At 37.8% G+C, this 57671-nt stretch carries 60 protein-coding genes and 2 pseudogenes (1 of these 62 running past the window's edge); 33 read left to right on the top strand and 29 right to left on the bottom strand.

The genetic code is table 11. The features are described 5' to 3' along the window. Both pgi and galE read left to right on the top strand, forming a co-directional pair. Positions 1 to 83 carry the 3' portion of a glucose-6-phosphate isomerase gene (pgi, locus tag HX005_RS14930; protein WP_286377949.1) on the top strand. 1573 nt of this gene lie to the left of the window's left edge, so 83 of the gene's 1656 nt are visible here — the last part of the coding sequence; its start codon lies beyond the left edge, outside the window; its stop codon occupies positions 81 to 83. A gap of 12 nt (positions 84 to 95) precedes the next feature. Further along, positions 96 to 1115: a UDP-glucose 4-epimerase GalE gene (gene galE / locus HX005_RS14925; RefSeq protein WP_286377948.1), complete on the top strand. Its 1020-nt coding sequence runs from the start codon at positions 96 to 98 to the stop codon at positions 1113 to 1115. Positions 1116 to 1183: 68 nt separating this feature from the next. Here galE and HX005_RS14920 read toward each other — a convergent pair whose 3' ends face one another. From HX005_RS14920 to HX005_RS14880, 9 genes are all read right to left on the bottom strand, one after another. After that, positions 1184 to 2554: a phosphohexomutase domain-containing protein gene (locus HX005_RS14920; protein WP_286377947.1), complete on the bottom strand. Its 1371-nt coding sequence runs from the start codon at positions 2552 to 2554 to the stop codon at positions 1184 to 1186. A 62-nt stretch (positions 2555 to 2616) separates the two neighbouring features. Continuing rightward, positions 2617 to 4455 carry a glutamine--fructose-6-phosphate transaminase (isomerizing) gene (gene glmS / locus HX005_RS14915; protein WP_286377946.1) on the bottom strand — a complete coding sequence of 613 codons (1839 nt, stop codon included), beginning with the start codon at positions 4453 to 4455 and terminating at the stop codon, positions 2617 to 2619. Between the two features lie 12 nt (positions 4456 to 4467). Next, positions 4468 to 5832 carry a bifunctional UDP-N-acetylglucosamine diphosphorylase/glucosamine-1-phosphate N-acetyltransferase GlmU gene (glmU, locus tag HX005_RS14910; RefSeq protein WP_286377945.1) on the bottom strand — a complete coding sequence of 455 codons (1365 nt, stop codon included), beginning with the start codon at positions 5830 to 5832 and terminating at the stop codon, positions 4468 to 4470. 24 nt (positions 5833 to 5856) lie between these two features. Next, a complete protein-coding gene (locus tag HX005_RS14905; protein WP_286378000.1) occupies positions 5857 to 6327 on the bottom strand; it encodes a phosphatidylglycerophosphatase A family protein in 471 nt (156 codons plus the stop codon). 22 nt (positions 6328 to 6349) lie between these two features. Continuing rightward, complete coding sequence (gene thiL, locus HX005_RS14900; protein ID WP_286377944.1) at positions 6350 to 7264, bottom strand: thiamine-phosphate kinase; 915 nt, start codon at positions 7262 to 7264, stop codon at positions 6350 to 6352. 11 nt (positions 7265 to 7275) lie between these two features. Continuing rightward, entirely contained in the window at positions 7276 to 7725 is a 450-nt protein-coding gene (nusB, locus tag HX005_RS14895; protein ID WP_107008945.1) for a transcription antitermination factor NusB, read from the bottom strand. 3 nt (positions 7726 to 7728) lie between these two features. After that, complete coding sequence (ribH, locus tag HX005_RS14890) at positions 7729 to 8199, bottom strand: 6,7-dimethyl-8-ribityllumazine synthase (RefSeq protein ID WP_107008944.1); 471 nt, start codon at positions 8197 to 8199, stop codon at positions 7729 to 7731. Between the two features lie 49 nt (positions 8200 to 8248). After that, positions 8249 to 9361: a bifunctional 3,4-dihydroxy-2-butanone-4-phosphate synthase/GTP cyclohydrolase II gene (gene ribBA, locus HX005_RS14885; RefSeq protein ID WP_107008943.1), complete on the bottom strand. Its 1113-nt coding sequence runs from the start codon at positions 9359 to 9361 to the stop codon at positions 8249 to 8251. Between the two features lie 292 nt (positions 9362 to 9653). Next, complete coding sequence (locus tag HX005_RS14880) at positions 9654 to 10919, bottom strand: hypothetical protein (RefSeq protein WP_286377943.1); 1266 nt, start codon at positions 10917 to 10919, stop codon at positions 9654 to 9656. Between the two features lie 77 nt (positions 10920 to 10996). Between HX005_RS14880 and serB the strand changes: the two genes are divergently transcribed. The 4 genes from serB to HX005_RS14860 all read left to right on the top strand — a co-directional run bounded on the left by serB (position 10997) and on the right by HX005_RS14860 (position 13965). Continuing rightward, positions 10997 to 12217: a phosphoserine phosphatase SerB gene (gene serB, locus HX005_RS14875; protein ID WP_107008941.1), complete on the top strand. Its 1221-nt coding sequence runs from the start codon at positions 10997 to 10999 to the stop codon at positions 12215 to 12217. A gap of 412 nt (positions 12218 to 12629) precedes the next feature. Then, entirely contained in the window at positions 12630 to 12944 is a 315-nt protein-coding gene (gene aciT, locus HX005_RS14870) for a ciprofloxacin tolerance protein AciT (RefSeq protein WP_107008940.1), read from the top strand. A 181-nt stretch (positions 12945 to 13125) separates the two neighbouring features. Continuing rightward, positions 13126 to 13605 carry an SCP2 sterol-binding domain-containing protein gene (locus HX005_RS14865; RefSeq protein WP_107008968.1) on the top strand — a complete coding sequence of 160 codons (480 nt, stop codon included), beginning with the start codon at positions 13126 to 13128 and terminating at the stop codon, positions 13603 to 13605. Between the two features lie 60 nt (positions 13606 to 13665). Next, positions 13666 to 13965 carry a hypothetical protein gene (locus HX005_RS14860; RefSeq protein WP_286377942.1) on the top strand — a complete coding sequence of 100 codons (300 nt, stop codon included), beginning with the start codon at positions 13666 to 13668 and terminating at the stop codon, positions 13963 to 13965. Between the two features lie 98 nt (positions 13966 to 14063). Here HX005_RS14860 and dtd read toward each other — a convergent pair whose 3' ends face one another. Further along, positions 14064 to 14504: a D-aminoacyl-tRNA deacylase gene (dtd, locus tag HX005_RS14855; protein ID WP_286377941.1), complete on the bottom strand. Its 441-nt coding sequence runs from the start codon at positions 14502 to 14504 to the stop codon at positions 14064 to 14066. 229 nt (positions 14505 to 14733) lie between these two features. Here dtd and HX005_RS14850 point away from each other — a divergent pair, with 229 nt between their 5' ends. Next, on the top strand, positions 14734 to 16254 hold the full coding sequence (locus tag HX005_RS14850) for a catalase (RefSeq protein WP_286377940.1): 1521 nt from the start codon (positions 14734 to 14736) through the stop codon (positions 16252 to 16254). Between the two features lie 136 nt (positions 16255 to 16390). Beyond that, positions 16391 to 16897 (top strand): ankyrin repeat domain-containing protein, encoded by a 507-nt coding sequence (locus tag HX005_RS14845; RefSeq protein ID WP_502872752.1) that lies wholly within the window; start codon positions 16391 to 16393, stop codon positions 16895 to 16897. 124 nt (positions 16898 to 17021) lie between these two features. Here the strand turns inward: HX005_RS14845 and sfnG are convergent. Together sfnG and msuE are read right to left on the bottom strand one after the other, a co-directional pair. After that, a pseudogene (sfnG, locus tag HX005_RS14840) lies at positions 17022 to 18122 on the bottom strand (dimethylsulfone monooxygenase SfnG). A 46-nt stretch (positions 18123 to 18168) separates the two neighbouring features. Next, positions 18169 to 18897 carry an FMN reductase gene (gene msuE / locus HX005_RS14835; protein WP_107008935.1) on the bottom strand — a complete coding sequence of 243 codons (729 nt, stop codon included), beginning with the start codon at positions 18895 to 18897 and terminating at the stop codon, positions 18169 to 18171. Between the two features lie 376 nt (positions 18898 to 19273). Between msuE and HX005_RS14830 the strand changes: the two genes are divergently transcribed. Continuing rightward, a complete protein-coding gene (locus tag HX005_RS14830) occupies positions 19274 to 19924 on the top strand; it encodes a response regulator (protein ID WP_107008934.1) in 651 nt (216 codons plus the stop codon). Positions 19925 to 20001: 77 nt separating this feature from the next. On the opposite strand, the gene HX005_RS14825 is transcribed toward HX005_RS14830, so the two are convergent. Together HX005_RS14825 and argS are read right to left on the bottom strand one after the other, a co-directional pair. Further along, positions 20002 to 20610 (bottom strand): SPOR domain-containing protein, encoded by a 609-nt coding sequence (locus HX005_RS14825; RefSeq protein WP_107008933.1) that lies wholly within the window; start codon positions 20608 to 20610, stop codon positions 20002 to 20004. A 101-nt stretch (positions 20611 to 20711) separates the two neighbouring features. Further along, positions 20712 to 22502, bottom strand: a complete 1791-nt coding sequence (gene argS, locus HX005_RS14820) for an arginine--tRNA ligase (protein ID WP_286377939.1) — start codon at positions 22500 to 22502, stop codon at positions 20712 to 20714. A 580-nt stretch (positions 22503 to 23082) separates the two neighbouring features. Here argS and HX005_RS14815 point away from each other — a divergent pair. The 5 genes from HX005_RS14815 to HX005_RS14795 all read left to right on the top strand — a co-directional run bounded on the left by HX005_RS14815 (position 23083) and on the right by HX005_RS14795 (position 26865). Continuing rightward, positions 23083 to 23355, top strand: a complete 273-nt coding sequence (locus HX005_RS14815; protein ID WP_286377938.1) for a DUF2798 domain-containing protein — start codon at positions 23083 to 23085, stop codon at positions 23353 to 23355. Positions 23356 to 23540: 185 nt separating this feature from the next. After that, positions 23541 to 25241, top strand: a complete 1701-nt coding sequence (locus HX005_RS14810; protein ID WP_286377937.1) for an NAD-dependent malic enzyme — start codon at positions 23541 to 23543, stop codon at positions 25239 to 25241. Positions 25242 to 25315: 74 nt separating this feature from the next. Then, positions 25316 to 25849 carry a hypothetical protein gene (locus tag HX005_RS14805; RefSeq protein ID WP_286377936.1) on the top strand — a complete coding sequence of 178 codons (534 nt, stop codon included), beginning with the start codon at positions 25316 to 25318 and terminating at the stop codon, positions 25847 to 25849. Positions 25850 to 25869: 20 nt separating this feature from the next. Next, positions 25870 to 26319 carry a hypothetical protein gene (locus tag HX005_RS14800; RefSeq protein ID WP_286377935.1) on the top strand — a complete coding sequence of 150 codons (450 nt, stop codon included), beginning with the start codon at positions 25870 to 25872 and terminating at the stop codon, positions 26317 to 26319. Positions 26320 to 26439: 120 nt separating this feature from the next. Continuing rightward, complete coding sequence (locus tag HX005_RS14795; RefSeq protein ID WP_286377934.1) at positions 26440 to 26865, top strand: hypothetical protein; 426 nt, start codon at positions 26440 to 26442, stop codon at positions 26863 to 26865. Positions 26866 to 26918: 53 nt separating this feature from the next. On the opposite strand, the gene HX005_RS14790 is transcribed toward HX005_RS14795, so the two are convergent. After that, positions 26919 to 27842, bottom strand: a complete 924-nt coding sequence (locus HX005_RS14790) for a Dyp-type peroxidase (protein WP_286377933.1) — start codon at positions 27840 to 27842, stop codon at positions 26919 to 26921. 163 nt (positions 27843 to 28005) lie between these two features. Between HX005_RS14790 and HX005_RS14785 the strand changes: the two are divergent. Then, a pseudogene (locus tag HX005_RS14785) lies at positions 28006 to 28626 on the top strand (LysE family translocator). Between the two features lie 537 nt (positions 28627 to 29163). Here the strand turns inward: HX005_RS14785 and znuB are convergent. From znuB to HX005_RS14770, 3 genes are read right to left on the bottom strand one after another with little or no spacing between them, the layout of a single operon-like run. Next, positions 29164 to 29964, bottom strand: coding sequence for a zinc ABC transporter permease subunit ZnuB (znuB, locus tag HX005_RS14780; protein ID WP_286377932.1), 801 nt, complete (start codon positions 29962 to 29964; stop codon positions 29164 to 29166). Positions 29965 to 29967: 3 nt separating this feature from the next. Next, positions 29968 to 30756 carry a zinc ABC transporter ATP-binding protein ZnuC gene (znuC, locus tag HX005_RS14775; RefSeq protein WP_107008923.1) on the bottom strand — a complete coding sequence of 263 codons (789 nt, stop codon included), beginning with the start codon at positions 30754 to 30756 and terminating at the stop codon, positions 29968 to 29970. Beyond that, entirely contained in the window at positions 30729 to 31226 is a 498-nt protein-coding gene (locus HX005_RS14770) for a transcriptional repressor (protein WP_107008922.1), read from the bottom strand. Before HX005_RS14770 ends, znuC begins: the two co-directional genes overlap by 28 nt. Before the next feature lie 139 nt (positions 31227 to 31365). On the opposite strand from HX005_RS14770, the gene HX005_RS14765 reads away from it, so the two are divergent. The 10 genes from HX005_RS14765 to HX005_RS14720 all read left to right on the top strand — a co-directional run bounded on the left by HX005_RS14765 (position 31366) and on the right by HX005_RS14720 (position 39579). After that, complete coding sequence (locus HX005_RS14765) at positions 31366 to 32208, top strand: metal ABC transporter substrate-binding protein (protein WP_107008921.1); 843 nt, start codon at positions 31366 to 31368, stop codon at positions 32206 to 32208. Between the two features lie 171 nt (positions 32209 to 32379). After that, positions 32380 to 32772: an ATP synthase subunit I gene (locus HX005_RS14760; protein WP_286377931.1), complete on the top strand. Its 393-nt coding sequence runs from the start codon at positions 32380 to 32382 to the stop codon at positions 32770 to 32772. A gap of 111 nt (positions 32773 to 32883) precedes the next feature. Further along, positions 32884 to 33759 carry a F0F1 ATP synthase subunit A gene (gene atpB / locus HX005_RS14755; RefSeq protein WP_107008919.1) on the top strand — a complete coding sequence of 292 codons (876 nt, stop codon included), beginning with the start codon at positions 32884 to 32886 and terminating at the stop codon, positions 33757 to 33759. A gap of 78 nt (positions 33760 to 33837) precedes the next feature. Next, the gene (gene atpE, locus HX005_RS14750) at positions 33838 to 34092 is read left to right on the top strand and encodes a F0F1 ATP synthase subunit C (RefSeq protein ID WP_107008918.1); all 255 of its coding nucleotides are present in this window, start codon (positions 33838 to 33840) and stop codon (positions 34090 to 34092) included. A gap of 38 nt (positions 34093 to 34130) precedes the next feature. Beyond that, positions 34131 to 34601, top strand: a complete 471-nt coding sequence (locus HX005_RS14745) for a F0F1 ATP synthase subunit B (protein WP_107008917.1) — start codon at positions 34131 to 34133, stop codon at positions 34599 to 34601. Between the two features lie 11 nt (positions 34602 to 34612). Then, positions 34613 to 35149, top strand: a complete 537-nt coding sequence (locus HX005_RS14740) for a F0F1 ATP synthase subunit delta (protein WP_286377930.1) — start codon at positions 34613 to 34615, stop codon at positions 35147 to 35149. A gap of 60 nt (positions 35150 to 35209) precedes the next feature. Beyond that, a complete protein-coding gene (atpA, locus tag HX005_RS14735) occupies positions 35210 to 36754 on the top strand; it encodes a F0F1 ATP synthase subunit alpha (protein WP_286377929.1) in 1545 nt (514 codons plus the stop codon). Positions 36755 to 36842: 88 nt separating this feature from the next. Beyond that, positions 36843 to 37712 carry a F0F1 ATP synthase subunit gamma gene (gene atpG / locus HX005_RS14730; RefSeq protein ID WP_286377928.1) on the top strand — a complete coding sequence of 290 codons (870 nt, stop codon included), beginning with the start codon at positions 36843 to 36845 and terminating at the stop codon, positions 37710 to 37712. Positions 37713 to 37738: 26 nt separating this feature from the next. Further along, on the top strand, positions 37739 to 39133 hold the full coding sequence (gene atpD, locus HX005_RS14725; RefSeq protein WP_286377927.1) for a F0F1 ATP synthase subunit beta: 1395 nt from the start codon (positions 37739 to 37741) through the stop codon (positions 39131 to 39133). Positions 39134 to 39159: 26 nt separating this feature from the next. After that, positions 39160 to 39579 carry a F0F1 ATP synthase subunit epsilon gene (locus HX005_RS14720; protein ID WP_107008912.1) on the top strand — a complete coding sequence of 140 codons (420 nt, stop codon included), beginning with the start codon at positions 39160 to 39162 and terminating at the stop codon, positions 39577 to 39579. A 71-nt stretch (positions 39580 to 39650) separates the two neighbouring features. Here HX005_RS14720 and HX005_RS14715 read toward each other — a convergent pair whose 3' ends face one another. The 3 genes from HX005_RS14715 to HX005_RS14705 all read right to left on the bottom strand — a co-directional run bounded on the left by HX005_RS14715 (position 39651) and on the right by HX005_RS14705 (position 41638). Beyond that, positions 39651 to 40241 carry a DUF4291 domain-containing protein gene (locus tag HX005_RS14715; protein ID WP_286377926.1) on the bottom strand — a complete coding sequence of 197 codons (591 nt, stop codon included), beginning with the start codon at positions 40239 to 40241 and terminating at the stop codon, positions 39651 to 39653. A 172-nt stretch (positions 40242 to 40413) separates the two neighbouring features. After that, positions 40414 to 41184 carry a tRNA(His) guanylyltransferase Thg1 family protein gene (locus HX005_RS14710; RefSeq protein WP_286377925.1) on the bottom strand — a complete coding sequence of 257 codons (771 nt, stop codon included), beginning with the start codon at positions 41182 to 41184 and terminating at the stop codon, positions 40414 to 40416. After that, positions 41174 to 41638 (bottom strand): AAA family ATPase, encoded by a 465-nt coding sequence (locus tag HX005_RS14705; protein WP_286377924.1) that lies wholly within the window; start codon positions 41636 to 41638, stop codon positions 41174 to 41176. Before HX005_RS14705 ends, HX005_RS14710 begins: the two co-directional genes overlap by 11 nt. Positions 41639 to 41799: 161 nt before the next feature. On the opposite strand from HX005_RS14705, the gene HX005_RS14700 reads away from it, so the two are divergent. Continuing rightward, the gene (locus HX005_RS14700; RefSeq protein WP_286377923.1) at positions 41800 to 42087 is read left to right on the top strand and encodes a hypothetical protein; all 288 of its coding nucleotides are present in this window, start codon (positions 41800 to 41802) and stop codon (positions 42085 to 42087) included. A gap of 63 nt (positions 42088 to 42150) precedes the next feature. Here the strand turns inward: HX005_RS14700 and HX005_RS14695 are convergent, their stop codons facing one another. The 4 genes from HX005_RS14695 to HX005_RS14680 form a co-directional block, all read right to left on the bottom strand. After that, complete coding sequence (locus HX005_RS14695; protein WP_286377922.1) at positions 42151 to 42783, bottom strand: PM1805 family lipoprotein; 633 nt, start codon at positions 42781 to 42783, stop codon at positions 42151 to 42153. A 172-nt stretch (positions 42784 to 42955) separates the two neighbouring features. After that, positions 42956 to 43504: a glutathione peroxidase gene (locus HX005_RS14690; RefSeq protein ID WP_107008907.1), complete on the bottom strand. Its 549-nt coding sequence runs from the start codon at positions 43502 to 43504 to the stop codon at positions 42956 to 42958. Positions 43505 to 43700: 196 nt separating this feature from the next. Further along, complete coding sequence (locus HX005_RS14685) at positions 43701 to 44453, bottom strand: AraC family transcriptional regulator (RefSeq protein WP_286377998.1); 753 nt, start codon at positions 44451 to 44453, stop codon at positions 43701 to 43703. A 29-nt stretch (positions 44454 to 44482) separates the two neighbouring features. Continuing rightward, positions 44483 to 45715, bottom strand: a complete 1233-nt coding sequence (locus tag HX005_RS14680) for an MFS transporter (RefSeq protein ID WP_286377921.1) — start codon at positions 45713 to 45715, stop codon at positions 44483 to 44485. Positions 45716 to 45851: 136 nt separating this feature from the next. On the opposite strand from HX005_RS14680, the gene HX005_RS14675 reads away from it, so the two are divergent. Beyond that, positions 45852 to 46502 (top strand): TetR/AcrR family transcriptional regulator, encoded by a 651-nt coding sequence (locus HX005_RS14675; protein ID WP_286377997.1) that lies wholly within the window; start codon positions 45852 to 45854, stop codon positions 46500 to 46502. Between the two features lie 131 nt (positions 46503 to 46633). Continuing rightward, positions 46634 to 47548: a DMT family transporter gene (locus tag HX005_RS14670; RefSeq protein ID WP_286377920.1), complete on the top strand. Its 915-nt coding sequence runs from the start codon at positions 46634 to 46636 to the stop codon at positions 47546 to 47548. A 452-nt stretch (positions 47549 to 48000) separates the two neighbouring features. Here the strand turns inward: HX005_RS14670 and tsaC are convergent, their stop codons facing one another. The 3 genes from tsaC to HX005_RS14655 are packed head-to-tail and all read right to left on the bottom strand — an operon-like array spanning position 48001 to position 50924. Then, positions 48001 to 48570, bottom strand: coding sequence for an L-threonylcarbamoyladenylate synthase type 1 TsaC (gene tsaC / locus HX005_RS14665; RefSeq protein ID WP_286377919.1), 570 nt, complete (start codon positions 48568 to 48570; stop codon positions 48001 to 48003). Between the two features lie 40 nt (positions 48571 to 48610). Further along, complete coding sequence (dprA, locus tag HX005_RS14660) at positions 48611 to 49744, bottom strand: DNA-processing protein DprA (protein ID WP_286377918.1); 1134 nt, start codon at positions 49742 to 49744, stop codon at positions 48611 to 48613. Positions 49745 to 49769: 25 nt separating this feature from the next. Next, entirely contained in the window at positions 49770 to 50924 is a 1155-nt protein-coding gene (locus HX005_RS14655; protein ID WP_286377917.1) for a LysM peptidoglycan-binding domain-containing protein, read from the bottom strand. 123 nt (positions 50925 to 51047) lie between these two features. Here HX005_RS14655 and def point away from each other — a divergent pair, with 123 nt between their 5' ends. From def to HX005_RS14635, 4 genes are all read left to right on the top strand, one after another. After that, positions 51048 to 51578 carry a peptide deformylase gene (gene def, locus HX005_RS14650; protein WP_107008900.1) on the top strand — a complete coding sequence of 177 codons (531 nt, stop codon included), beginning with the start codon at positions 51048 to 51050 and terminating at the stop codon, positions 51576 to 51578. Between the two features lie 82 nt (positions 51579 to 51660). Continuing rightward, complete coding sequence (locus HX005_RS14645) at positions 51661 to 52086, top strand: DUF2946 family protein (protein ID WP_286377916.1); 426 nt, start codon at positions 51661 to 51663, stop codon at positions 52084 to 52086. A 69-nt stretch (positions 52087 to 52155) separates the two neighbouring features. After that, positions 52156 to 54282, top strand: a complete 2127-nt coding sequence (locus HX005_RS14640; protein WP_286377915.1) for a TonB-dependent copper receptor — start codon at positions 52156 to 52158, stop codon at positions 54280 to 54282. Between the two features lie 93 nt (positions 54283 to 54375). Beyond that, entirely contained in the window at positions 54376 to 55554 is a 1179-nt protein-coding gene (locus HX005_RS14635) for a hypothetical protein (protein WP_286377914.1), read from the top strand. A gap of 58 nt (positions 55555 to 55612) precedes the next feature. On the opposite strand, the gene HX005_RS14630 is transcribed toward HX005_RS14635, so the two are convergent. Then, entirely contained in the window at positions 55613 to 56821 is a 1209-nt protein-coding gene (locus HX005_RS14630; protein WP_286377913.1) for an oxygenase MpaB family protein, read from the bottom strand. A gap of 83 nt (positions 56822 to 56904) precedes the next feature. Between HX005_RS14630 and HX005_RS14625 the strand changes: the two genes are divergently transcribed. Then, a complete protein-coding gene (locus HX005_RS14625) occupies positions 56905 to 57501 on the top strand; it encodes a TetR/AcrR family transcriptional regulator (RefSeq protein WP_107008895.1) in 597 nt (198 codons plus the stop codon). The last annotated feature ends 170 nt before the right edge of the window (positions 57502 to 57671 follow it).

The raw sequence follows: 57671 nt of genomic DNA, 5'->3' as shown, positions 1-57671 counted from the left end.
CTATTTTAAATCAACAACAACATGACTTATCAGCCTTAGATGCTTCGACACAAGGTTTAATCAAAATCCTTCTTCAAAAATAACAGAGTTTTATTATGGCAAACATTTTAGTGACAGGTGGTGCAGGCTATATCGGTTCACATACTTGTTTAGAAATTTTAAATGCAGGACACTCTGTTATTGTACTGGATAATTTATCTAATAGCTCTGAAGAAGCTTTGTTACGAGTACAAGAACTCACAGCAAAAAGTTTAACTTTTGTTGAGGGAGATATTCGGGATGCATCTGCTTTAGATCAAGTGTTTGCAACGCATAAAATTGATGCAGTGATCCATTTTGCGGGTTTAAAAGCTGTTGGCGAGAGTCAGCAAATTCCATTGACTTATTTTGATAATAATATTGCGGGTTCAATTAGCTTGGTGCAAGCTATGGAACGTGCTGAAGTCTTTCATTTAGTCTTCAGTTCATCTGCCACCGTCTATGGTGAAAGTAATCCCTCGCCTTATCAAGAAAATATGCCATTGGGTATGCCTACAAATAACTATGGCTATACAAAGCTTATCGTTGAACAAATGCTAGAAAAATTATCTTTAGCAGATGAGCGTTGGTCAATTGCATTATTGCGTTATTTTAATCCTATTGGTGCACATAAAAGTGGTCGTATTGGTGAAGATCCGCAAGGGATTCCTAATAATTTGATGCCATTTATTACCCAAGTTGCTGTAGGTCGTCGCGAAAAGCTTTCAATTTTTGGTCAAGATTATGCAACCCAAGATGGAACGTGTGAGCGTGATTATATTCATGTCGTAGATTTAGCTAAGGCACATTTATTAGCACTTGATCATCGGTTAAAGTCAAAAGGTTGTAGAGCTTGGAATATTGGTACTGGGCAGCCTATTTCTGTATTACAAATGAAAAATACTTTTGAAAAAGTGAATGACAGAAAAATTCCTTTTGAATTTGTTGAAAGACGTTTTGGTGATTTGGCGAGTTTTTATGCAGATAGTACACGAGCTCAAACGGAACTTGGTTGGGTTGCAAAATATAGTTTAGAAGATATGCTTGTAGATAGTTGGAATTGGCAAAAGCAAAATCCTGAGGGATATAAAAAATAATTTTTAAGTATTTAAAAATGGGAGCTGATCGCTCCCATTTTTTAGCAAAATTTTTGATGAAAATCAGATTATCCCTGAATTAAAGCTGTTAATTCATCTACATAAGCTTGCATTGGTTTTGGATTTTTATCTTTACGGCTTTCAATGTTTAGTCGTAATAAAGGCTCTGTATTTGAAGCACGAACATTTAAACGCCAAGCGTTAAAATCTAAACTCACACCGTCGGTTTGGTCAATTTTTGGATTTTGATCCGCAAAATAGTCAAATATTTTTTGAATCGTCTGTTGAGTATCAGCGACTTTAAAGTTGATTTCACCACTGCAAGGGAATTTTTCAATCATATCTTCAACCAGTGTGGATAAAGATTGATTGGTTTCTGAAACTACTGAAATTGCCAATAACCAAGGAATCATACCGCTATCACAATATGAAAAATCGCGGAAATAATGGTGTGCACTCATTTCTCCACCATAAACCGCATTATGTTCACGCATAACATCTTTAATAAAAGCATGCCCTGATTTAGATTGAATAGCTGTTCCTTGATATTTTTCAACAATATCAAACGTATTCCAAACTAAACGAGGATCGTGCACAATTTTTTCGCCTGACTGTTTCAGTAAAAATGCTTGAGCAAGTAAACCTACAATGTAATAGCCTTCGATAAATTGACCTTTTTCATCAAAAAGGAAGCAACGATCAAAATCACCATCCCATGCGATCCCCATATCTGCTTGATGTTCAATTACAGCATTACGGGTACTATCGCGGTTTTCCACTAAAATTGGGTTGGGAATCCCGTTAGGAAAGTGACCATCTGCATCATTGTGAATTTTAATGAATTCAACAGGAATATTGAGTTGTTTGAATTGTGCTTCAATGGCATCAACCACATGACCTGCTGCACCGTTGCCTGCATTCATGACTAATTTTAATGGGCGAATTTTACTTGGATCAATATAGGTGATTAAATGCTCAATGAACTCAGGTAAAATATTGTATTGTTGAGTTTTACCTTTTTGAGCAACATCTTTAAACTGTTCTGTTTCAGCTAAGGCTTGAATGTCTTTTAAACCAGTATCTGCACTGATTGGTCGTGCATTTTCACGCACCAATTTCATGCCATTATAATCCATTGGATTATGACTTGCTGTGATTTCAATCCCACCCTGAACATCTAAATGAAAAGCACCAAAATAAACCTCTTCCGTACCTGTCATACCTAAGTCAAGGACATCAACACCTGCATCATTTAAACCACGGATGGTGGCTTGTTTGAGTTCTTCACTGGTTAAGCGAACATCACAGCCGATGACCACAGTTTTAGGTTGATAAATTTGCCCATAAGCACGACCGATTTTATATGCAATATCGTTATTGAGTTCTGTGCCGAGTTTTCCACGGATATCATAAGCTTTAAAGCAAGTGAGTTGGCTCATATCTTCTCTCGTTTAGAAAGAAAAGGGCTGGTTAATCCAGCCCTTTCTAAGTATTTTCTATATTATTCTACAGTGACAGATTTTGCCAAGTTACGAGGTTGATCTACATCTGTACCACGTAATACTGCAACATGATAAGATAAAAGCTGCACTGGAATACTATAAACAATAGGGGCTAACCAATGATTTGTTGTTGGAATATGAACAACATGTTGGCGCTCTTTTTCTACAATACCACTGTTTTCATCTGCAAAGACAAAGAGTTCACCACCACGCGCTTGAACTTCTTCCATATTAGATTTTAACTTATCTAACATATCGTCATTTGGAGCGAGAATAACCACAGGCATATCATTATCCACTAAAGCAAGTGGACCATGTTTAAGTTCGCCCGCAGCATAACCTTCAGCATGAATATATGAAATCTCTTTGAGCTTTAAAGCACCTTCAAGTGCGATCGGGAACTGAGTACCACGACCTAAGAATAAACAATGTTGTTTTTCTTTAAAGAGTTCTGACAAGCGTAAAATTGCTTTATCACCTTGTAAAGTATCTAAAATAACTTTTGGTGTATGCCATAAAGCTGCTGTAATTTCTGCTATGTTTTCAGCAGAAATGCTCTGTTTTACTTGCCCAATTTTTAAGATCAACAACATTAACGCAGCAAGCTGAGTGGTAAATGCTTTTGTTGAAGCAACCCCGATTTCAGGACCAGCAAGTGTAAGTAAATGATGATTGGTTTCACGTACCATCGATGATGTTGCAACGTTACAAATCGTCATGGTTGAAATAGATAAATTTTTTGCTGCTGCACGTTTTTGAGTATCACGTAATGCAGCTAAAGTATCTGCTGTTTCGCCTGATTGAGAAATACATACATATAGTGTATTGCCTACAATGACAGGTGAGCGATAGCGGAATTCGCTTGCAATTTCAACTTGGCAAGGTAAATCAATAATTTGCTCAAACCAATATTTAGCAATCATGCCTGCATGGTAACTCGTACCACAAGCAATGATTTGAACTTGTTGAATATTGTTGAAATCAACTTCTGCATTTTTTAGGAAGTCATCACGCAGCGCATTACCATTAAGTGCTTGAGAAATGGTTTGCTGAATCGCTTCAGGTTGCTCATAAATTTCTTTGAGCATGTAGTGTTTGTATTCACCTTTTGATGCATTGCTAACCGTTGCATCTAGTTCTTTAATTGGGCGGTCAACCAACTGTCCATTTACAAATACTTCAATGCTATTGCGTGTTAAACGTGCAATATCACCTTCTTCAAGGTACATAAAGCGATTGGTAATAGGAAGCAATGCCAATTGATCTGAACTAATAAAGTTCTCACCAATACCGACACCAATCACAAGTGGTGAACCTTCACGAACTGTGATCAATTCATCAGGATGTGCAGTATGTACAATACCTAAGGCATAAGCACCTTTAAGTTGAGGTACGATACTCTCTACAGCTTTTAATAAATCTGGAATTGTTTTGAGTGCTTCATGGACTAAATGAGCAACAACTTCCGTATCTGTTTGTGAGGTAAATACATAACCTAAAGCTTCTAAGTCATTTTTAAGTTCTTGATAATTTTCAATAATACCATTATGAACAACGGCTACATCACCAGAAATATGCGGATGCGCATTATTTTCAGTCGGTTTGCCATGCGTTGCCCAACGTGTATGTGCAATACCAAGAGAGCCTAAAATATTGGACTCATTGACTGCTTGTTCAAGATTAGCAACTTTACCAACACGACGTTCACGTAAAATTTGACCGTGATCAACGAGTGCGACACCTGCAGAGTCATAACCACGATATTCGAGGCGTTTTAGACCTTCGATTAAAATATTTGTAATACTACGTTCTGCAACGCCGCCAACAATTCCGCACATAGTTATATCCTCTTATTTCGTAGTCTTTTGGGGACGTTGATAATTTTCTTTCGTAATTTGTTTTGCACGCTCAAAGGCAAGGCTGTTATCTGCAACATCATGTGTAATGACTGAGCCTGCACCTGTCGTTGCACCATTGCCAATCGTTACAGGTGCAACCAATGAGTTATTTGTACCCACAAAAGCATGATTACCAATAATGGTTTTATGTTTATTGGCACCATCATAGTTACAAGTAATTGTACCTGCGCCAATATTCGATTCAGCACCAATTTCAGCATCACCAAGATAAGCAAAATGATTTGCTTTAGATGCAAAACCAATAGACGTATTTTTTACTTCAACAAAGTTACCAATATGCACTTCATTTGCCAATTTTGCACCTGGGCGTAAACGTGCAAATGGTCCAATTTGAACGTGTTCTCCAACAATGGCATTGTCGAAAATGCTATACGGTTGAACTTTCGTGCCAGCAGCAATTTTAGTATTTTTAATGATACAGCCCGCACCAATTTCTACATTGTCACCAAATTCACAGTCACCTTCGATAATGACATTAATGTCAATACGAACATCATTGCCTGTTTTGAGTTTTCCACGAAGGTCAAAACGCTGTGGATCAATAATATGCACGCCTTGTTGCATCAATAATTTTGCTTGGTGATTTTGGAATTCACGTTCTAATGCAGCAAGTTGTAGGCGGTCATTTACACCTTCAACTTCAAAAGCGAGTTCTGGTTGAATTGAGGCGATTTCCATGCCATCTGCCAAAGCCATGGCAACAATATCAGTGAGATAGTATTCACCTTGAGCATTTTCATTGCTCAGTTTTGGTAACCATTCATGCAATTTAGCATTGCTTACACAGTAAATTCCTGTGTTAATTTCTTTGATTTGGCGTTGTTCGTCAGAAGCATCTTTATGTTCAACAATGGCTTGGATTTTTCCATCTTGGCGAACAATACGACCATAACCTGTAGAGTCTGCTAAAGTCAGTGTCACTAAACCAATGCCAGATGTAGTAGAAGCATCAATAAGACGTTGCAAAGTACTTTGTTGTACGCAAGGTACATCACCTGACAAAATTAAAGACATACCTTCTGTAGGAAGTACGGGTAAAGTTACTTTTACCGCATGTCCTGTACCGAGTTGTTCAGTTTGTTCAACCCATTGTACATTTTCGTCAGCAAACGCATTTTGGACTAAGTTACCGCCATGTCCAAAAATTGTAATTATATTTTTTGCTTGTAATTGTTTCGCTGTTTCAATCACATGACCCAGTAAAGGACGTCCTGCTAAAGGTTGTAACACTTTAGGCAGGCTAGAACGCATACGTGTTCCTTTACCAGCAGCAAGAATGATTACAGTCGTTGACATATAACACCTGATAATAAATTTAAATCACATAAAATAAAAATAAATCACAATACACAACGCAGCCCAAATTCCAGCAATGATATCGTCAAACATGATACCGAAGCCGCCATCAACTTGACGGTCAATGACACGAATTGGCCAAGGTTTCCAAACATCAAACAAACGGAATAAAGCAAAGCCGATCAATGCCCATAACCAATCCATAGCTCCTAAATAAATCAGAGGTAGAAAAGTGATGGATTGACCTGCAAATTCATCCCAAACAATGCGTCCATCATCATGTACATGAATAATCTTTGCGGTTTGACCACAAATATAAATTCCAACGAGTGACATAACGATGATTGCAGCCAATGAAGCATAGAAGCCAAGCATTAGCCAAATGGGAATGAATAATAAAGCAAAGGCTGAACCGAATGTACCCGGTGCTTTAGGTGCTAAACCTGAGCCAAAACCAACACCGCAGAACACAATAAAGCGTTCAGACCAAGTCATCTCTTTAAAGATAATAGGGGGTTTATGCAAAATGTTGATATCCGTGAAAGTGAAGAGGATGATCTAAGCCATCTTTTTCAAAAGTTAGTCCGTGTTGTGCCTTAATTTCCCCGATGATTGTAGTTTGTACATTGGGTTGTAATTGCAAAAGTTTTTGATAGTTTTGCGTGCTTATTGTAAAGCATAACTCATAATCATCGCCACCTGAAAGCGCATATTGCCATTGTTTTTCAGGTTTTAAAGTGTGAATTGTTGTGTTTATTGGTAAGTTATTGAGACTTATGACAGCGCCTACTTGTGATGCTTTTAAAATATGTCCTAAATCTTGTGCTAATCCATCAGAGATATCAATCATGCTGGATGCTAAGTCTTTTAGCATTTGACCCAGTTCACAACGCGGTGTTGGATAGTCCAAGCGTTGTTGTAAGGGATGCCCTAAATGCTCGAGTGCAAAAGCTGCATCACCGACGGTACCACTGACCACGATCAGATCATCAGGTTGTGCGCCAGAGCGTGCAATGGCTTTACCTTTTTCAATCCAACCTAGTGCTGTGACGGAGAGTGTCAAATGTGGGCTCTGTGTGGTATCACCACCGATTAAACGTACACCAAATTGATCGCAACAATCATATAAACCCTGACTAAAATCTTTTAGCCAGTCATGATCAATTTGGGGTAGGCTCAATGCAAGTAAAATACTATGGGGCTTTGCACCCATTGCAGCAATATCAGAAAGGTTGACCGCAACACATTTCCAACCAATCGCATGAGGAGAAGTATCTAAAGGAAAATGTCGACCCGCAACTAAAGTGTCTGCACAAATCACCAGTTGGTGATCAGGTGGGGGAGTGAGCAGAGCTGAGTCATCACCCACACCTAAGTCAACATCATCTTGTTGACGGTTGAAATAGGTTTGGATAATTGAGAACTCAGCCATAATCAAACAACTTATTTCGCTTGTTGTTTTTCTGCTGCACGTAAGGTTGTTGCAAGACGGTCTAATACACCATTGATGTATTTGTGGCTGTCTGCACCACCAAAGTGTTTTGCCAATTCAATGGCTTCATCTAGTACGACGCGATATGGGATCTCAAGATGATCTTTAAGCTCGTATGCGCCTAAACGTAACGTCGCAAGCTCGACACCATCCAAAGCTTCAATTTCACGGTCAAGTACTGGAATAAGTAAAGCATCCAATGCTTCATGGTTTGCGATCACTTCTGTGAGCAACTCATGGTAATAGCCGAGATCCACTTTATGCATAGCGTTATCTGCACGCGTACGTGCTTCAATTTCATGCACAGGGTTGTGGCTCATTTGCCATTCATAAATCCCTTGTACAGCAAAACGACGTGCTTTGCGTTTTGCTGCATAAGTAGCTTGGAGTGTTTGCGACATGCTTTAAATTGCCTTTAACAGGTTAACCATTTCAATAGCAGTAAGGGCAGCTTCACCACCTTTATTACCTGCTTTTGTACCAGAGCGTTCAATCGCCTGTTCAATACTGTCCGTAGTCAATACACCATTAATTACAGGTAAGCCAGTATCTAAACCAACCACACCTAAACCTTTGGCACATTCACCTGCAACGAAGTCAAAATGTGGTGTACTACCACGAATAACTGCGCCAAGTGCAATGACTGCATCAAACTTACCTGAATTTGCGAGTTTTTTAGCAACAACAGGAAGTTCCCATGCGCCCGGTGCATGAACGACAGTGATATTATCGTCGCTAACACCATGACGATGCAACGTATCAATTGCACCTTCAAGTAAATGTTCAACAACAAAGCTGTTAAAACGACCAACTAAAATCGCGTAACGGTCTTCGCTCGCGAGATGTAATAAACCTTCAATTCGGCGAATCGCCATAGCAACCTCGATGATTTAACAGATAATTTATTTATTTAAAAATAACAACTTAAACTTGATCAGCGGTGATGTATTCAACCACTTCCAAGTGAAAACCAGACAATGCATTGAAACGTAATGGAGAGCTAAGCAGCTTCATTTTTTCAACACCTAAATCACGTAAAATTTGTGCACCTACACCAATGGTTTGGTATTGTTGTGACAATGCTGCGTTTGATTTAGTTGGTTTTGGTTTAGCTAAAGCTTCTAAAGCAGGACCTAAGTCAGATAAATGACGTTGACCAATCCAGACTAAAACACCACGATCACTATTGGCAATCGTTTTAAGTGCTTTATCTAAGTTCCAAGCTGCTTCACCCTCTTGTTTGTTTAACTTGAGTAGATCGCGAGTTGGATTAAAACCATGTACACGAACAGTGGTAACGCCTTCTTTCGGTTCACCTTTAACTAAAGCTAAGTGAATATCTGGATTACCAATTTCACGATAACGATAAAGTTCAAACGTACCATATTCAGTGTTAATACTTTGTTGATCTAGACGTTCAACGGTCTGTTCATTGGTCATACGATAATGAATCAGGTCTGCAATGGTACCCATTTTTAAGCCATGCTTTTCAGCAAAAACTTCAAGATCTGGGCGGCGTGCCATTGTGCCATCTTCATTAATGATTTCACAAATCACAGAAGCAGGCTCTAAGCCAGCCAAACGTGATAAATCACAACCAGCTTCAGTATGTCCAGCGCGGTGCAGTACGCCACCTGGCTGTGCCATAAGTGGGAAAATATGCCCAGGTTGTACAATATCAGTCGGTTTAGCGTGTGCAGCAACCGCTGTTTGAATGGTATGCGCACGTTCAGCCGCTGAAATACCTGTGGTAATCCCTTCAGCAGCTTCGATAGATAAGGTGAAGTTCGTACCATGCTGTGCGCCATTGGCGTCAACCATAAGCGGCAGATCGAGTTGTTTACAACGATCACGACTTAAGGTTAAACATACTAAGCCACGCGCATGAGTAATCATAAAGTTGATGTCTTCAGGGCGTACGTGGGTTGCAGCAATGACTAAATCGCCTTCATTTTCACGATCTTCATCATCCATCAGGATAACCATTTTCCCTGCACGGATATCTGCTACAAGCTCTTCAACTGTATTGATCGGCATCAAGCTTCACCTTTTTGTTCTGTCGTATGACATTTTCATTTAATTCATTGTGACATAGTCTACCGTGTTTTGTGGCAGTTTGCCTATGCTTATCACATTCCATTGAGAAACATAGTTATACACAAGCTCTACGGTAAATGAAAAGCTAGATCTGTCATTTTTCGGTAGAATTCGTTTAATATTTCCACACTTGCTTAGCTTGATTTTATAATACATATTCAAAAAATATGATTTTTATAAAAAAAGCACTTTAAAAAAAGTGCTTTTAAAACCTTGAGATGGATTGAATATTTTAATCTGCTGAAATCACTTCTTTCTTTTTACCTTTTAAAATTTCAGTACGAATAGTTTGAGCTAATTCTGCAGATTCAGCATTCATTCCGTTGATCATAAATGCATGACGCGTGAGTAAACTTGTTGGATTTGGCATAGCAACTAATTGATAGTTCTCACCAATTTGTTTAAGCAGCTCATTGCTGAGGTATAAAGCCATTTCTTTAGCAATTAAATGATTGGATAAGCGTTCTGCTGCTTGTAAGGCGTCAAGCTGCATTGCTTCAACCTCAGTTGTTACAGCACAGCGTGTTTGTAAAACGAAGCGTTTGTCTTCGCGGTAACGTTTATACAGAACTTCAGATAATAATTGAAAAACAGAACCAATCATTAAAATACAAGGTAAAGCATTGGGTTTTTCTGTAGGAACAGTAATTGTTGCCCCTTGTTGGCTAAACTCTTGATGTACTGTGAAATCTTTCGAGTTGAGTTTGAAATGTTGTGCTGATAATTCAATACTCTTATTTAAGAAAATTTGACATAAATTAAAATAAGGAACAGAAACAGATTGATTGACTGTATTCATCAATTGTTTAGGGTCATAATATTGAATGTTAAGCGCTATCGCTGATTGATTTTTATCAAACTCAACAGGTTTCTCAACTTTCAGTGGTTTTGGTTTTGCTTGTTGTTTTGCTTGCGCAATCGCTAACATTTTATCGGCTTTTTCAGCTTCTAATGCTTCCATCAGTTGTTGAATTTCATGTTTTAAACGTGCTTCTTTGTTTAAACGTGCCAAAAATTCACTACGTGTAGGACGTGCAATGGCGCGATATGCTAGCCAAATTAAACCGTGAATGATGAGTGAAATTAAAATCGCCAACCATTGAGTACGTAAAATTTCACCAATACTTGGTTTAATTAAAGTAATTTCGATGCTGCCAACTTTTTTCTCATTTTGTAATGCATCACGTACAAAAACTTCGCCTTGACGTGTTTTTGCTAAGCCACTGGTTGCGAGCACTTGTTTCTGTGCATCTAAAATGCGAATCGAAGCGACGCTAGGGTTGGTTGCATAACGATTTGCCAACAGGGCTAAAGATACTGTATTGGCAGGTTCAAGCTCAGAAAGACTATCTGCAACCAACTGGCTGGTCATGAGTTGACCTTGGTTTGCGCGGTTTGCATTGAGTTGATGAGTTGTTGCAATTACCATCAAAAAAGTGTGTAAAGCAAAACTTATAATCAGTAGGCTAGCAAATAGCCCTTGTCTTGGCGCATTCAACTTAAACTTCCAAAGAAAAAATATTCGATTTCGATTATGATTCTAACAATAGTTGTAGCTCAGACCCGAGTCAATTCATGCGAGAAATCATTCTTATATCATTTTTAGGACCTGACCAACCCAATCAGTTTACTCGATTAATGCAAGTGTTGTCCGTACATTCTTTGCAAATATTAGATGTAGGGCAGGCAGTCATTCATAACCAGTTGACTTTAGGGATTGTAGTTTCGTCAGATGACCAAACCGCCACGGCTTTAGCCATGAAAGATATCCTTATTTTAGCACACGATATTGGACTCACTGTTCGATTTAAACCAATTACAGGTGCGGAATATGATCAATGGGTAAGTGAAGGTGGCAGAACCCGTTATATTGTAACGGCTTTAGCACCTGAACTTACTGCTGCTCATTTACAAGCAGTAACAAATATTGTGTCGAGTCAAGGTTTTAATATTGAAACTGTTACTCGTCTTTCGGGACGTCCTGAAAGAGAAGCACAAGACCATGAGCCAAAACGTTCATGTGTACAATTTGGCTTAAGTGGACAAATGTTAGACGCTGCTGCCATGCGTGCGGCATGTCTTCGACTTTCAGCCGAGTCAAGCATTGATGTTGCTGTACAAGAAGACAATGCTTATCGACGTAATCGTCGTTTGGTTTGTTTTGATATGGACTCCACTTTAATTGAACAAGAAGTCATTGATGAACTGGCAATAGAAGCGGGTGTTGGCGCGCAAGTCGCTGAAATTACTGAGCGTGCCATGCAAGGTGAATTGGACTTTCAACAAAGCTTCCGTGCGCGTGTTGCGTTATTAAAAGGTCTAGATGCTTCTGTTCTGCCTAAAATTGCAGAACGCCTGACTGTTACAGAAGGCGCAGAACGTTTAATTAAAACCTTAAAATCATTGGGTTATAAAACAGCAATTTTATCAGGTGGCTTCCAGTATTTTGCTGAATATTTACAAGCAAAACTTGGTATTGATGAAGTACATGCCAATATTTTGGATGTGCAAGATGGCATTGTGACAGGTGAAGTAAAAGGTCATATTGTTGATGGTGCACGTAAAGCATTGTTATTGACTGAATTGGCTGAAAAAATGGGCATTTCTCTAGAGCAAGCAATTGCAGTTGGGGATGGTGCAAATGATTTGCCAATGCTTTCAATTGCAGGTTTAGGCGTTGCTTTCCGTGCAAAACCCTTAGTTCGTCAAAATGCAAATCAGGCGATTTCTAGTGTTGGTTTAGATGGTGTTTTATATTTACTTGGTGTACATGATAAAGATTTAAACCGAGCTTAAGCACACAACAAAATTGCTATTTTTTAAAAGAAGAGTAACGCTAAGTTGCTCTTTTTTATTGATAAAATATATTTACATATGTGAGTTACATCACACTTTATTTGGTTTTAAATTGTACAGTTGAAAAAAACCTCATTTGTACAAAAAGTCACTTGATTTTTTTGTAATGACACGCAAAAGCTGAGTTTGATTAGAGTCTCTGAAAATAATCATGGTGAAAAGTGTAATGACAAAATACTATGACGACAAAGTGTGTCGTCTTACCTAAAAACAGGTATTTTCTTCTAAAAAAAATACGCCATAATGCAGCATATAAGCTTTGGTAAAATTGCAAAGAAAAAATATTGGCTTGATAAAAGTGGTTGTGTAAACGCCTCTATGAGGTTCACGTATCATTTTGATGGAGGTTTCTATGGTATCAGCGACATGGGCAACATTGATTGGATTTAGTCTAATTGCCGTAGCGTTGGCTACTGTGTTTTTTTCTCCTTATCGTCATTGGTTGGGATTTATGTTTGCTGGAATGGTCTTCTGGGGCATATTGGAGACGATACGGTTTAACGTACAGAATTTTTTTGATTTATCGGTTCCTTATAGTTATTTAACCGCAATTATTATTGCCATGAGTGCATTGATTGTTTTGTTGTTAAGAGCAGATCGTTTGGCACAAAAAACTTTGCAAAATCGTCAATATATTGAACATACCCCAGTATATGAAGAGGATTAGCAAGACTAAATGACTGACTTTAGAGTTCAATAAAATAATGAAAAAAGACATTTCAAAGGTATAGTGAATGATATACCTTTTTCTGAGTATAGTTTTGTTAGAAGTCTTGTATTGCAAATAACAAGTTATGCTAGGATGGTGAATAGATTTTTTTTATATTAAAACAACAGGCTTAAATGTCATGAAACTTTCTTCAATTCCAGTTGTGAAGTTACCAATCGTAGATGCAAGTACAGATCCACTCGATCTACTCGTATTAGGTTTAGCACTTCGTATGAAGCAATTGGCACGTACGAGTCCAAAATTTATTGAGTTGACCCATGATCGTCAATTCCGTATTCAAATTGGAACAGATTTAGGAGTTGCACGTCAAATCCTTGTAAATAATGGTCAAATTGATACGGTTTCAGGTGCTGAGGAAAAGGCTGATTTCATTTTACAATTTGCTGATAGTGAGCAAGGTGTAAAAACTTTAATGAAAGGCGATCCGAGTGCATTTATGACAGGCATGCAAAACGGTACAATTAAAATGGAAGGTGATTTCAGCTTATTGGTTTGGTTTAACCAAGTGGCTAAATTGATTCCACCTAAAGTGCCAAAACCTGTCAAAGAGAAAATTGCATTGGCACGTCAGTTTCTTAAAGAAAAGACAGGTCGCTAATTTTGCTTGAAGTATAGAGACTGATGAATAAAACGCATCAGTTTCTTGCTATATAAAAGAATGAAAATAAAAAATATAAAAATACTGATTTTAAGTTTATTGGTGAGTAGCTTATTCAACGGATGTACTCAGTTAAAACCAACACCTGCCACAACTTTTATTGATCTCTATATTTTGAATAAAACCGTAACACGAGTTGTTGAAGTCAAAGTGACTTATAAACAAGGTCAGTTGTGCTTTAAACAGTTACCTGCATTTTCGACACTGCATCAGTATTTACCAAGTTCACAAGACACCGACCTCATGATTGATGTGATAGATCACAAGGACAGACGCATCGAACGCATATGGACTTTGTGATTGAAAAGAGCACAGTAGGTCAACTTCAACTGGAAATTGACCCAACATTGGAGGTGATGGCTTCAGGTAATTTTTCTATGCAATCGCAATGATATGAGTTACTCAACTTCTAAATTAAAGGTCACGGGTCCATCATTAACCAAGTGAACTTTCATATCGGCAGCGAAAATACCCGTTTGTACATGTTCAAATTGTGTTTTGGCATACTCAACCAGTTGATTGTAGAGTGCTTCAGCCTCACTTGGCGGCATCGCAGGACCAAAATCAGGACGTAGACCTTTTTGAGTCTGTGCCATGAGGGTAAATTGTGAAACGAGTAATATCCCACCACCAGCCTGATTGACATTCCAGCCCATTTTGCCTTGTTCATCATCAAAAAAACGATATTTCAAAATTTTATCAATCAGTTTTTTGCCTTTTTCAAAATTATCATCTTTTCCTAGACCTAAAAAAACCAAGATACCTGTTTGGATTTCACCTGTGATTTGACCATCCACAACTACTTTTGCTTCTAAAACTCGTTGTAATAACGCGCGCATATTTGAACCATGACTGATATTTTTTAACCATATGAATTTTATCAAATTTAGAGCTTAGATAATTGAAATGACTGAAAAAATATAATGTATTGAAAAATATGAGAATTATGGAAAGTAGATTTATTGATCTATTTATCCGATTATTTTTATAATAATAAACGGTTTTATCAATTAACGATAAATGTGTAATTTAAGTATAGCAGGAAAGGTAGATATTTGAGAGATTAACATGTTTAAGCGTTCATTACTTGTTGCCATGCTCGCAGCAGCAACAGCAGTAGTTCAAGCAGCACCGCTAACAAAAGACAACGGTGCGCCAGTGGGCGATAACCAAAACTCAATTACAGCAGGTGAGTATGGTTCAGTTCTTTTACAAGATGTACAGTTAGTTCAAAAATTACAACGTTTCGGACGTGAGCGTATTCCTGAGCGTGTTGTACATGCACGTGGTACAGGTGCGTATGGTGAGTTTGTTGCAACTAAAGATTTATCTGATTTAACCATTGCATCATTGTTTAAGGCAGGAACGAAAACTCCAGTATTTTTACGTTTTTCAACGGTCATTCATCCTAAAGGTTCGCCTGAAACATTGCGTGACCCGCATGGTTTTGGTCTGAAATTTTATACGCAGGAAGGTAACTGGGACTTAGTAGGTAACAACTTACCGGTCTTCTTTATCCGTGATGCGATTAAATTCCCTGATTTTATTCACGCAATGAAGCCAAGCCCAGTATCTAATGTTCAAGATGCCAATCGCGTTTTTGACTTCTTACAAAGTCAGCCTTGGGCAGTGAATATGCTGACTTATGTGTATTCAAACTTGGGTACACCAGCAAGCTATCGTAACTTGGATGGTTTCGGGGTACATGCTTTCAAATTGTACAATGCCAAAGGTGAGTATAAATATGTGAAATTTAATTTCCGTACTCAGCAAGGTTTAAAAGGCATGAACATGGAAGAAACCCAAGCGATGCAAGCGAAGGATTTCAACCATTTAACCAATGATCTTTACAATACCATCAATGCAGGTAAGTTCCCGAAATGGGACTTGTATATTCAAGTGCTTGATCCAAAAGATCTAGATAATTTTGACTTCAATCCACTCGATGCAACCAAAATCTGGCCAAGCAATTTAATTCCTGAAACCAAAGTGGGTACGCTGACTTTAAACCGTATGCCAAAGAATTTCTTCAATGAAACTGAGCAATCTGCATTTGCGCCAGGCAACTTGGTACCAGGTATTGAACCGTCAGAAGATCGTTTGTTACAAGGTCGTATTTTCTCTTATTCAGATACGCAAATGTATCGTTTAGGCGCAAATCATCAGCAAATTCCTGTGAACCGTCCATTGGTGAGCGTGAATAACAACAATCAGGAAGGTTTTATGAACATGTCTGAGCGTGATTCAGATGTGAACTATGAACCAAGCTTGAAATCGCCTAAACCTGCAACTGAGCATGCTAAAGCAATCAATACACCATTGGGTGAGAAAGTGCTTCAGCAAGCGATTCAGAAAGAGCAACCTTTTAAACAGGCAGGTGAGTTGTACCGTTCATATTCAGCCTTAGAAAAAACGGACTTGATTCGTAACCTTGCTGCGGACTTGGGTCAAGTGAAAGATGCTGAAACTAAGCACATCATGCTGTCTTATTTCTATAAAGCTGATGCTGATTATGGAACACGTTTAACGAAAGCGGTAAATGGTGATCTTAAACAAGTACAAGCAAAAGCAGCGAAATTGAAAGATTAATTTGGTCTAGTTGTGCGTATTGGTGACTAGGGCATCAAGGATGTCACCTCCGAAAAGTCCTGTAAAACTCGAATCCTTTCCTGCAACCCTAGGGGAGTTTTACAGGCATTGTTTATATTGATGAGGAGTGTTTGAAATGAAAATATATTTACAAGGGATCATGCTATCTTTGTTGAGTATTGTAATGATGACATTACTCACCTTAGGAATAAGTGCAGTTTCTGCACAAGAGGTAGAACAGCAGCAAGCTAAAGTCACACAGCATGCACAAAATGAATTAATTGATTTATTTTTTGCAGCCGCACGTACAGGTAATAATGAAGTCACTAAAGAGTTTCTAGAGCATGGTTTTCCTGTTGATGTGCAAAATCAGCAAGGTTTTACCGCTTTGATGATGGCAACATATTATGGGCATCAAAATACGGTCACGACTTTATTGGAACATGGTGCAAATCGTTGTGTGCGAGATCAAAAAGGGCATACTGCACTGATGGGTGCAATTGTTAAAGCAGAGTGGTCAATTGCGAAACAATTAAAAAAAGTGGATTGTGATGTTCAAGCTAAACAAACAGGTTTATTAACCATAGAAGAATTTGCAAAAGTGTTTGGGCAACTTGATCAACTGAAATCACTGGATCACTAAAACTTTATTTCTGGTTTAGGGTCATGCTTTGGGTCTCGGCTATATGCAAAAAATGCAAAAAAAATCCCTCAAGCCGAGTCAAGAGGGAAAGTGGATCAACTTTTTAAGACTAATATCATGTGTTTTATGCAGATTTAGCAGTAATCGTTTGTTGATTGGCTTCTAGTTCACGAACCAAAGGCAATACTTTTTCACCAAAATATTCAACTTCTTCAATGAAGTGTAAAAAACCTGAAAGCACTAAATCAACACCGACATTTTTCAGCTCAAGAATACGTTCAGCAATTTGTTGCGGAGTTCCAATTAAGTTGGTTTTAAAGCCATCATTGTATTGGACTAAATCTTCAAAAGTAGATTTTGCCCAGTTGCCTTCACCTTCTTTAGATGCCGCACCTGCCTCACGTGTTGCATCGCCAAAGGCATGAACAGCTTCAACATTTGCTTTATCAATAATTTCTTGTAAAACAGCTTGAGCTTCTTCTTCTGTATCACGAGCAATAATAAAAGCATTCACACCAATTTTGACATGATGACCATTTAATTTCGCTTTTTCACGGATATCATCGATTTGCTTTTTCAGTTCTTCTGGGCTATTTCCATTGGTAAAGTACCAATCTGATACACGAGATGCCATATCTCGCGCAGCACGAGAACTTCCGCCTTGAAAAATCTCAATATGTGGTTTTTGAACAGGTTTTGGTGAAAGCGTGTAGTCTTTAAACTGATAATATTTACCATCAAAACTATAATTATTGGTTGTCCAAATTCCTTTTAAGGTACGAATAAATTCTTCTGAGCGCACATAGCGCTCATCATGCTCGGGTCAAGGCTCACCAATGGCATCAAACTCACCTCTAAACCAACCACTGACCACATTAATGGCAATACGCCCATTTGTGAGATGATCAATCGTTGCTAATTGTTTAGCGGCAAGCGCAGGTTTCCATGGACCAGGTAAAATAGCCGCGATCACTTTGAGTTTTTCTGTTTTTGCTAAAATTGCATGACTAAAGCTGACAGACTCATGTTGATTTTCAGCGTTATAACCTGCTGTAAAACGAATTTGTGTGAGTGCATATTCAAAACCACTTTTTTCAGCGGCTTGTGCCAAACGTACATTGTATTCATAGCTCCAATCTGTACGTTGTTCAATATTACTGACCACTAAACCGCCACTTACATTAGGTACCCAGTAAGCAAACGTGATATTTTGATTTTTTGACATGTTGCTTGCCCTCGCATTTTTAATACTTAAATTTTTAATAATAGATTTAAGCCACTTGTGTTTTTGGCTTTTTATGATGAAGTCGAGCTTCAGCAGCATCTAGGCTTGGCACTGCTGCGGATGGTAATACATCCTCTTGTTCAATTTGTTTATTAATACCAAGATTTTGTGCTGCTTGTTGAGACTTTTCTTTAATGACATTTGCACGTTGCCCTTTAGCAGGTGCCCATTCTAAAATTGGTAAGGCACGTGCAATTGCTAAGGTGATACGATCACGTAATAATTCACTATGAATGGTGTATTCAGGTGTAAAGTCGCGATCCGTGGCATAAACGCCAATAGGCAAAGTTTGTGCTTGAAAAAAACTAAACAATGGGCGCAGTTGATGTTCAAGTACCAGTGCATGACGGTCACTACCACCTGATGCTGCCAATAAAACAGGTACATCAACTAAAGCAGTTTGTTCTACAAAATCAAAAAAATGCTTAAATAATCCTGTGAAAGACGCTCGATAAACAGGTGTACCAACAATGAGTGCATCAGCGGCTTCAACGGCAGCAAGATCATCTTGTACCCGTTGCGGAAGTTGATTACGGTAAATTGCACCTCCTAGTAGATGTGCAATTTCACTAAATTTAATGAAATGTACATTAATAGGCGTTGCTTCACTGAGCTCATTTAAAATTGCTTGGACTAAACTTTCTGTTTTTGATGGATTATTCAAACCACCTGATACAGCGACAATATTTAAGGGTTTCTGCGGGCTTAATGACATTTTAACGACCTAAAATTTTTAATCTCGGAATAATTCTTATTGAATCAATCTTTGTTTAAGTCTGTAAAATAAGCAAAAACATATTGTTTATCATAATTTTATATATAATAAAAAATAAACATTTTATCGAAGGTTTTAAATATTAACTGACTGATATGCATAGATAGTTTTTTAGATGATAAGCAAAGCAACTTTAAGTATTTAATTTATATTTAAAAACGATAATGAAATACAAAAAATGATAAATAACATAAAATTTGTAGGGAATTTTCGTTTAAAACGACAAAACAGTTAAAAATTCGTTATATTTAATTATCTTTAACAGCAAGAGTGCGGTTAGAATGAAAGACTGTGCTAGAGAGCTCTCGCTTCGCTTATGAATATTTTAATCGTTGATGATCATCCACTGTTTCGCCATGCTCTAATTCAAGCGGTACGTTATAGTTTGCCGCAAGCTCAGATTCATGAAACTGCTGCAGTAAATGAATTTTATGAGCGTTTAGAAAATGGTCCTGAACCTGATTTAGTTTTATTGGATTTAAATTTACCTGGTGCATCTGGGTTCTCTGCACTAGTACATGTACGAGCGCAATATCCATTACTGCCAATCATTGTTGTTTCAGCACATGAAGAAACTTCAATTATTCAACGTGCAATTGCGCATGGTGCTATGGGGTATATTCCTAAATCAGCGCATCCGAGCCATATTGGTGAAGCAATTCGTCAAGTATTAGAGGGCGAAATTTGGTTACCACCAAATTTACCTGCCAATATGAGTTTTGATCCACGTGCAGCAGATGAAGCAGCCTTAGCTGAACGAATTCAGTCATTAACGCCGCAGCAGTTCCGTGTCTTGATGATGGTCGCGGAAGGTTTGTTAAATAAACAAATTGCGTATGAACTGGAAGTTTCTGAAGCAACCATTAAAGCGCATGTCACTGCGATTTTCCGTAAATTGGGCGTGCAAAATCGTACCCAAGCAGTATTGGCGATCAGTGCTTTAAATATTGAAGAAAAGAAAGTTTAAAACGATATCTCATAAAAATAGATGTGATAAAAAATGGATGCTTGAGCATCCATTTTTTTGATTATAAAGAGGTACTTTTAACGCTTCACAACAATTGAATCAATACCACTATGTTGCAAGGTTTGCTGTGCAATCACGGCAGCATTTTGTGATTCATAAGGTCCTGAAATAACACGATACCAAGTTTGATTTCCTTCAGTCGCTTGAACGACATCTGCGGATAAGCCATTCAAAATGATTTCAGCACGACGTGCGTCAGCACTATCTGGGTCTGGGTAGCTACGTACTTGTAAAATATATTCAGGTGCTGTTGGTGCAGGTGCTTGTTCAGATACATCTAAACCCGTATTCACCTCATTTGTAGCAGGTTTTTCAGGTGCTTCTACAATCACAGTTTGACTTTGAACACGAGTTTCAGGTACAGCCTGATCGGGAATAGGCGTTACTTGTTGATTTGGTAAAAGGTCATAAAAACGGTAGTCTTTATTGGTATCTTCTTGATAATGCTCAGAAGTGACTTCATTACTACGTGTTTTTACAGGAGCCCACGGTTTCCAGAGCATAAGTGCTACACCAAAACTGAGCACGATTAAAATAACCACAAGCATCCCTAGCCATTTTGGAACTAAGGGCTTTTTAGGCTTATTTGGTCGTTCAGACACGCCGCGTTGCGTTTTTCCAAACACGTGGAATTCCTCTTACTAAATAGTAACGTTATATGTGACAACGTCTTTGAGTACCGCTACGGTGAACGATACTCAATAGATTTTGAAAATAGATGGCTACTTTACATTGTCTCTGGTGCAGAAACACCAAGAAGCTCTAAACCATTATGTATAACTTGTTGAACATTTTGAGAAAGTAATAAACGTGCTTGAGTTAATTCAGCATCATCACCTAATACTTTATGTTCGTTGTACCAACCATGGAATAAAGCAGCGAGTTCTTTTAAATAATTCCCCACTTGATGTGGTTCATAATTGTTCGCAGCACGAATCACAATTTCTGGATAAGCTGCGAGTTTTGCTAAAATTTCTGTTTCTGCGTCTAGTTCTAATTTTGCAGCAAATTGACGTGCATTTACTGTATCAAAATTGATACCAGTTGCAGCCGCTTTTTCTAGCATACGACAAATACGTGCATGTGCATATTGAATGTAATACACCGCATTGTCTTTGCTTTGTGAAACAGCAAGATCTAAGTCAAAGTCAATATGTTGTTCAGACTTACGCATGACGTAATAAAAACGAGCAGCGTCATTGCCAACTTCTTTACGCAAATCACGTAAAGTTACAAACTGACCTGAACGAGATGACATTTGCACCATTTCACCGCTACGCCATAGGCTGACAAATTGAACCAATAATACGGTCAGTTTTTTCGAGTCATAGCCCATTGCATCAATCGCAGCTTTTACACGAGAAATATAACCGTGGTGGTCTGAACCCCAGATATCAATAATTTCGGTATAGCCACGTTGTAATTTATTTAAATGATATGCAATGTCAGACGCAAAATAAGTGGTTTGACCATTACGACGTTTAACCACACGGTCTTTTTCATCGCCAAATTCAGTCGATTTAAACCAGATGTTACCGTCTTTTTCATAGAGGAAGCCACGTTGATCAAGAGTTTGTAAGGCTTCATCAATTTTTTCAGTCAATGATGCTTCACTGAACCATTGGTCGAAAGTGACACCAAACTCGCCAAGGTCATCTTTAATGTCATCCAAAATGGCATGTAAAGCCGCCTGATGGAAAACACGATAACCTTCACCCAACGCATTTTGTGAATTGTGGATTAAGCCATCAATGTGTTTTTCTTTATCACCTGAAAGGATCACTTTGTTGCCGTCTGCATCGAGTTCTTCAGCATATTGCACATCTTCAGGAACATCCTGATAAATGTCAGCAACAGGGCGTACATATGCATCAGCATCTTGATCAATAATGCTCTGAGCAATTTCTTTGACATAGTCACCCTGATAAGCATTTTTAGGGAAAACCAAAGTTTGCCCTGTTAGCTCAAGGTAACGTAAATAAGTTGAAGTTGCGAGAATATCCATCTGACGACCTGCGTCATTGACATAATATTCACGGTCAACTGTAGCACCTGTTGCTTCAAGTAAATTTGCAACAGTCATACCGTAGGCTGCACCACGACCATGACCCACATGTAGACTTGAAGTCGGGTTGGCTGAAACAAATTCGATTTGGATTTTTTTTGCAGCATTTGCTTGGGTTTTACCAAATTGGTCTTTTTGAGCTTGAATGCGATCAAGAATTGCAAAACGTTGATCTGCATTTAAAAAGAAATTGATAAAGCCAGGACCTGCAATTTCAGCTTTGCTGATATCTGCAACTTCAGGTAAGTTCGCTAAAATTTTTTCTGCAAGATCACGAGGTTTCATTCCCGCAGCCTTAGAACTGATCATTGCGATATTTGACGCAAAGTCACCATGGCTTCGGTCTTTAGTTCGGGTCAAATGACCTGTGTTGTTCCAGTCGGAAGGAAGTACGCCTTCAGCTTGAAGGGCTTGTACCGCATGATCGAGAGCTGCTTGGATTGCCGTATTCATAATCAGTCGAAAAATAAATGTCGCAGAAAAACAACGAATATAGCAAATTTCCGCGTCTTTAGGTAAAACCATTTGTATGGATTCATCAAAGAGTGATGAATAACTTGATGAATGAAGTCTGTACGCTTTAGCTAAGTGTTTGATGTGGTCAAAATATAAAAAAATAAGGAGGTGTTCTAAATTGTGTACTGATTATGATGATACTGAAATGAATGAAAAAAATATTCAAGTACAGCCTCATTTATATTACAAAGTTTGTACTTCTTTTCGTAGGCGATGCCTTACTTTTTAAGGATAAAAAGTAACAAAAATCCTTTGTTGGACATGAGAAGCTAAGCTTCGCAAGATATCCGCCCTTGTCCAACGGCGACATCCATGTCGCCCTGCGATAGCACCACCACGTTAATTTTTAATTTTGGATAAGATGTACTACAAATTGGTGTGAAACTGCTCAGCATACTTTTGAAACATCGCCAAAACAATAATTGTTTAACGTATCAATATAACGCAAAAGCTTTTAAAAAAGCTGAGTTTCAATTATGGTGTGACGCTTTAAAATGAAAGTCTGTCGTTGTCTATTATGCATCATAAACCAGCCATGATTGTTGGCAATATTCCTAAGCTTCCAGCTAAATACGCTGCTTGGATTTTACCTTTATTTTTATCTGGATTAATGAGTGGTATCATTTCATTGATAAATACTGTAAAGAACTTAGGCTGGACTGAAAATTTATTTTCAATTTTCTTATCTGCTTGGATGTTATCTTGGTTGGTTGCATATCCTATGGTACTGATCATATTACCAATTGTGAAAAAAATAACCGCTTTATTTGTAGATATGTCGCCACCTTAAGCATCGAAATAAGCTGATCTATTGTTTTTTAAGCTCTATTAAATGTCTAAATCTATTTAATATCATTATAAATTTGCTAAATACCCCAAAGCCCTAAAAAAGGGCTAATCTATAGCCCGATATAGATGAAACTCTACTATTTTTGTCTAGATTTACATCTAAATCTACACATAATGAGATGGGATATGACCGCAGAAAACTTGAAAGCTAAAAAACCGTTATATACACCCTATGCAGGGAATACTTTACTTGAGCTTCCCCTTTTGAATAAAGGTTCAGCCTTTACCGAAGAAGAACGCAAAGACTTCAATCTGTATGGCTTAATTCCGCATGTTATTGAAACAATAGAAGAGCAAAGTCAGCGCTCTTATCAACAATATTGTGATTTTAATGATGCGATTAACAAACATATTTATTTAAGAAATATTCAGGACACCAATGAGACCCTGTTTTATCACCTGATAGAAAATCATTTAAGCGAAATGATGCCAATCATTTATACGCCAACCGTTGGTGAGGCTTGCCAACGTTTTTCAGATATTTATCGTCGTCATCGTGGCACATTTATTTCTTATCCTGATCGTGAAAATATTGATGACATTTTACATAATGTAAATAAAAAGAATGTCAAAGTGATTGTGATCACTGATGGTGAACGGATTTTAGGTTTAGGTGACCAAGGTATTGGTGGAATGGGGATTCCAATCGGTAAGCTATCCTTGTATACCGCATGTGGTGGTATTAGTCCTGCTTATACTCTGCCAATTACTTTAGATGTTGGAACAAATAATCAACAATTATTGAATGATCCAATTTATTTAGGTTGGAACCAACCTCGAATTAGTGGCGAAGAATATTATCACTTTGTTGATGAAGTGATTGCTGCTATTCAGCGTCGTTGGCCAAAAGCATTGATTCAGTTTGAAGACTTTGCTCAAAAAAATGCGATGCCTTTACTTGAAAAATATCGTAATCAAATTTGTTGTTTTAATGATGATATTCAAGGTACAGCCGCAGTTTCTGTTGGTAGCTTAATTGCAGCAAGTCGTGCAGCAGGCAAGCAGCTTAAGGATCAGAAAGTTGCATTTTTAGGTGCAGGTTCAGCAGGGTGTGGTATTGCTGAGCAAATTGTAGCGCAAATGATTGCAGAAGGTTTAACTGACACTGAGGCTCGAGCGCGTGTCTTTATGGTTGATCGCTTTGGTTTAATTACTGAAAATCAGCCAAATCTTCTTGATTTTCAGCGTAAGTTAGCGCAAAAAACGGATGAGGTTGCACATTGGGGCAATGCTGAGGAAGTCATTTCTTTACTTGATGTCGTTAAAAATGCCAAGCCAACAGTTCTCATTGGTGTATCTGGGCAACCTGGTTTATTTACTGAAGAAATTATTCGCACTTTGGCTGCCAATTGCGAGCATCCGATTGTTTTACCATTGTCAAATCCGACTTCTCGTGTAGAAGCTGTACCTTCAGATATTATTGAATGGACAGAAGGGCGTGCATTAATTGCAACAGGTAGTCCATTTACTCCAGTCAATTATCAAGGCAAGATTTTTAATATTTCACAATGTAATAACTCGTACATTTTCCCTGGCATTGGTTTGGGAATCGTGGCAGTACAAGCAACCCGTGTAACAGATAATATGTTGATGGCTTCAAGTAATGCTTTGGCAGATTGTTCGCCAAAACTACATGATATTGAAGCAGATTTATTACCTGATTTAGATGAGTTGCAAAGCGTATCTAAAATCATTGCTTTTAAAGTGGCTCAAGCTGCGATTGCAGATGGTGTTGCTCCTGCAATTAGTGATGAGCAATTGCAGCAAAATATTGAAAATAATTTCTGGAAGCCTGAATATCGCCGTTATAAACGCGTTCCTTTCTAATTTAAATTTTCAGTAAAATTACATAAAATGGAGTCTAATGAGGCTCCATTTTTTATATTTTAAGTGATCTAACAATGAAAAAAATAATCTTTGGCTTTTTAAGTTGTTTTTTAATATCTACAACACTCACTCATGCAAATGTATGTGAAAAACAATGGCAAGAGGAACAAAAAAATACAGTTCAAATCAAAACACTTAAACGTCAGCAATGTGCTTATATTTGGGATGACGCCAAAGTGATTGCATTGCTCAAAAAGATGAATTTGAAGCCGAAAAATGGTCAGTGGATGGCAACTGATGAGTGTGATGCGATCCAAGTGGGACAGCAAAAATATATTTTATATCAAGCTTATTATAAAAATGATTTGAGTGATTTATATGTGATTCGAGATTCGAACAATAACCTGTATGGGTTTTTTAGAGATTTAGGTAAATACTCTTTTGTAGATGATAAATTTATCCCGACAGCAACAGCAAATCAACATGGAGTTGACTTGAAATGTGCTGCTTTGGGAAATAATCCGAAATTATCAAATATTTTGATCCAAAATCTTTTCCAAAGAAAGATAGACTTAACCCATTATTCTTATGAAGATAGAAATAAATAAACAGAGACCATTCCCGTAAAATGAAAAAGTATTTAGGGTTATTTTTATTGCTGAGTAGTATGCATGCTTCAGCAAAAACGATGTATTGTGTACAAACGAGCCGTGATCTGATTTCTGAACTGTATCGAGATTATCCTGTGCAATCAACGAAAGATCTTGCAGGTGCAAGTCGACAAGTGTTGCGTCAGTATTTTGATAGCCATCTGGTGCAGCTTTTGTTACGCGAGCAAAAATGTGCGGCAAAAGTACATGGGCAATGCAATTTGGACTTTAATATTTTAAGTAATTCACAAGATGTGGCTGATGATGTGGCGATTCGTGTTTTAGCAGCGAACGAGCATCAGGCAAAACTAAAAGTGGGCGAACAAATCCTCAATTTTAAAATGCGGATGGAAAACAATTGTATACGGATTCAAGATATTGAATATCAAGAAATAGGTCGCTTAAAACAAATTTTGAGTAGAAAATGAAAAAATATACGCTCTCAACAGTTGCTTGTTTGTTGTATGCCCATACTTCACGCTGAAAGCACGGCTCAAGCAGAGTTTAAGAAAGTTATGGTCAATGAATGGAAAGATCACGGAAGTTAAATGATAAAACTCAATAAATTAGCTCTCATTGTTGTAATGGTTTTAGGAATTGTGGCGTGTGATGATCAGTCAGAAAGAACAAGAGATGAGCAGTCAAAAGTCATACCACATACAGAAACTAAAGTAGAGCAGATCAAGCATTCAGAAAAAATATTACAAAAAGAAGCGCCACTAGATGCAGAAAGTTTTTGTAAAACGATGAGTGTTGAAACATGGTTTGCTTTTGATGAAGCAAGTGCTGAACCAATTTGTCATCAAGTCAAGTTTTATCAACTCAAAGACTATCAATGTGATATTTCAAAACATGCTTTTGGTCTGCACGAAGATGCAATTTATATTGAAAAAGGTGCGCATCGCATTTTTGCTTATCCAATAGAAAAACAATGTCTGGATGCTTTAGATGTTCGTGATTCTAATGCACCTTAAAAGTATGAAAATAAGATCAAAGCGAGAAAATCTTTGATCTTATTTTTTGTGTATTACTCTGTTTCTAAAATTTGTGCCAATAAATCTTCACTAGGCGCAAAATAATAAGCACCATCGAGTGGTGTAACAAAGTGCAGTAAACGGTCATGAACACCATCACCACTCGTACCAAACATACGCTCTAACATACGATCAATACGCGTTAAGTCTTTGGTATAGGCAATGAAAAATAATCCTTGATCGCCTTTGCCATCACCATAAGGTAAAGAATGACGTAGGATTTCGAGTTCTTCGCCTTCTTCATCTTCAATAACTGTTCTTACAATATGCGCATTTTCAGGTTTTTGGTCATCTTCAAGCTCAATTGACTCAAGCTTAGTACGTCCCATAACTTGTTCTTGTGCATCAACTTTAAGGCGTTTCCATTTTTCTAAATCGTGGGCATATCGTTGTGCAAAAATAAACGAACCATCTTGGAAAATACCTGTCTCTTCACCTAATAAAGCTGTTTCCGCACGATCATCCTTAAATTGTGGATTTTCAGTTCCATCAATAAAACCTGTGATATCACGACCATCAAAATAACGGAAACATACACGCTCATCTAAGACTTCAACGCGCTCTTGAATACCTTCAAAAAAGGATTGGCTCAGTGCAAAACAAATATCAGCACGTGCACTTGCTAAGTGAATAAGAACGTCTGCTTGAACAGCGGGCATTGGAAAAGTGCCATCAATTGCTTCAAGAGAAGAAAAACCTTCAGGTGTATCAGCATAAAGTTGCTGCCAAAGATCTAATCCAAATGCGACAGCGGTTTTAATTTGGGCATCAGGATGTTGTGTGATAAGACGATCACGTGTTGAAAATAGATCATCTAGTTTTTCTTTTAATTCAGCGATGGCTAAATCTTTTAAACGTAAAACAATAAAACGGGCATGGTCTGATGGTAGGGGCAAAATTACAGATTGTGCTGTCATTTTAAAGATGGCTCCTCAATTATTGTTTATGCAATGAATCTATTGTGCATGATGGAAAAATATCTCGGTAGAGCTTCGCTTATATTTTTAGCGATAAAATAAATCACGAGAAAAGGCAATGAAATGTCTATAATAACGTCTTTCTGATTGTCTCCCCAATTTTATGTCTTATCAAGTTTGGTTTGCATTTATGCTTGCGTGTTGGGTGATTAGTATTTCACCCGGTGCACGTGCGATCGCATCGATGTCAAGTGGTTTAAATTATGGCTTTCGTCGCGGTTATTGGAATGCACTAGGGCTGCAATTGGCTTTGCTGGTACAAATTGGCATTGTTGCTGCTGGAGTAGGAGTACTATTTGCGACGACTCCTTGGGCATTTCTAGTGGTGAAATGGTTCGGTGTTTTATATTTACTCTATTTAGCCTATATGCAATGGAGAGCACCAATTCAGAATATTGAAATTAAATCGGAAAATAAACCTAAAACCATTCCTATGGTCATTTTGCATGGTTTTTTGATTAATATGAGTAATCCTAAAGCGATTGTATTTTTGTTGGCGGTTTTACCTTAGTTTTTGGATGTAAACAAGGCACAACCGATTCAATATCTGACGATGGCTGTGACCATGATTACGATTGATTTGATGGTTATGGCAGCTTACACGGGTTTGGCTGCTAAAGTGTTACGCTTATTGAAGTCGCCTCAGCAACAGAAATATATGAATCGTACCTTTGCTATATTATTTAGTTGTGCCGCAGCTTTGTTGAGTTTGGTGCATCAGTGATCGAATAGATTTCAATTGTTATTTTGCTCTGGATTAATTGGTCTTGGTGTCAAAACTTCAGTCGATCATAATTTTTGATTGAGGCATAAATTGTAAAAGAAAAAAATAAAATCAGAAAACTACTTAACAATCTTGCAGATCTTGCCCGATAGATTTGGTATTCAAGTTGACTGACTTCAGTTATAAAACTATTTCTTTCAAATAGATAATAAGTATTGGTAGCTTTTTCAACTCGAAAGTTCCCAACTAGTGTATAGAAAATAAAAAATTGAAGCAGTGCATAAATGAATAAAATTATAAATATAGATTGAAAATTTTTAGACCAAGTTGCAAAAGCCCAAGACTGATTTTGATTATTTTTCTGCTTCAGAATGAGCCAAAAGGTATTTAAAAATAAAGGTAAAACTAAACTGATGAGAATCTCAAAGGAAAAGGGGAGATAACTCAAAAAACTATACAGATGAATCAATACACAAATCATGAAACAGACAATATTGAATATTGCAAACAGGTTCAATGATTTAAAATCATACATTTTTAACTCATTTTTTTAATTTTCTGAATGGTAAATACTGAAGCAAACAAAATCGACATGGTTAAAACAATACTTAAACCTGTTGAAATGTTTAAACCTGCACTTGACCACAAGCCAATACTGACACCAAGTTGAGCAATAATAAAAGCAGCAATGACCATTTGCTTAGGAGAATGCGAAACTAGACGAGCTGTCAAAGCGGGGATCACCAATAATGCCCCCATCAATAACGAGCCGACAGCACGTAATGCCAAGACTGTAAATAATGCCAATAACAACATAAAAATCAAACGTTGCCATTTAGCATTTACACCCTCACTCACAGCAATATCAGGGTCAATGGCGATTTGAATTTGCGCTTGCCAATGCCTAAACAACACAAGCAATGCTGCAAAAATAATACCAACAAATACAGGCAAGTCCGACCATTCTATTGTCAGTAAATCACCAAAAAGATAGCTTAATAATTCAGGACGCAAGGCAGGTAAGTGCTGAATAACCAATAAGCCTGAACAAAGTAGAGTTGCAGAGCATAAAGCAAGCAATGCGTCATTTGGTAAGCGAGGATCATGTAAAATCCATAATACGCCAACCAACAAAATTGCAGTAAAACTTACACCGACCCAAAGAGGTAAACTCACAACAGCGGCTAAAGCCACACCTAAGAGCGTACCATGTGCCATTGTGTCGGCAAAAAAAGACATACGACGCCACAACATGAGACAACCTAAGGGCGCAGTTAGAAAAACTAACAACGTTCCCATAATCCATGCAGGTAATAGGAGTTGTAACCATTCCATCATGGCTTAGGCTTCCGGTTCAGGGTGAATGTGTGGACGAGAATCATGTTCACAGGTTTTAGCTGAGTCACCATGCGCACAATGATCATGATGATGTTGATAAAGAACTCGGTTCGTTCCAAAAATTGCTTGATACTCAGGATGTTGCTGAATATTTTCAGGTAAACCACTACAACAAATGTGCTTATTTAAACATACAACACGTTGAGTACCTTGCATGACCCATTGCAGATCATGCGAAACGATTAAAATAGAACAACCATAACGTTCAGGTAAACTTCTAACATAATCATACAGTTCAGCTTCAGATTGAATATCTAAGCCTTGCATCGGTTCATCAAGCACTAAAACATCAGGTTGGCGTAATAATGCACGTGCCAATAAAACACGCTGACGTTCACCACCTGAAAGTTGTTGCACTTTCGAATGATTAAGCTGTGCAATACCTGTATCTCTGATAATTTCAGCTTTAATTGCTTTATCACATTTTTCTAAATTTAATAAATCTTTAACACGTAGAGGTAAACTATGTGAAGGATTAAATTTTTGCGGTACATAAGCTAATTTAAGCTTTTTAGTACTGATAATGCGCCCAGAACTTGGTTTAACAATGCCCAATAACACTTTAATGAGTGTGGATTTACCCGCACCATTTGGACCAATAAGCGTGACAATTTCTTTTTCATGCAAAGAAAAATCGACATTTTTTAAAATATCACGCTCATCAATACGAACATTAATCTGCTGTAATTGAACCAATGATGGCGTTAGACCTTGTTCGAGCACTGCTGACATAGTCCTGAAATCTCAATAATACTGTGATGGGCTTTAAAATGGTCAGAGTCAGCCAACTGATCTAATTGTTCAATTAAGCCTTTTGCTGAAGCTTCTTTGACAGTTTGACATTGCGAGCAAATTAGAAAAGCAGCTTGGTGCCCTTCACGAGGGTGGCAACAAGGAATATAAGAATTAATCGAAGTTAAGCGATGAATAAAACCTTTCTCTAATAAAAAGTCTAAAGTTCTATATACAGTAGGTGGGGCAGCAGGGCGGTCAGATGTACCTTTTAACTTGGCTAATAAGTCATAAGCACCCACAGGACCTGTCGCATTTAAAATTAATTCTAAAACCTCTTTACGTAAGGGTGTGAGACGAGCACCGCCAGCAGTACAAATATTTTCTGCTTCTAATAGGCGAGCTTTGACATTTTTATGGTCATGTACGCCATGTAAAGTATCATGATGCTCGTGTGAACATAGGTTCATTGCACACCTCAAAAGACGTTTAAAATAATAAGACGATCGCAAATAGTAACATGAAGCCAGATCATGTTACGAATAGCATAGGTTTTTTTTAAATTTTGTTATATTATAACATTTAAATTATTTGGGTAAAATACTCTCCATGAAACGCTTCATTGCTTTGTGCTTTAGTGCATTATTTATCAGTGCAACTTGGGCACAATCGCCATTAGTAGTCTCAACACATGCCATCTATTTAATTTCTAAAAAAGTAACACAAGGAGTTGAAGAGCCTGTTTTACTTTTAGATAACCAAAGTGGACATGATGTACAACTCACCCCAATGAACCGTAAGACCATTAAAGATGCGTCATTGGTTATTTGGTTGGGCAAGGCGCATGAAGCACCTTTAGAAAAGGCATTGGAAGGAAATGCAAATGCAATTTCGATTTTAGATTCGGGCATTATTCAAGCATTGCCTTTGAGAAATACGCGCGGCGTTGCACTCAACAATACAATTGATACCCATGTTTGGCTTGATCCAAACAATGCTGTACGTATTGGTTTCTTTATTGCAGCATTACGCTCACAACAATATCCAGAAAATAAAACGGCTTATTGGAATAATGCGAAAAAATTTGCAAATGAAATGCTCTTGGTATCACAAAAATATATAGGTATAGGTGCAACACGACCATACTGGTCATATCATGATGCATATCAATATCTAGAGCGCTCTTTAAACTTAAAATTTGCAGGTGCAATGACTGATGATCCGCATGTTGCACCCACTATTGCACAGATTAAGTATTTGAATGATACACGTCCTTACAAAAAAATGTGTTTACTTGCAGAGGCGAATGCGAGCCCAAGTCAATATAAAAAGTTAGGTGAGCTTTCATTTCAAACAGTTGATGAATCCTTAGCGAAACAACAAGATTTTGTGGTTGCATGGCAAGCTTTAGCAAGAGAAACACAAGATTGCGTACTAAATGCACGGAAATGATGCAAAAAATAAGCAACAATTGTATATATGAAAAGCAACGCTAATATTGAAAAAAACACGACTAAGGTCGGGAAAAGATTGCATGTTCAGGGGTGTAACTCTATAATGCCTGCGATTAAAAACGATCATCAGCTAAACTTGTCAAGCATTTGTGTTGTGAGTGGATAAAAAATGAGCCGAACTAGTCGCTTGATTGACCGACGATTAGCAAAAGCTTTGGTCTATTTACAAGCATCAATGATTCCTGTTTCAGCCTTGATAGCGTGGGTCTTGAAAGACTCAACTGCGGCTTTAAGTGCAGCATTAGGTGCATTTATTTGTTGGCTTGCCAGTTGTTATTTTTCTTGGCAGTCGTTTCGAGCAGCAGGTGCACGAGCTTCCAAGCAAGTTCTTTCGAACATGTATCGGGGCATGATGGGCAAATTTGCGATTGTGATTGTTGGATTCATTTTAATTCTAAGCAATGTGAAGCCATTGTCAGCGGTTGCATTGTTTTGTGGTTTCATTCTTGTTCAGTGTATGACGTGGTTCGCGCCGTTTCTGGCAGCACGTTTACAAAAATAAGTTTAGAAGCAACAAAAATGAAGTTTTTTTAGAACTTTAACGAGATATCAAGCAGCACGCGATGTTCGTTAAATTTCTAATTTAGTATTTGACATTAACCAGGTGTGATTTATGGCTGCTGAAGAACATACCCTTACATCGACTGAGTATATTCAGCATCACTTGACCAATATGACCTATGGCAAAATGCCAGATGGTACATGGAAGTTGGCTGAGACTGCTGCTGAAGCCAAAGAGATGGGGTTCACTGCTATTCACTTGGATTCAATGGGTTGGTCTATTGGACTTGGTCTGATTTTCTGTTTGTTGTTCTGGACGGTGGCGAAAGCTGCAAATGCTGGTATTCCAGGCAAGCTCCAGTCTGTAATCGAAATGATTATCGAGTTTGTTGACTCAAGCGTGCGTGATACTTTCCACGGAAAGTCACGCTTAATTGCACCTTTGGCATTAACCATTTTCGTGTGGATTTTCCTCATGAACTTAATGGACTTAATCCCTGTTGACTTTATCCCGTATACAGCTCAACAAGTGATTGGTTCTATGCTCGGTGTAGATCCACATCATGTTTACTTTAAAATTGTTCCAACTACTGACCCTAACGTAACTTTAGGTATGGCGTTGTCAGTATTTGCATTAACTATTTTCTATAGTATTCGTGAGAAAGGACTTGCTGGCTTTGGTGCAGAATTTGCACTTAACCCATTTAACCCAAGTAACCCGATTGCGAAAGCGTTACTGATTCCTGTAAATATTTTACTTGAACTTGTAACCTTTATTGCACGTCCAATCTCATTGGCACTCCGACTGTTCGGTAACATGTATGCAGGTGAATTAATCTTCATTCTAATTGCATTATTACCATTCTGGATCCAATGGGCGTTGTCTGTGCCTTGGGCTATTTTCCATATTCTTATTATTACCTTACAAGCATTCATTTTCATGATGTTGACTATCGTATATATGAGTATGGCTACCGAAAAGCATTAATTAATTTGCTCAACTGCAACAGGGCAGTTGGGCTAAAGTTTTTTGTTTGATTTAAACTCAACCTCTGAGGATTGTTTCATGGATTTAGTAGTTGGCTTATCTGCTGTCGCAGCTGCTCTTTTAATCGCGTTTGGCGCATTAGGTACTGCAATTGGTTTTGGTCTTTTGGGTGGTCGCTTCCTTGAAGCTGTAGCTCGTCAACCAGAATTAGCTCCACAACTTCAAACTCGTATGTTCTTAATCGCGGGTCTTCTTGATGCTGTGCCTATGATCGGTGTGGGTATCGGCTTATTCATCATCTTCGCTAACCCGTTCATCGGCTTATTGGGTTAATTCGCTACATTCCGAAATCAACTATTTGAGGAATAGCAATGAATATCAACCTCACATTGATTGGCCAAGCGATTGCATTTGCGATGTTTGTCGCATTCTGCATGAAGTTTGTATGGCCACCACTAATCAATGCGATTAGTGAGCGTCAGCGTAAAATTGCTGATGGCTTAAATGCTGCTGAAAAAGCGAAAGCTGATCTTGCTGATGCACAATCGCAAGTAAAGCAAGAAATTGATGCAGCAAAAGCACAAGCGGCTCAATTGATCGAACAAGCGAACCGTCGTGCGGCACAATTGGTCGAAGAAGCGCGTACTCAAGCATCTGCTGAAGGTGAGCGTATTCGTCAACAAGCGAAAGATGCTGTTGACCAAGACATCAATTCTGCTCGTGAAGAATTACGTCAACAAGTTGCTGCTCTTGCAGTTGCTGGTGCAGAGAAAATTCTGAACCAACAAGTTGACGCAGAAGCTCATAATGCCATGCTGAATCAGCTGGCTGCTAAACTTTAAGAGAGGCGAATATGGCTGAACTCTTGACGTTGGCACGCCCATACGCTAAAGCAGCATTTGCTTATGCATCTGAGCAAAATGCAACTGACACTTGGTCAAATGCATTACAACTGCTCAGTGCTGCGGTGCAAGATGAAGCATTCTCCGCTTATTTAAATCGCCCTGAGTTGACACCTGCTGAGCAGGTTGCACTTTTTGCGAAAGTTTTAGGTAATGAACAAACTGCAGCTGTGTCAAACTTTTTGACACTCCTTGCAGACAATGGTCGTTTGACATTGTTACCTGAAGTTGAAGCAGAATTTGAACAACTCAAATCGCAAAATAACAACACTGTAGATGTTGTGATTGAATCAGCTTTTCCGCTTGATTCAGTACAAGAACAGAAGTTGGCTCATGCGTTAGAAAAACGTTTGAACAGCGCTGTTAAAGTTACAGTTGAAGTAAATCCAGCACTTATTGCTGGTGTTGTTATTCGTGCAGGCGACCAAGTGATAGATGATTCTGCGCTTAGCAAGCTTGAAAAAATGCGTACTCGTCTTTTAGCATAATTGTAAACAATAATTGCATAAGACGAAGACTGAACTAATAAAAGATTGAGGTATAGCGCAATGCAACAACTGAATCCATCCGAGATCAGTGCGCTCATTAAACAGCGTATCGGCGATCTGGACACCAGCGCGACCGCTAAGAACGAAGGAACCATTGTTATGGTTTCCGACGGTATTGTGCGTATTCACGGCCTTGCTGATGCAATGTACGGTGAAATGATCGAATTCGACGGCGGCTTATACGGTATGGCACTGAACCTAGAACAGGATTCAGTGGGCGTCGTTGTTTTAGGTAACTACTTAAGCCTTCAAGAAGGTCAAAAAGCGCGTTGCACAGGTCGTGTATTAGAAGTTCCGGTTGGTCCAGAACTTTTAGGCCGTGTAGTAGATGCTTTAGGTAATCCAATTGACGGTAAAGGTCCAATTGATGCGAAATTGACTGATAAAGTCGAAAAAGTTGCACCTGGTGTAATTTGGCGTCAATCAGTGGATGAGCCTGTACAAACTGGTTATAAATCAGTTGATACAATGATTCCTGTAGGCCGTGGTCAGCGTGAGTTGATCATCGGTGACCGTCAAACTGGTAAAACAGCGATGGCGATCGATGCGATTATCGCTCAGAAGAATTCTGGTATTAAATGTGTTTACGTTGCAGTTGGTCAAAAGCAATCAACTATCGCAAACGTGGTACGTAAGCTAGAAGAAACTGGTGCTATGGCGTATACAACTGTTGTAGCAGCAGCGGCAGCGGATCCAGCAGCAATGTTGTTCCTTGCTCCGTATTCTGGCTGTACAATGGGTGAATACTTCCGTGACCGCGGTGAAGATGCATTGATCATTTATGATGATTTGTCTAAGCAAGCTGTTGCTTACCGTCAAATTTCATTGCTTCTTCGTCGTCCACCAGGTCGTGAAGCTTATCCTGGTGACGTATTCTATCTTCACTCTCGTCTTCTTGAACGTGCTTCGCGCGTTTCTGCTGACTACGTTGAGCAATTCACGAAAGGTGAAGTTAAAGGCCAAACTGGTTCTTTGACTGCATTACCGATCATTGAAACTCAAGCGGGTGACGTATCTGCATTCGTACCAACAAACGTAATTTCGATTACAGATGGTCAGATTTTCCTTGAAACATCATTATTCAACTCAGGTATTCGTCCTGCAGTGAACGCGGGTATCTCTGTATCTCGTGTTGGTGGTTCAGCGCAAACTAAGGTCATCAAAAAATTGTCTGGTGGTATCCGTACTGCTTTGGCTCAATACCGTGAATTGGCAGCGTTTGCTCAGTTCGCTTCTGACCTTGATGAAGCAACTCGTAAGCAACTTGAACATGGTCAACGTGTAACTGAATTAATGAAGCAAAAACAATATGCTCCATATTCAATTGCTGACCAAGCTGTTTCAATTTATGCATCTAACGAAGGCTATATGGCTGACGTAGAAGTGAAGAAAATCGTTGCATTTGATGCGGCGTTAGTTGCTTACTTCCGTGCAGAACATGCTGCGTTAATGCAAAAAATTGACGAGACTGGTGCTTGGGATAAAGATATCGAAGCAGCATTCAAAGCTGGTATTGAAAGCTTTAAAGCGACTCAAACTTACTAATTTCAACTTCTGTTGGATTTAGTGTTGGTTTGGTTCACGGATCAACCTTCGGAAGCTCGAAAGGGCTTTCGAATACTAGGTTAAGCGTATGGCAAATTTAAAAGAAATTCGCGCCAAAGTAGCTAGTATCAAGAGCACGCAGAAGATTACTCGCGCGATGCAAATGGTAGCAGCTTCTAAGATGCGTCGTGCGCAAGAGCGCATGGCTCAGGGCCGTCCGTATGCCGAAAATATGCACCGTGTAATTGCTCATTTGGTACAAGCGAATCCTGAATATAAACATCGTTATATGGTTGAACGCCCTGTAAAACGCGTTGGCTATATCATTGTTTCTTCAGATCGCGGCCTTGCTGGTGGTTTGAACATTAACTTGTTCAAAAAAGTGGTTAAACACGTACAACAGCAACAAGAGCAGTCAATTGAAGTTCAATTTGCTTTGATTGGTCAAAAAGCGGTTTCGTTTTTTAAAAACTACGGCGGTAAAGTACTGGGTGCAACAACCAATTTAGGTGATGCTCCGAGTCTTGAACAGTTAACTGGTTCTGTACAGGTGATGTTGGACGCATTTGATAAAGGCGAATTAGATCGTATTTATCTTGTGTCAAACGGCTTTGTCAATGCCATGACTCAAAACCAAAAAATCGAACAACTTGTTCCATTAGCAGCTGCTGATACGAACGAGAATCTTAACCGTCAATACGGTTGGGATTATCTATATGAACCAGAAGCTGAAGAGCTTTTAAATGGTTTATTGGTTCGTTACATCGAGTCTATGGTTTACCAAGGTGTGATTGAAAACATCGCATGTGAGCAGTCTGCTCGTATGGTTGCAATGAAAGCTGCAACTGACAACGCAGGTGATCTCATCAAGAGCCTACAACTCATTTATAACAAGCTGCGTCAAGCCGCGATTACTCAGGAAATTTCTGAGATCGTTGGTGGTGCCGCTGCCGTTTAACATTATTTTGAATTGAGGAGACAGCAATGAGTAGCGGTCGTATCATTCAGATCATCGGCGCGGTTATCGACGTCGAGTTCGAACGTAACAACGTTCCTAAGATCTATGACGCTCTCCAAGTTGACGGTACTGAAACTACTTTAGAAGTTCAGCAACAACTTGGTGATGGCGTAGTTCGTACTATTGCAATGGGTTCTACTGAAGGCCTTAAGCGTGGTTTGGACGTAACGAATACAAACGCACCAATCTCTGTACCTGTAGGTACAGCATGTTTGGGTCGTATCATGGACGTTCTTGGTCGCCCGATCGACGAAGCTGGTCCTGTAGCGACTGAAGCGCGTTTACCGATTCACCGTCAAGCGCCTTCTTATGCTGAACAAGCAGCTTCTACTGACCTTTTGGAAACTGGTATTAAAGTCATCGACTTACTTTGCCCGTTTGCGAAAGGTGGTAAAGTTGGTCTGTTCGGTGGTGCGGGTGTTGGTAAAACCGTAAACATGATGGAATTGATCAACAACATCGCGAAAGCTCACTCAGGTTTATCTGTGTTTGCTGGTGTTGGTGAGCGTACTCGTGAAGGTAACGACTTCTATCACGAGATGAAAGATTCTAACGTTCTTGACAAAGTAGCAATGGTCTACGGTCAGATGAACGAGCCACCAGGTAACCGTTTACGCGTAGCGTTGACTGGTTTGACGATGGCTGAATATTTCCGTGACGAGAAAGACGAAAACGGCAAAGGTCGTGACGTATTATTGTTCGTAGATAACATCTACCGTTATACACTTGCGGGTACTGAAGTATCAGCATTGTTAGGTCGTATGCCGTCTGCTGTAGGTTACCAGCCAACTCTTGCAGAAGAGATGGGTGTTCTACAAGAACGTATTACTTCGACTAAGTCTGGTTCGATTACATCTATCCAAGCGGTATATGTACCTGCCGATGACTTAACAGATCCATCGCCTGCAACGACGTTCGCTCACTTGGACGCAACTGTTGTATTGAGCCGTGACATCGCGTCGAGTGGTATTTACCCAGCGATCGATCCACTTGACTCAACTTCACGTCAGTTAGATCCACTTGTAGTAGGTGCTGAGCATTACGAAATCGCTCGTTCAGTTCAAAACGTTCTTCAACGTTATAAAGAATTGAAAGACATTATCGCAATTCTTGGTATGGACGAATTGGCTGAAGAAGACAAATTGACTGTTTACCGTGCGCGTAAAATTCAACGTTTCTTCTCTCAACCGTTCCACGTAGCTGAAGTATTTACTGGTGCTCCTGGTAAACTTGTACCGCTTAAAGAAACGATTCGTGGCTTTAAAGGTCTTCTAGCTGGTGAATACGATCACATCCCAGAACAAGCGTTCTATATGGTTGGTGGTATTGACGAAGTGATTGCTAAAGCTGAGAAACTTTAATTAGTTCCCTAATTTAGGAGATTCTCATGTCTACGATGCAATGTGATGTTGTCAGTGTTAAAGAGTCTTTGTACTCAGGCACTGTAACAATGCTAATCGCTAAAGGTGCTGGCGGTGAACTGGGTATTATGCCTGGTCATGCTCCGTTGGTAACTTTACTTAAGCCGGGCGCGATTCGCGTTCTGCTTGAGAACGGTACAGAAGAGTTAATCTATGTATCTGGTGGTGTACTTGAAGTTCAACCGCATGTTGTTACGGTTCTAGCAGATACTGCTGTCCGTGCAGAAAACTTAGATGAAGCTGCAATTATTGAAGCACGTAAAAATGCTGAAAACTTGCTTGCAAATCAAAAGAGCGATTTGGACGCTGCTGCTGCTTTGGCTGCTCTTGCAGAAACTGCTGCTCAGTTGGAAACCATCCGCAAAATCAAAAACCGCGCTCAATAAGACGCAGTTTGAGATTGAAGAACCACCCGAAAGGGTGGTTTTTTTATTTGAGAAAAAATTTTATTTGATTGTTAAAGCTCATCCACTTCTTTGCTAATACTTGGAATATAAAGAGTTTCTTCAGGTAACAAAGCAGTAGCTTCATCCAATTTCTCATCTAAAACCAACTGATACACATGTTGCGCTTCTTGGGTAATATCTGTGATATTGACAATCCAATCCTGAATATAATGTTGAACAGCTTCACCCGTTAAACCAATCTGAATCGCACGATAGTCCAAAGCTTCTAAGTATAGATTTCTTTCAGGATCCCATTGAATGCGTACAGGGTGTTGATCCTTAAACTTTTGCCAAGTTTCATTGTCCATATGTTCTGCTTTGTGACTTGTACAGCTATTTTCTAAAGCCCAATCAAAGCCTTGTTTTGAAATATCAATCGCAAGGATACTTTTTTGCCCTTCATCTTTATAGCCCCATCCACAGCGGTACATCATCCATAGATAAGATGGCTTAATCCAAGTCATACGACTTTCTTTAAAAAATGGATTATTGATAAAACTGTTATTTTTTACAGCATGTTGTGCAAGGGCGGGATTGTATGCTTGATAAACGCGAATTGTATTTTCAGTTTGAAATGCACGTATTTGTTTAAAATTATTCATTATTCTCCATCGAATTTTATTTATATACATTAGTAGGAATTTTTCATTAGGGATGATTCCTTGTTTTGATTTTAATATAAATTTTATTAATTGGCAATAAGCCACTTTAAAATGATTAACCTATTCGATCAGATGATTGAGTTGTTTTAACTATTCGTAAAATTATTTGAATTTATTCATTTTTCTCCAATAAAAATTGTGTTTTTATAAACTGACTATACTCATCCCCTAAAGCCAATTCATAGTTTTTAAAAATTTGCCGACGAGTCGATACTGTTGGCTGTTTTGTTTTTGGATTAAATCCTATTTTTTCAACTTCTTGCCAATATAGACCAGTCCCTCTTTTTTGCCACGATGGCAATTCATTAAAATTAATATCTCGGCTAAAGAGAAGATCATGCTTTTCTTGGCGAGATAAGCCTTTGACTTGATGGGTTGCTTTTTTAACAGTCTCACCTTCTTTACGTAACATCCAATAACAATGTGCATTTAAAGCATTACGATGAGCATCTTCATGTCGCCAACGAAAATAGTCTTCAACAATTTTTGCATTGGGTAAAATACAAATTCGAGCATCAAAAGTTGCCATTTGCCCATGTGAAATACTGAATTTTGCACTGGCTTCGGCTGCAAGAATAGAGATGATTTTGCGTGTTTTACGGTTGAAACTGTCATCCTTAAGATGAAAAAGCAGTGAAATTTCATCACTTTGTGTATAGCCATAAATAATGTTGAAACCGCATTGCATTAAATGTGCAGTAGTTTCGACCATCAAATCTCTAAAGCGAATGTCAAAAGGTGCTTCAAATTGCCAAATTTCTTTAGTCAATCGTGTAAAACCCTTTCCATCAAGCCGTACCACAATATATTGTTCAGGAGGTACACAAAAATCATAAGCTGTTTCATATACACGTAAGCGAGTATCTAAATCATCAAATCTCATGAGGTTGTTCTCGAATTGCTAAAAGTTGTATGGAAAATTGCTGATTTTCTATAATTTTAACTTTATAAAGTTCATCAAAACCTTCCTGAAGTGAAGGCAGTTCAAATTTTTTAGCTGTTGCAAGTACACCTTGATCAGGAATTCGTTCTTTACCTAATCGTTGTCGGTTGCGTTCTAATGCGTTATCTAGCGATGTTTCAAAATAATAATTCACAATATGAAAACCTGCATTTTTCGCTTTTTCAATATAACGATGACGATCTATTTGGCTCATGTTGGTATTATCAATGACACATTTACTTTTACTTTCAAGACAGGCTTCAAATAGTATTTTTTCACGATGACGCGTTTTTAGCATGTCTAAATTTAGACGTAAGTGGGTTTTATAAAAATATTCTTTATAAAATGTCGATTTACCAGATGCTTGTAAGCCTGTAAAAATAATCAGTTGCATATTTAAGTAGATAATTTTCAATATTTTTGATTAGAACATGCATTTCTGAATAAATATAGCGCAATATTTTAAGCACAAAAATGAATACAGCTAAAGTTGCATTCATTGCTGTTCTATTTTGCAGTATGTTAATGATCAAAATAAATTTTAGAATATTCACCATGAAAATGATTGAACAACAAGCCCATTTTTGGGAGCTTTATCAGGATAATGAACATTATTATCTCAGTGTTGCTATTGATATGAGCTCTGTTGTCTCTTGTTGGTACTTGTATTTAAGTCAAACAGAAGTCAACTTATATCAAAATGAAGGTCGGCAAATGGTCGATGATTTGGTACAAAAAATTGTGCAAGAAACATATCGGGGTGATTTTTTATATGTAGAGACCAGACAAGTCTCAGATGTCATTCAACAAGCAATGCTGAATGCTTATAAAACCCAAAGCTAATTTGATGTTAAGAAAATTTATAGAACTTTCTTAACATCATAAGGCGTTGAGTTTACTTGGAGCTTATTCGCTACTTTGTTCGTTATTATTTGATGTACCTTTAGGAATCATCATTCCTGCAAGTTTGATCATTTCAGATTGGATTGTTCCCATTTGTTTTTCAATTTTATCAAAATCAATTTTTGTAAAATCAACTTCGCCATTGAGTAATGCTGAGTTTAAGACCTGTTTATTGGCTGCTAAAACTTGTTGGCGCATCTGGTCAATTTCTTGGCTTTTTAAATCTAAAGAAATCAAAGCAGTATTAAAGCCTTGTAATTCACGACTTAGATTTTTAGCTGTTTCTTGCAGTTGTGTTTGGTCTTTTTGTTGAATTGCTGTTTCTAAATCAGTTTGTGCTTGTTGGAGTTTAGCGATGTAATCCCCCGTTTTTAACTGAACATCGGCAACATCACGTGCAATATAAAACATATTGCCACTTTTTAAATTTTCATTGTTTTTCGTTGTTTCAGAAGCAATGATTTCTTCTTCTTGTGAAGGTTTTTGTTGGTTTTCCTCAGTATCATATTTGGATGAAACCTGTTCGGATGAGTCCGCATTTTGTTCAGGTTCAGCCGCTTGATTACATCCTAGCAATGTCATGCCAGAAGCAAAAATAAAAAAGGGGAGAATTGCACCTTGTAATAGCTTTTTCATTGCATCCAAATTCAAAAAATCTTATGAATTTCAATATAAGGCTGAAATATGGATAAATGTAGGATTGTTGCAAAGTGACAACAGTTTTCTTGGTCCAGCAATCATTTTTAAATAATAAAAAGAGATGAACATCGTCATCTCTAATGTAGAACAGTATTTTAAATGATTGAACTTAGGCTTTGGCAAGTTCAGCTTCGATTGCCTGTAAGATACGAGGGTCATCAGCCGTAATATCAGGCGCAAAACGAGCGACCACTTCGCCATGTTTATTGACTAAGAATTTTTCAAAATTCCATAAAACTTCGGGTTTTGCATTTGGGGTTAAACCATAATCGACAAGGTCTTTCCACCATGGACCTTCACCAATACGTTCAGGAATAGCATGAATCAGTGTTTCATAGAGCGGATGTTTATCATCACCTGCAACTGAAATTTTAGCAAATAATGGAAAATGCACATCATAAGTGAGTGAGCAAAATTGTTGAATTTCTTCATTCGTTCCTGGTTCTTGTGCTAAGAAATTGTTTGCTGGGAAGCCTAAAATTTCTAAACCTTGATCTTTTTTACTTTGATACAGTTTTTCTAAGCCTTCATATTGTGGTGTTAAACCACATTTTGAGGCAACATTGACCAAGAGTAAAACCTTACCTTCATATTGGTTTAAACTGAGATCATTGCCATCAATCGTTTTCACTGGAATGTCATAAACCGATGTGCTCATTTTATTGTCCTAATGTCATTTTCAAGAAATAGTCTTGTTTAATGTTGTAGCGATTATTCACATTTTCAGCAAGCTCTAATTTAGAGAATCTTACAATTTAAGACAAATAGATCAGATGATGATCTATATGGGTTAAGTCAAAATATTTATTTAAAATAAGCTTTTAACTTAAGCTGATATTGAGCATAAAGTTTTTTTATCTCTCAAGTAGTTGAGTCGGTGTTTGTCCTGTATAACGCTTAAAAAACTCAATAAAACTTGAGCTTTGTTTATACCCTAACTCTAAACTAATTTTTTTAATTGATTGTCCATGATGTAACTGCATGATGGCATAGACAATTTTACTGCGATTACGCCATTCTGAAATTGACATCGACAGTTCACGTTGACTTAGCCTTAAGATATGCCGTTCACTCAGCTCAAATTCTGCCAAAATTTGCTGTAGTGTTGCAGAAAATCGAGTCGAATCTGCTAGTTTTTTTAAAATCGGCTCTAAAATAGGATGATGACTTTGAGGTAAATATTGATCATAACACGGTGCAAAAGTCAGTTGATCTAACAGTATTTGTAATAAATGTTGATGATAATGTTCAGAATATTGTGAACTTTTTTGATGAGTTAAAATTTCATGAACAGTTTGCCTTAAAAATGGTTGTACAGTTAAGGTCTGGCAGCGTGTTGAAAATTGATCACATAACTGTGGATGCAAACGAATACAAATATAATGCGTCACGTGTTGATCAAGTGCAATTGAACAATGCTCAGTTTGTGGTGGAATCCAAATGCCATAACTGGGTGGCGATAAATAGATTTTCCCATTGATAGAAAACTCTAATAAACCATTGAGGCTAAAGTTGAAATCTCCCCATAAACAACTATGGGGAGTAATCACATCATTTTTTTTATAATGAAACTCTTCAATTTCAATCCATTGACTGAGCTGAAACATATTTTCAAGCACAAGTATATTTTCCAAAGTTATGAGTTTTCACAGCTAATTTTAGGATTGTTTAATCCACGTGACCAAGTGAAAATTGAAATGAGCGCTAAAATGATAAAACTCAGTACACTATATAATAAAATGTTGGCATTGAAATGATCGACAATATAACCACCAAACAAAGAACCTGTCGCGATCATGACTTGAAAGAAACCAACAAATAAAGGCATACCTTTTTCGACAGCCTGAGGTGCGTGTACAAACATCCAAATATTGGCTGTCGTTGGAAATGCGCCAAAGGAGAAACCCCATAATGCAGTAAAAATAATCGCCCCTATTTTATAGATGGCAAAAACAGGAAAGCAGAAGTAAACAATAGCAAAACATAGGCTGACAAAAGCAAAGGTATAACGTACGTTAATATTGCTGCTATAACCTGCAAAGGCATTACCAAAAATACCTGCCACACCGTAAAGTAATAACAAATAACTGATGGTTGAGCCATCAAAGCCTGCTACATTTTTAAAGAAGGGTGCTAAGTAACTATAAGACGAAAAATGAGCTAAGCCGACTAAAAGTATAATAATTAAACCTTTACGTGCTTTGGGTTCTCGTAATAATGCAGGTAGGTCACGAAAATGGATAGCTGAGCTTGGTTTAAGTTGTGGTAAGAAAAAGATTTCTAAGGCTAAAACGACAGCTCCGACTATAGCGGTTAACAAAAATGCAGTTCGCCAACCAAAAAACTCGCTGAGCCATGTCCCAATAGGCACACCTAAAACTGTAGCCAAAGTGACACCTGCCATGACAACAGCATTGGCTTTGGCAATCGGTAAATGCAAAGGAGCTAATTTTCCACTGAGCGCAATTGCCGTTGCCCAAAAGCCACCAATGGCAATACCTAAAATAAAACGACTGATTAATAAGAGTTCAAAACTATGTGAAATTGCTGTTATTAAGTTAGCAATGACCATAATTGCGGTCAGCCCAATGAGTAAATAACGTCGATCTAAGGTTTTGACAGAAATAGGAACAAGAGGGGCGGCTAAAGCAGCCATAATACCGGGTAAGGTGATCACTAAACCTGCTGTACCTACTGAAATGTTGAGATCAGTAGCAATTGCATTTAAAACACCAATAGGTAAAAACTCACTGGTTACAAGAGCAAAAGCAGTGACAGCAACTGTAATTAAAGCAAGCCAACTCCCATTAGAGGGTGTGGCGGGAGAGTCCTGAGAGTTAGAGAGAGAAGGATGTGTAGATTGCGGCATGGTCGTAACTCCTATGCGATTTATTATTAGCTATTTAATAGTGATCATTACAAAAATAAAATATTTGATTGAAAATACGATGTCAATTAATTTAATAATGATCGTTATAAAAAAATGTGGGAAGTTTATGAGCGAGATGAAAATTGAAAAAGATCAATCACAGGAAGATTTGACGGCAAAGCGCAAACGTGGTCGACCAAAATGTTTTAATGAGCAAGAGGCGTTACAAAAAGCGATGCTCTTGTTTTGGGAATATGGCTATGAAGCGACTTCCATGAGTGATTTAACTCAAGCTTTAAATCTATCAGCACCCAGTATTTACAGTACTTTTGGCGATAAAGCACAATTATTTCAGCATTGTTTAGAATATTATTTGCAACATGAAGCGTGTCCTATTGAGCCGATTTTTCAAACTGCAAAAACTGCAAAAATTGCTATAGAGTTATATCTATATGAAACGGTAAAACGCTTAGTACAAGATCATAAGCCAACAGGTTGTATGTTGGTCGTTGCTGCGATGAATTGTTCCGAAGAAAATCAATCTTTACAACAAGATTTATTACTCAAACGTCAACAAGTAAAAGAGAAGATTTATCAACGTTTGCAACAAGGAAAAGCCGTGGGTGATTTATCGATACATGCAAATGTACAGGAAATGACAGATTTTTATAGTACAGTGATTCAAGGTTTGACCATGCAAGCCAGAGATGGCGTCAGTAAGCAACAGTTAAACCAAGTGGTGGATTATGCCATGCAAACATGGCATGTCTTGATCAAAGAAAATTGATCTTGAGTAGGAATCGAAACGAAATTAGAGGCTAGTTGTCTAAATTTAGGTATAAATGTCTGAAATACGATATTTAAAACTTTTTAGACTTATCTACAATAAACCTTGCCTAACTTAGATAAGCTGAAGTGATGAACACAAAAAACACAACGATTTGGTGGGCATTTAGTTTGCCTATACTCGCTGTATTAATCTGGTCTATGAATATTGCAGTAACACGCTATGTTGCTGATTATATTACGCCTGTCAGTATTAGTTTTTATCGATGGTTGGTTGCATTTATTATTTTAACTCCTTTTATGGCTAAAAAGGTGTGGCAAAACCGACATTTGATTCAGCAGCATTTTTGGCAATTTGCCATTTTAAGTGCTTTTGGTATGGTGTTATATCAAGGACTTGCTTATTCTGCGGCACATCATACCTCTGCTACAAATATGGGAATTATCAATGCATTTATTCCCGTATTTACCATTTTTGTTTCTATGTTTATTTTACGAGAAAATCCAAATCGTTTCGCAGTGATTGGAAGTATCTTGTCATTTTTTGGCTTAATTTATGTCATGGCACAAGGTGATTTTGCGAGTTTGCTCGGTTTAAGCGGGCATTCTGGTGATTTTGTCATGATTTTAGCCGTTTTTTTCTATGCCTTTTATGGGGTTTTTCTCAAAAAATGGCAACTCAAAGTACCGCTTTTAATTAGTTTATACGTTCAAATTGGTTTTGCCTTGGTGTATCACTTACCTTTTATTTTTTGGTTTGGTTTACAAGGCATTGATGCAAACAACGTGGCGAGCGTGTTATATGCTGGCATGTTCCCATCTTTAGTTGCACCGTTCTTTTGGATGTTGGCGGTTCAGTATCTTGGACCGAATAGAACCAGTATTTTTATGAATCTAATGCCTGTCTTTACTGCAATTATTGCATTCTTTTGGCTTAATGAAGCATGGACGATATATCACAGTATTGGTGGAGTGATTATTTTATTGGGTATTGTGTTAGCACAGAAAAAGACTGCTGTTGTAAATCCAATACAATCTACAAAATAATGGTTGAAAAGTGTTCAATTGTTTAAGTTTTTTTAATACTATTTTTGTATGAGTTAATACCTAAAACGTATGGTTTGAGAAAATATTAAACTTTGACTTTGCTATTTTAATAAAATTTGGAGCAAATATAACCATTTAATTTTATTGAAGCCCTCGTGTTTTTGTCAAATTCATTTTGTATATAAGTCTCGTAAAATAAAGATGAAATTTGTATTAAATGGTGATTTGTAGCATAATAACCACATAGACAAGATATAGTGATTTTTCATTCATTATTGAATTGAGCTAAACAAATTTGTAATACCCTCTGGATGTGACAAACATCCTTTTTCATACTCAGCCTACCCTATATGGCTGAGTTTTTTTTTTTGCTTAATTTTGACCATGACTTAAATAAGAGCGCTTTGAAAAACGCTCCATTTGATACATTTATACGATAGGGCAAGACCAATTTAGGCGCGAATAACTTCACCTGTGATTGCATCTAAAATACGACTTGGCTCTTGGCTTAAGCCTAGGTCACCGTTGAGATAATTTGGTTCAGAACCAAAGTAACGGTTCACTTCTTGTAATGAGCGAGCTGGTTCTGCACCAGCAGCATTAGCGCTAGTCGACACAATAAACCCACCAAAAGCATTGCATAATGCGATACATAACGGATGTGTCGTAACACGAACAGCCACTTTAGGATGATTACCTTTGATCCATTGTGGAATATTATGATCAGCAGGAAGTAGCCAAGTTGTTGCGCGTTCATTTTGACTGCGATGTGTCCAAGTTTCAATGATTTGTGTACGAATTTTGGGATCTAAGTTTTGCAATAAATGTTCTACTTGTGAAATTTGTCCCGCAAGTAAAATGACACCTTTTTCAATTGGGCGTTGTTTTAAACGTAAAATTTCTGAAAATGCTTGTTCATTCATTGGGTCGCAACCTAAGCCCCACACTGCTTCTGTTGGATAGGCAAGGACTTGACCTTGACGTAAAACTTGTGCAGCTTCAGCAACTGAGGTTGTAATCATGGATATTCACCTTGTCCTAGAGAAAGAACTATTGTGAACCTTAATGGCTAACTCGGCAACGTAAGTATAAACCTGATTGTTGAATACACATTCCTAATAGCTCTAATTCCATTAAATATCCAGTCAAAATAGCGACATCTAAATTTAATTTTTGATGCAAAGTATCGAGATCCTGCCCAATCCAATCAAGTTGTTGGTAAAGTTGGAAGAGATGTTCTTCTAAAATAGGATCTTGCTCAACTGTAGGTTTTGATTGATTATTTTGACAATGCCATTGAGTTGGAAGTGCTAAATCTTCAATAATTTGTTCAGGATGATCAACTAAAATAGCACCTTCACGAATGAGTTGATGACAACCTTGATGGTAGTCACTATAAATATGTCCTGGAATAGCAAAGATGACTTTTCCTTGTTCCGCAGCAGCTTGAGCAGTAATGAGCGAACCACTTTGTAGGGCAGCTTCTGCAACTAAAACGCCTAAACTCAACCCACTCACAATACGATTTCTTCTTGGAAAATTTGCTTTTAATGGAGGTGTATTGGGCAAGAAAAGTGAAATAACTGTGCCTGAATTTTCTAAAATTTGGTTGTGTAACTGACGATTTTGGCTTGGGTAAATTTGCTCTAAACCTGTGCCAATCACCGCAATGGTACGTGAGTTTTTGAGTGCACCAGTGTGCGCGGCTGCATCTATTCCTTCGGCTAAGCCACTGGTAATAAAAAATCCTTTTTCACTTAAATAATAAGCAAAATCATAAGCAACTTGTTTGCCATGTGGGCTAGGTTTGCGACTACCAACGATCGCAACTTGTGGTTGCGTTAAGTTTTGCCAAACACCTTGACCAAATAAAATAGGTGGATGATCTGAATAGGGGAGTAACTGTTGAGGATAGTGGTGATCTGTATCTAGAAGAATAAAATCACAATATTGTTTTAATTTTTCTAAGCATTGTTCAAAAGCAATTTGTCCTGAGTGTGTTAAAAAATCTGTGGCACGTTGAATATGATTTTTATGAATATGTGTTTCAGACCAACGCACCAGATTTTCAGGCGCAACCGCTTGAGAAATAGAACCAAAGAATATTTCTAATTTTCTAAAAGCGAGATTTGAATGTTGAACTAAATACCATAATTTGATGGTATCTAATTGCTCATCAGATATAAAGTTCAACATGGTCAAATCACATTTTTAGTTTTTATTAGTCTTCGGCAATAGCAGGTGTTTGAATTGCTGCACCGACTTTAATTGGTAAAGCACTGTCTAATACATAAGCATAGCTAAAACGGTCAAATGTTTTAAATATCATCACTGTTGCGACATTTTGGTTAGGTAGCTTCACTGTTTCTTTGGTTTTAGGATCACGAACAAGTTCACCTTGTTGGTAGACACTAAACACTTGTCCAGCTTTTGCACCATCTTGACTACCACGATCAAGAGTAACTACACCATGTACTGCTGCTGTTCCAATAGAACCTTGAACACGTACAACTTTACCGCCTGTAAGCACTTCATTTTTTGCAGTTGGATAAAAAATAGTTGGCAAGCTAGCATCGTAAACTGGTAATACATAATCACCATTACGAACTTCAGCATTATAACTATCTGTTAATTCTAAGGTAGTAACATCATTTTCACCTGCAACGGCAACAGCCGAAGCAACCTCTGTGAGTTCTTGACCAGCATTATATTTTTTACCATTTGCATCTACAAATAGATAAGGTTCAGCTTGACGGTAAACGCCATAACGTTGCCCGACATTTAAGCCATTTCCTCGTGCGTAAACAGTTTGCCCCGCGCCTGTGATCACACGGTTATCTGCTGCACCTAAGATGTAAGGCACACCGACTAAGGATTCAGGAGAAATAATAATACTATGTTCTAACCAAGGTTTAATATCCGCACCTGAAATCACTGGAATTGTATTGCCAATAGATTCAACACGAACTTGTGGACGTATAGATCCTCCACCTTGATGGCGACGAATAATCCCTTCACAACCATCACCTTCATCTACACCAATCAATGGGCGACCATTGAGTGTACAGAGAAGTAATTTATCACCAGGGTAAATCCAGTGAGGATTTTTTACATGACGGTTGCTTGCCCAAATCTCACGCCAACGCCAAGGCTTGCTGAGAAAACGTCCCGAAATATCCCACAGTGTATCACCGCGTTTCACCACATAAACATGTGGTGCATTGGCTTTAAGTGAAGGCGGATTTTGGTTTGGACTTGGTGCTGCATGTGCAACATCCACTATCGCAACACCTGCGCTGACGCAGAGAGCCATAGCCAAAACCTGCTTTTTAAACCCCGTGGCATTAAACTTAGTGCCGTTGAAAAACTTTATCATTATCATAATTCCTGAAATTATGCGTATAAATACGTTATAATATGCATCTTACACATTTTTATTTGATGAAGCATATTCTTCATTTAGTATTTTAGATCAATGGCATAGCAAGTGAGGATAAGTATGGCCTTATTACCTATTTTAAGTTTTCCTGATCCCCGTTTGCGCACCATTGCAAAACCTGTCAATGAAGTGACGGAGGAAATCCGTCAGCTTGCAGCGGATATGTTTGAAACCATGTATGCAGCACCAGGTATTGGCTTAGCTGCAACACAAGTAGATCATCACATTCAGCTTATCGTTATGGATTTGTCTGAAAATAAAGATCAACCGATGGTATTCATTAACCCCAAAGTGACTCCGCTCACAGAAGACACTCTTCCTTATGAGGAAGGATGTTTATCTGTGCCCCAAATATACGATAAAGTTGAACGCCCGTCACGTGTCAAAATCGAAGCACTCAATTTAGAAGGTGAAACTTTTGAAATTGAGGCAGATGATTTGCTCGCTGTGTGTATCCAACATGAAATCGACCATTTAAATGGTAAATTATTTGTAGATTATTTGTCACCATTAAAACGTCAACGTGCACGTGAAAAAGTTGAAAAAGTGCTCCGTCAACGTGAAAAACAGAAAGTTCCTGCACGTCGCTAGTTGAAAAATAGTGATTGATGAATAAAAACCCAATTTCGATTGGGTTTTGTTATACTGAGTAAGAGAAAATGTTGGGATAAACATGTTGTTGCGAAATGGGTTGCTGCTGAGTGCTTTAGCAGTATGTTTACAGATTGCTGTATTTCTACAGCCTTTATTGCCGAAGCAATATCAAATTGCACCGGTCTGTGAAACAATTTCGCAATTACTATTACAACCTGTTGCTCAGCAAAAGCATATAACTGCTCATTCTTCTTCTACACATCATCATATTTTACAGGTTGAACAACCTGTTCATGCGCATGATCACCACGATCCAAATCATCAATGCCAATACTGCACAGTATTTGGTAATTTGGTTTTGCCGCCTAATTTAGAAATTAAAGAAGTGCTTGTGCGTATACAAGTACGTTTAGTTGCATTTCAAAAAACATTTCGACATGTTTATTTTGTTTTACAACGTTTATTTCTGATTCCACAAGGTCGAGCCCCGCCACTTTTCGCTTAAATCTAATATTTTTCTGGGTCTTTGTAGGCTCCAGTTTAGTTTTGTTTAAAATTTAAGTGAGAAATTAAGATGGCTCAGCCAAAATTCTTTTTACAGCCTTTGACGGCTGCGATTTGTGTTGCGTGTTATTCTGGAAGTATTCAGGCACAACAAATAGATACTGAAGATAATGTCCAACAATTAGCCCCTGTTGTGATGACTGCACAAAAAGCTAATGATGCAAATGGTCTGATTGTCCGTGCAGATCCTAAACAGCCGATTCAGCCTGTGCCTGCAACAGATGGAGCAGACTATTTACAAAGTATTGCAGGCTTTAGTTCAGTTAAAAATGGTGGAACAAATGGCGATGTGACTTTTCGCGGTATGTTTGGTTCACGTATTAAAATCTTAACTGACGGAACAGAAAATTTAGGTGCATGCCCATCACGTATGGATGCGCCAACATCTTATATTCAGCCTGAAAGTTTTGACCGTATTACCGTCACTAAAGGTCCTCAAACAGTTCAATATGCAAATACAGGTTCTGCTGCAACGGTTATTTTTGAGCGCCAAAAACCTAAATTATCTGAAGATCAGTCTTATTTCGGGCAAGCAAGTGTATTGTTGGGTTCATATGGTCGTTTAGATCAAAATATTGAAGCAGTTGCAGGGGATGAGCAAAAATATATTCGCCTAAATGCAAATCGTTCAGAATCTAATAGTTATGAAGATGGAAATGGCGATAAAGTTCCTTCGGCATGGGAGCGTTGGAATACAGACTTAGCTTTAGGTTGGACACCTGATGCAAATACATGGCTTGAGCTGAGTGCAGGTAAGTCAGATGGTGAAGCACTTTATGCTGGGCGTGATATGGACGGCTCACAATTTGCCCGTGAAAGTTTGGGATTGCGTTTTGAAAAGAAAAACTTGACTGATGTGATTAAAAAAGTCGAAGGGCAGGTGAACTATAGCTATAACGACCATGTGATGGATAACTTTAGACTACGTACACCACCATTGATGGAAATGGATCATGGCGATATGGATATGCATCATGGCAGTATGAAGGGTCCATCTGAAATGCAAGTGACACGCCGTACGCTAAATTCACGACTTGCAGTAACGTCTGAATGGGACAAACTGAGTTTAATTACAGGTGTAGATTCACAACGTAATAAACATGGTGGAGATATGGTTTCTCCAAACATGAATGTGCCATTTTCTCATGATAAACGTTTCCAATCTTATGGTGGCTTTGCTGAGTTGACTTATATAATCAATCCACAAAATAAAATAGTGACTGGTACAAGAGTTGATGCAGTTCAAATTGATGATTTAAAAACCCATCAAGACCGTAGTGAAACATTACCAAGTGGCTTTATTCGCTTAGAAAATAAAAATCTTAATTATGACTTAAAAAGTTATATTGGTTTAGGTTATGTTGAAAGAGTGCCAGATTACTGGGAGTTAAGAACGTACTATCAAGTTGAAGAAAATTCATCGTTTAATCATTTAAAAAATGAAAAAACAGTCCAGTTAGATTTAGGTACTCAGTTTAAACATGAGCAATGGAATGCATGGGCTTCTGCATATGTAGGTCTAATCCAAGATTATATCTTAATGAATTACGTTGAGAAAAAATCTGGCATGAGTGATATGCATATGGAGCATGATATGGGAGGAATGGGACATTCCACTATGCACGGTACTGAAGATAAAAAGCAAATGACCACATTATCATCGAATATTGATGCAACCATTGCAGGTGCAGAAGCAGGTATCGGTTATGACTTTACTGATGCGATCCAAGCAGATGTAAGTGCTATGTATGCATGGGGTGAAAATACCGATACGCATAAGCCATTACCACAAATTGCACCTTTAGAAGGGCGTTTAAATGTTCGCTATGTACAAGATAAATATACATTTGGACTACTTTGGCGAGTTGTTGCAAAACAGGATCGTATCAGTCTACACCAAGGTAATATCGTCGGTTATGATATGAATGAAAGCAAAAGCTTTAATACACTTGCCCTCAATGCCTCTTATAACCTTGCTAAAGACATTAATATCGCTGTAGGTGTAGATAATGTTTTTGATAAAGCCTATACCGAACATTTAAATAAAGCTGGAAGTTCAGATTTTGGTTTTGCCAGTGAAGAGCAGTTCAATAATATTGGACGTAATTATTGGGCACGTATGAGTATGAAATTTTAAATCAGTTTTGCCTAAACGCTAGAAAAAGAAGCCATTGTTTTTAAATGATGGCTTCTGTCACAATAGATAAAAATAAAGTATTCAAGTAAAAATATGACGATCAATATTGATGAAATCGCACGTGTACTCGCATCTTGTAAAGAATATGAAATTTTAGAATTACATTGGGATGAACATCGTAAACAGCAATTAAAGATCGCTTTACAACAATATACTTCAGAACCTTTTTGTGTTTATCGCCTAATTCGCAAAGAACAGGGTAATACAATTTATTTATTATGCTTGGCATCATATCAACCTACAAAGGCTTGCGAGTCAGAATATAGCCCAGTCAGTTTTTTTAGGCGAAGTGTGCCTTTTCTTTTATTATTTGCTATTTTTTTAATGACAGCATTTTTTGCCAGATACAAAGATTCATTTTTATCCGCGACCTTTTTGATTAGCCTGCCTTTTGTGATGGGCGCTTTATTTGAATATCTACGCAGCATGAGTAGTAAGCGTGTTGCAAGCATTAAAAATGTCTTAAAAACTCAATTGTGGGTTATGTTTATTTTATTGATCACCAGTGTTTTTGTCCTGAGAGAAGGGACGATTTGTGTGATCATTGCATTTCCATTGCTTTTTTTGGCTCTTGTAAGTGGTGCATTACTCATGCGAAGTGTGTGTAATTATCTCTGGCAGCCAACAAAAAAAATCTATTCTTTGGCTTTGCTGCCATTTTTATTGCTTTATTTTTTACCACAACATGCCAGTGATCATTTTGGAACTGTTGAACGGGAAATGATTATTTATGCGCCTCAAACAGAGGTTTTTCGTGCAATTCATCAGATTGGTCAGATTAAAGCTGAAGAAGTTCCTAAAAGCTTTATTTTTACCATGGGATTTCCAAAACCGATTTTCGGTAAGACGGAACAAAAAGCTGAAGGAATTGTACGGACGATCGAATGGGAGCGTGGCGTTAAATTTGAAGAAAAAGTATTAGCAAATTATCCACCTTATTTACTGAGTTGGGATTACACATTTAACAAAGATTCATTTCCTAAAGGCTCTTTGGATGATCATGTTGAAATTGGTGGACAATATTTTGATTTGCTTAAAACAGATTATCAGCTTGAAAAAATTGATGATCAAACAACCAAACTTATTTTAACCATTGATTATCGAGTTTCGACTGAGTTTAATTGGTATAGCAAAGTTTGGATTGATTATGTTTTAGCTGAATTTAGTGATGTGGTGATGACCATTCATAAAAATAGATTAGAGCATCGTTAATTCAGTAATACGACTGTGGCATAAAACGGACAGTCGTATCATCACTTAAAACGATTCACTATTGATGCATACTTGCAAGTTGTTTGCTTTGTTCTTGATAAAACTCAAGACCGACTTTTTGCATTGTACGACCATGATGACGTAAGAAGTGATCTAAGTGTTTAGATTTCTTAGCACCTGTATAAAGTAAAACATTTTTAATCAACAGATAATAAGCAAACCAAGAAGCTGAACGTGGTTTCAAACCTAAACTTTGCATTTTATTTCGACCAATAAAAAATTGGGTTAATTGCAGATGCTGTCGATATGCCAGCTTTTGTTGTAAAAGCGGAAAATAACGATATTGACGTTCAAAGGGTTCTTTGGACAGACTAGACCCTAAAGCACGGCTTGATTCATCTGCTTGAGGATGGGCGAAACGCATCCAGTACATAAATTTCCAACCTTGGTATTCCTGATCAACCAACCATTTTTCATCTATGCCCATTAACCAACCTGCATATTTCCAAAAATGCAGAAAACTTTCTTTATCTTCTTGAGTTGGAAATATACCTAAAGCACGAATACCAATTAATACGACACCACTAAATGCAATATTCGTCATGGCTTGATCATACTGATTAATCGGAGTCCCCCAAGTTTTTGCATCCCATTTTTCTGACTGACTTAAGTGATAACGGACTAAAGCGTGAATAAAACGTACATAAATTGTAGAAGTAAAGCCTGCATTAAAACGTTCAAAGGCATGAGGTTCTGTAATATCGATCCACCATTTATTGGTTTCAGCCAATCGTTTACCTGCATATTTTTTTAATGCACCTGTTAAAATCAACGGTTGATTAAATCCAGGGTATAAATAACCTGTCATTAAAGCCAAATCACGTAAGATAAAACTATTGTTGACTCCAAGACGATAAGTAAACTCTAAAGCCTGATCTATTTTCTTTTGATCATACCAAGAGGGTTTTTCTTGAACGACATTAAAAAAATGAGTGAGCTCAGGGATCTCGTGAGGTAAATGATCCAAACCTTGATATAGTGCAGTTTCAAAATATTGACGATGTTGATGAGGTTTTAATATGACCCATTTTATTAGGTGATCCATCTCTACATCACCCGTATGCAAGGCTTTCGCTAAAGACAGATATTCTTGGTATGATGGTTCTACTTTTTCACCGATCAAATAGCTCATCATTTTAGTTTTTAAATGAGGTGTTACCATTGCTTGAAATGGCATCAAACGTTTAGGAATTGTTATTGTTTGCATTTTCTCAGAATTCCACTTATTGTTTGATTTAACTCTAATATGAATAATTATTCGCATTCAATTCGCATTTGGAAAATGTGTTTATGAGAAAAAGACCACAACAACAACGAGCTAAAATTATTGTTGAAACGATTCTTGAAGCAACACAATTATGTATTGCTGAACAAGGTTTATTACAAGTTACAACACCTAAAATTGCTGAAAGATCAGGTGTGAGTGTGGGTTCGATTTATCAATATTTTGAAAACAAAGATGAGATTATCCAAGAATTATTAAGTCGAAAAAGTGAAAGTTTAGGTTTAGCGTTAAAGCAAATTGCGATGTCACAAAAAGGGCAAGTCTTAGAAGAAATCATTCCTCTTAGTATTCAATTCGGTTTTGACATGATGAAAGCCGATAATGGCTTTTTTATGGAAATTTTGAAAAATTGGCATGGTTACAACAATTCAGAGGCTTCACAAATTTTAGAAAAACACTTCTATGAGGTAGGACTTTATGTGTTTAGCCGTTTTTTTACTCATTGGGATTTCGAAACTTTAAAAAATAAGTCCTTTATCATCATTAATAGTACGCTTTTTACCATGATGAGATATGCAAGTCACAATAATTTTTTAATTACAGAACAACAACTTAAACAAGAATTAGCACTAATGATTTTGGCATATTTAAAAGAAAAATAACGAAAATAAAATTTTAAAATATATTTTATATATAAAACAATAGCTTATGCTTTTGTTGGTTTGAAATATAAACACATAGAAAATTAAATTTCCAAAAGGGGTTGCGTCTAATGTGAAATGCTGTAGAATGCACATCCATCGGCGGTGATGAAGATTAAAACTTCTGATAA

Origin of the sequence: Acinetobacter sp. R933-2 (assembly GCF_030325485.1) — a bacterium.
Lineage (GTDB): Bacteria > Pseudomonadota > Gammaproteobacteria > Pseudomonadales > Moraxellaceae > Acinetobacter > Acinetobacter sichuanensis.
The sequence above is the reverse complement of the archived record's forward strand: the minus strand, read 5'-3'. Positions and strand labels throughout refer to the sequence as shown.

Coding starts and splice junctions, on each gene's coding strand:
- galE (WP_286377948.1), top strand. CDS start 96: ATGGCAAACATTTTAGTGACAGGTGGTGCAGGCTATATCGGTTCACAT.
- HX005_RS14920 (WP_286377947.1), bottom strand. CDS start 2,554: ATGAGCCAACTCACTTGCTTTAAAGCTTATGATATCCGTGGAAAACTC.
- glmS (WP_286377946.1), bottom strand. CDS start 4,455: ATGTGCGGAATTGTTGGCGGCGTTGCAGAACGTAGTATTACAAATATT.
- glmU (WP_286377945.1), bottom strand. CDS start 5,832: ATGTCAACGACTGTAATCATTCTTGCTGCTGGTAAAGGAACACGTATG.
- HX005_RS14905 (WP_286378000.1), bottom strand. CDS start 6,327: ATGACTTGGTCTGAACGCTTTATTGTGTTCTGCGGTGTTGGTTTTGGC.
- thiL (WP_286377944.1), bottom strand. CDS start 7,264: ATGGCTGAGTTCTCAATTATCCAAACCTATTTCAACCGTCAACAAGAT.
- nusB (WP_107008945.1), bottom strand. CDS start 7,725: ATGTCGCAAACACTCCAAGCTACTTATGCAGCAAAACGCAAAGCACGT.
- ribH (WP_107008944.1), bottom strand. CDS start 8,199: ATGGCGATTCGCCGAATTGAAGGTTTATTACATCTCGCGAGCGAAGAC.
- ribBA (WP_107008943.1), bottom strand. CDS start 9,361: ATGCCGATCAATACAGTTGAAGAGCTTGTAGCAGATATCCGTGCAGGG.
- serB (WP_107008941.1), top strand. CDS start 10,997: ATGCGAGAAATCATTCTTATATCATTTTTAGGACCTGACCAACCCAAT.
- aciT (WP_107008940.1), top strand. CDS start 12,630: ATGGTATCAGCGACATGGGCAACATTGATTGGATTTAGTCTAATTGCC.
- HX005_RS14865 (WP_107008968.1), top strand. CDS start 13,126: ATGAAACTTTCTTCAATTCCAGTTGTGAAGTTACCAATCGTAGATGCA.
- HX005_RS14860 (WP_286377942.1), top strand. CDS start 13,666: ATGAAAATAAAAAATATAAAAATACTGATTTTAAGTTTATTGGTGAGT.
- dtd (WP_286377941.1), bottom strand. CDS start 14,504: ATGCGCGCGTTATTACAACGAGTTTTAGAAGCAAAAGTAGTTGTGGAT.
- HX005_RS14850 (WP_286377940.1), top strand. CDS start 14,734: ATGTTTAAGCGTTCATTACTTGTTGCCATGCTCGCAGCAGCAACAGCA.
- HX005_RS14845 (WP_502872752.1), top strand. CDS start 16,391: ATGAAAATATATTTACAAGGGATCATGCTATCTTTGTTGAGTATTGTA.
- msuE (WP_107008935.1), bottom strand. CDS start 18,897: ATGTCATTAAGCCCGCAGAAACCCTTAAATATTGTCGCTGTATCAGGT.
- HX005_RS14830 (WP_107008934.1), top strand. CDS start 19,274: ATGAATATTTTAATCGTTGATGATCATCCACTGTTTCGCCATGCTCTA.
- argS (WP_286377939.1), bottom strand. CDS start 22,502: ATGAATACGGCAATCCAAGCAGCTCTCGATCATGCGGTACAAGCCCTT.
- HX005_RS14815 (WP_286377938.1), top strand. CDS start 23,083: ATGCATCATAAACCAGCCATGATTGTTGGCAATATTCCTAAGCTTCCA.
- HX005_RS14810 (WP_286377937.1), top strand. CDS start 23,541: ATGACCGCAGAAAACTTGAAAGCTAAAAAACCGTTATATACACCCTAT.
- HX005_RS14805 (WP_286377936.1), top strand. CDS start 25,316: ATGAAAAAAATAATCTTTGGCTTTTTAAGTTGTTTTTTAATATCTACA.
- HX005_RS14800 (WP_286377935.1), top strand. CDS start 25,870: ATGAAAAAGTATTTAGGGTTATTTTTATTGCTGAGTAGTATGCATGCT.
- HX005_RS14795 (WP_286377934.1), top strand. CDS start 26,440: ATGATAAAACTCAATAAATTAGCTCTCATTGTTGTAATGGTTTTAGGA.
- HX005_RS14790 (WP_286377933.1), bottom strand. CDS start 27,842: ATGACAGCACAATCTGTAATTTTGCCCCTACCATCAGACCATGCCCGT.
- znuB (WP_286377932.1), bottom strand. CDS start 29,964: ATGATGGAATGGTTACAACTCCTATTACCTGCATGGATTATGGGAACG.
- znuC (WP_107008923.1), bottom strand. CDS start 30,756: ATGTCAGCAGTGCTCGAACAAGGTCTAACGCCATCATTGGTTCAATTA.
- HX005_RS14770 (WP_107008922.1), bottom strand. CDS start 31,226: ATGAACCTATGTTCACACGAGCATCATGATACTTTACATGGCGTACAT.
- HX005_RS14765 (WP_107008921.1), top strand. CDS start 31,366: ATGAAACGCTTCATTGCTTTGTGCTTTAGTGCATTATTTATCAGTGCA.
- HX005_RS14760 (WP_286377931.1), top strand. CDS start 32,380: ATGAGCCGAACTAGTCGCTTGATTGACCGACGATTAGCAAAAGCTTTG.
- atpB (WP_107008919.1), top strand. CDS start 32,884: ATGGCTGCTGAAGAACATACCCTTACATCGACTGAGTATATTCAGCAT.
- atpE (WP_107008918.1), top strand. CDS start 33,838: ATGGATTTAGTAGTTGGCTTATCTGCTGTCGCAGCTGCTCTTTTAATC.
- HX005_RS14745 (WP_107008917.1), top strand. CDS start 34,131: ATGAATATCAACCTCACATTGATTGGCCAAGCGATTGCATTTGCGATG.
- HX005_RS14740 (WP_286377930.1), top strand. CDS start 34,613: ATGGCTGAACTCTTGACGTTGGCACGCCCATACGCTAAAGCAGCATTT.
- atpA (WP_286377929.1), top strand. CDS start 35,210: ATGCAACAACTGAATCCATCCGAGATCAGTGCGCTCATTAAACAGCGT.
- atpG (WP_286377928.1), top strand. CDS start 36,843: ATGGCAAATTTAAAAGAAATTCGCGCCAAAGTAGCTAGTATCAAGAGC.
- atpD (WP_286377927.1), top strand. CDS start 37,739: ATGAGTAGCGGTCGTATCATTCAGATCATCGGCGCGGTTATCGACGTC.
- HX005_RS14720 (WP_107008912.1), top strand. CDS start 39,160: ATGTCTACGATGCAATGTGATGTTGTCAGTGTTAAAGAGTCTTTGTAC.
- HX005_RS14715 (WP_286377926.1), bottom strand. CDS start 40,241: ATGAATAATTTTAAACAAATACGTGCATTTCAAACTGAAAATACAATT.
- HX005_RS14710 (WP_286377925.1), bottom strand. CDS start 41,184: ATGAGATTTGATGATTTAGATACTCGCTTACGTGTATATGAAACAGCT.
- HX005_RS14705 (WP_286377924.1), bottom strand. CDS start 41,638: ATGCAACTGATTATTTTTACAGGCTTACAAGCATCTGGTAAATCGACA.
- HX005_RS14700 (WP_286377923.1), top strand. CDS start 41,800: ATGAAAATGATTGAACAACAAGCCCATTTTTGGGAGCTTTATCAGGAT.
- HX005_RS14695 (WP_286377922.1), bottom strand. CDS start 42,783: ATGAAAAAGCTATTACAAGGTGCAATTCTCCCCTTTTTTATTTTTGCT.
- HX005_RS14690 (WP_107008907.1), bottom strand. CDS start 43,504: ATGAGCACATCGGTTTATGACATTCCAGTGAAAACGATTGATGGCAAT.
- HX005_RS14685 (WP_286377998.1), bottom strand. CDS start 44,453: ATGTTTCAGCTCAGTCAATGGATTGAAATTGAAGAGTTTCATTATAAA.
- HX005_RS14680 (WP_286377921.1), bottom strand. CDS start 45,715: ATGCCGCAATCTACACATCCTTCTCTCTCTAACTCTCAGGACTCTCCC.
- HX005_RS14675 (WP_286377997.1), top strand. CDS start 45,852: ATGAAAATTGAAAAAGATCAATCACAGGAAGATTTGACGGCAAAGCGC.
- HX005_RS14670 (WP_286377920.1), top strand. CDS start 46,634: ATGAACACAAAAAACACAACGATTTGGTGGGCATTTAGTTTGCCTATA.
- tsaC (WP_286377919.1), bottom strand. CDS start 48,570: ATGATTACAACCTCAGTTGCTGAAGCTGCACAAGTTTTACGTCAAGGT.
- dprA (WP_286377918.1), bottom strand. CDS start 49,744: ATGTTGAACTTTATATCTGATGAGCAATTAGATACCATCAAATTATGG.
- HX005_RS14655 (WP_286377917.1), bottom strand. CDS start 50,924: ATGATAAAGTTTTTCAACGGCACTAAGTTTAATGCCACGGGGTTTAAA.
- def (WP_107008900.1), top strand. CDS start 51,048: ATGGCCTTATTACCTATTTTAAGTTTTCCTGATCCCCGTTTGCGCACC.
- HX005_RS14645 (WP_286377916.1), top strand. CDS start 51,661: ATGTTGTTGCGAAATGGGTTGCTGCTGAGTGCTTTAGCAGTATGTTTA.
- HX005_RS14640 (WP_286377915.1), top strand. CDS start 52,156: ATGGCTCAGCCAAAATTCTTTTTACAGCCTTTGACGGCTGCGATTTGT.
- HX005_RS14635 (WP_286377914.1), top strand. CDS start 54,376: ATGACGATCAATATTGATGAAATCGCACGTGTACTCGCATCTTGTAAA.
- HX005_RS14630 (WP_286377913.1), bottom strand. CDS start 56,821: ATGCAAACAATAACAATTCCTAAACGTTTGATGCCATTTCAAGCAATG.
- HX005_RS14625 (WP_107008895.1), top strand. CDS start 56,905: ATGAGAAAAAGACCACAACAACAACGAGCTAAAATTATTGTTGAAACG.